51 protein-coding genes and 2 pseudogenes (1 of these 53 cut by a window edge) are annotated in these 57,671 nt (G+C 39.1%); 28 read left to right on the top strand and 25 right to left on the bottom strand.

What is annotated here, in order from left to right; all coding sequences use genetic code 11:
* Window positions 1-799 precede the first annotated feature (799 nt).
* The gene (locus tag J2S17_RS05265; RefSeq protein ID WP_307472618.1) at window positions 800-1,171 is read left to right on the top strand and encodes a hypothetical protein; all 372 of its coding nucleotides are present in this window, start codon (window positions 800-802) and stop codon (window positions 1,169-1,171) included.
* Window positions 1,172-1,226: 55 nt separating this feature from the next.
* Here J2S17_RS05265 and J2S17_RS05260 read toward each other — a convergent pair whose 3' ends face one another.
* The 3 genes from J2S17_RS05260 to J2S17_RS05250 form a co-directional block, all read right to left on the bottom strand.
* The gene (locus tag J2S17_RS05260; RefSeq protein WP_307472617.1) at window positions 1,227-4,046 is read right to left on the bottom strand and encodes a DEAD/DEAH box helicase; all 2,820 of its coding nucleotides are present in this window, start codon (window positions 4,044-4,046) and stop codon (window positions 1,227-1,229) included.
* A complete protein-coding gene (locus J2S17_RS05255; protein WP_307472615.1) occupies window positions 4,039-5,676 on the bottom strand; it encodes an SWIM zinc finger family protein in 1,638 nt (545 codons plus the stop codon). The genes J2S17_RS05260 and J2S17_RS05255 overlap by 8 nt, the downstream gene beginning before the upstream one ends.
* 500 nt (window positions 5,677-6,176) lie before the next feature.
* Window positions 6,177-6,770: a transposase gene (locus J2S17_RS05250; RefSeq protein WP_307472614.1), complete on the bottom strand. Its 594-nt coding sequence runs from the start codon at window positions 6,768-6,770 to the stop codon at window positions 6,177-6,179.
* Between the two features lie 195 nt (window positions 6,771-6,965).
* Here J2S17_RS05250 and J2S17_RS05245 point away from each other — a divergent pair, with 195 nt between their 5' ends.
* Both J2S17_RS05245 and J2S17_RS05240 read left to right on the top strand, forming a co-directional pair.
* Window positions 6,966-7,628, top strand: coding sequence for a hypothetical protein (locus J2S17_RS05245; RefSeq protein ID WP_307472611.1), 663 nt, complete (start codon window positions 6,966-6,968; stop codon window positions 7,626-7,628).
* Between the two features lie 15 nt (window positions 7,629-7,643).
* Window positions 7,644-8,900 (top strand): efflux RND transporter periplasmic adaptor subunit, encoded by a 1,257-nt coding sequence (locus tag J2S17_RS05240; RefSeq protein ID WP_307472609.1) that lies wholly within the window; start codon window positions 7,644-7,646, stop codon window positions 8,898-8,900.
* A gap of 406 nt (window positions 8,901-9,306) precedes the next feature.
* On the opposite strand, the gene J2S17_RS05235 is transcribed toward J2S17_RS05240, so the two are convergent.
* From J2S17_RS05235 to J2S17_RS05220, 4 genes are all read right to left on the bottom strand, one after another.
* A complete protein-coding gene (locus J2S17_RS05235) occupies window positions 9,307-10,356 on the bottom strand; it encodes a C40 family peptidase (RefSeq protein ID WP_307472607.1) in 1,050 nt (349 codons plus the stop codon).
* 144 nt (window positions 10,357-10,500) lie between these two features.
* On the bottom strand, window positions 10,501-11,382 hold the full coding sequence (locus J2S17_RS05230) for a helix-turn-helix domain-containing protein (protein WP_307472604.1): 882 nt from the start codon (window positions 11,380-11,382) through the stop codon (window positions 10,501-10,503).
* A gap of 528 nt (window positions 11,383-11,910) precedes the next feature.
* On the bottom strand, window positions 11,911-12,345 hold the full coding sequence (locus tag J2S17_RS05225) for a collagen-like domain-containing protein (RefSeq protein ID WP_307472602.1): 435 nt from the start codon (window positions 12,343-12,345) through the stop codon (window positions 11,911-11,913).
* Window positions 12,346-12,391: 46 nt separating this feature from the next.
* Window positions 12,392-13,279 (bottom strand): helix-turn-helix domain-containing protein, encoded by an 888-nt coding sequence (locus J2S17_RS05220; RefSeq protein WP_307472601.1) that lies wholly within the window; start codon window positions 13,277-13,279, stop codon window positions 12,392-12,394.
* Window positions 13,280-13,885: 606 nt separating this feature from the next.
* Here J2S17_RS05220 and trhO point away from each other — a divergent pair.
* The 3 genes from trhO (at window position 13,886) to J2S17_RS05205 (ending at window position 20,993) form a co-directional block, all read left to right on the top strand.
* Window positions 13,886-14,836 carry an oxygen-dependent tRNA uridine(34) hydroxylase TrhO gene (gene trhO, locus J2S17_RS05215; protein WP_307472599.1) on the top strand — a complete coding sequence of 317 codons (951 nt, stop codon included), beginning with the start codon at window positions 13,886-13,888 and terminating at the stop codon, window positions 14,834-14,836.
* 594 nt (window positions 14,837-15,430) lie between these two features.
* The gene (locus J2S17_RS05210) at window positions 15,431-17,449 is read left to right on the top strand and encodes a penicillin-binding transpeptidase domain-containing protein (RefSeq protein WP_307472597.1); all 2,019 of its coding nucleotides are present in this window, start codon (window positions 15,431-15,433) and stop codon (window positions 17,447-17,449) included.
* A 265-nt stretch (window positions 17,450-17,714) separates the two neighbouring features.
* Window positions 17,715-20,993 (top strand): leucine-rich repeat domain-containing protein, encoded by a 3,279-nt coding sequence (locus J2S17_RS05205; protein WP_307472595.1) that lies wholly within the window; start codon window positions 17,715-17,717, stop codon window positions 20,991-20,993.
* Here the strand turns inward: J2S17_RS05205 and J2S17_RS05200 are convergent.
* On the bottom strand, window positions 20,964-21,212 hold the full coding sequence (locus J2S17_RS05200) for an SGNH/GDSL hydrolase family protein (protein WP_307472593.1): 249 nt from the start codon (window positions 21,210-21,212) through the stop codon (window positions 20,964-20,966). The two genes, J2S17_RS05205 and J2S17_RS05200, sit on opposite strands and share 30 nt — an antisense overlap.
* A 98-nt stretch (window positions 21,213-21,310) precedes the next feature.
* Here J2S17_RS05200 and J2S17_RS05195 point away from each other — a divergent pair, with 98 nt between their 5' ends.
* The 5 genes from J2S17_RS05195 (at window position 21,311) to pcaC (ending at window position 24,443) form a co-directional block, all read left to right on the top strand.
* Window positions 21,311-21,964 carry a GntR family transcriptional regulator gene (locus J2S17_RS05195; RefSeq protein ID WP_307472748.1) on the top strand — a complete coding sequence of 218 codons (654 nt, stop codon included), beginning with the start codon at window positions 21,311-21,313 and terminating at the stop codon, window positions 21,962-21,964.
* A gap of 25 nt (window positions 21,965-21,989) precedes the next feature.
* Window positions 21,990-22,922, top strand: coding sequence for an NAD(P)-dependent oxidoreductase (locus J2S17_RS05190; protein WP_307472591.1), 933 nt, complete (start codon window positions 21,990-21,992; stop codon window positions 22,920-22,922).
* Window positions 22,923-23,045: 123 nt separating this feature from the next.
* Window positions 23,046-23,246: a hypothetical protein gene (locus tag J2S17_RS05185; RefSeq protein ID WP_307472589.1), complete on the top strand. Its 201-nt coding sequence runs from the start codon at window positions 23,046-23,048 to the stop codon at window positions 23,244-23,246.
* A complete protein-coding gene (locus tag J2S17_RS05180) occupies window positions 23,239-23,793 on the top strand; it encodes an MBL fold metallo-hydrolase (RefSeq protein ID WP_307472586.1) in 555 nt (184 codons plus the stop codon). The genes J2S17_RS05185 and J2S17_RS05180 overlap by 8 nt, the downstream gene beginning before the upstream one ends.
* A 269-nt stretch (window positions 23,794-24,062) precedes the next feature.
* A complete protein-coding gene (gene pcaC / locus J2S17_RS05175) occupies window positions 24,063-24,443 on the top strand; it encodes a 4-carboxymuconolactone decarboxylase (RefSeq protein ID WP_307472584.1) in 381 nt (126 codons plus the stop codon).
* A 102-nt stretch (window positions 24,444-24,545) separates the two neighbouring features.
* Here the strand turns inward: pcaC and J2S17_RS05170 are convergent, their stop codons facing one another.
* From J2S17_RS05170 to J2S17_RS05145, 6 genes and pseudogenes are all read right to left on the bottom strand, one after another.
* A complete protein-coding gene (locus J2S17_RS05170) occupies window positions 24,546-25,739 on the bottom strand; it encodes an iron-containing alcohol dehydrogenase (RefSeq protein WP_307472580.1) in 1,194 nt (397 codons plus the stop codon).
* A gap of 11 nt (window positions 25,740-25,750) precedes the next feature.
* Entirely contained in the window at window positions 25,751-27,172 is a 1,422-nt protein-coding gene (locus J2S17_RS05165) for an aldehyde dehydrogenase family protein (protein ID WP_307472578.1), read from the bottom strand.
* A complete protein-coding gene (locus J2S17_RS05160) occupies window positions 27,172-28,572 on the bottom strand; it encodes a hypothetical protein (RefSeq protein WP_307472577.1) in 1,401 nt (466 codons plus the stop codon). Before J2S17_RS05160 ends, J2S17_RS05165 begins: the two co-directional genes overlap by 1 nt.
* 184 nt (window positions 28,573-28,756) lie before the next feature.
* Complete coding sequence (locus tag J2S17_RS05155; RefSeq protein ID WP_307472575.1) at window positions 28,757-29,752, bottom strand: LacI family DNA-binding transcriptional regulator; 996 nt, start codon at window positions 29,750-29,752, stop codon at window positions 28,757-28,759.
* Between the two features lie 321 nt (window positions 29,753-30,073).
* Window positions 30,074-30,737 (bottom strand): annotated as a pseudogene (locus J2S17_RS05150) (vWA domain-containing protein).
* 366 nt (window positions 30,738-31,103) lie between these two features.
* Window positions 31,104-31,676, bottom strand: a complete 573-nt coding sequence (locus tag J2S17_RS05145; RefSeq protein ID WP_307472573.1) for a competence protein ComK — start codon at window positions 31,674-31,676, stop codon at window positions 31,104-31,106.
* 707 nt (window positions 31,677-32,383) lie between these two features.
* On the opposite strand from J2S17_RS05145, the gene J2S17_RS05140 reads away from it, so the two are divergent.
* The 9 genes and pseudogenes from J2S17_RS05140 to J2S17_RS05100 all read left to right on the top strand — a co-directional run bounded on the left by J2S17_RS05140 (window position 32,384) and on the right by J2S17_RS05100 (window position 40,809).
* On the top strand, window positions 32,384-32,506 hold the full coding sequence (locus J2S17_RS05140) for a hypothetical protein (RefSeq protein ID WP_307472571.1): 123 nt from the start codon (window positions 32,384-32,386) through the stop codon (window positions 32,504-32,506).
* 411 nt (window positions 32,507-32,917) lie between these two features.
* Complete coding sequence (locus J2S17_RS05135; protein ID WP_307472569.1) at window positions 32,918-34,651, top strand: T7SS effector LXG polymorphic toxin; 1,734 nt, start codon at window positions 32,918-32,920, stop codon at window positions 34,649-34,651.
* 10 nt (window positions 34,652-34,661) lie between these two features.
* The gene (locus J2S17_RS05130) at window positions 34,662-35,093 is read left to right on the top strand and encodes a YrhA family protein (RefSeq protein ID WP_307472568.1); all 432 of its coding nucleotides are present in this window, start codon (window positions 34,662-34,664) and stop codon (window positions 35,091-35,093) included.
* 417 nt (window positions 35,094-35,510) lie between these two features.
* A pseudogene (locus tag J2S17_RS05125) lies at window positions 35,511-36,634 on the top strand (IS110 family RNA-guided transposase); the annotation flags it as partial.
* 75 nt (window positions 36,635-36,709) lie between these two features.
* Window positions 36,710-36,988: a hypothetical protein gene (locus tag J2S17_RS05120; RefSeq protein ID WP_307472566.1), complete on the top strand. Its 279-nt coding sequence runs from the start codon at window positions 36,710-36,712 to the stop codon at window positions 36,986-36,988.
* A gap of 19 nt (window positions 36,989-37,007) precedes the next feature.
* Complete coding sequence (locus J2S17_RS05115; RefSeq protein ID WP_307472563.1) at window positions 37,008-37,313, top strand: hypothetical protein; 306 nt, start codon at window positions 37,008-37,010, stop codon at window positions 37,311-37,313.
* Window positions 37,314-37,877: 564 nt separating this feature from the next.
* On the top strand, window positions 37,878-38,270 hold the full coding sequence (locus J2S17_RS05110; protein WP_307472561.1) for an SMI1/KNR4 family protein: 393 nt from the start codon (window positions 37,878-37,880) through the stop codon (window positions 38,268-38,270).
* A gap of 748 nt (window positions 38,271-39,018) precedes the next feature.
* Window positions 39,019-39,687, top strand: coding sequence for an LbetaH domain-containing protein (locus J2S17_RS05105; RefSeq protein WP_307472559.1), 669 nt, complete (start codon window positions 39,019-39,021; stop codon window positions 39,685-39,687).
* A gap of 261 nt (window positions 39,688-39,948) precedes the next feature.
* Window positions 39,949-40,809 (top strand): DUF6612 family protein, encoded by an 861-nt coding sequence (locus J2S17_RS05100; RefSeq protein WP_307472557.1) that lies wholly within the window; start codon window positions 39,949-39,951, stop codon window positions 40,807-40,809.
* A gap of 472 nt (window positions 40,810-41,281) precedes the next feature.
* Here the strand turns inward: J2S17_RS05100 and J2S17_RS05095 are convergent, their stop codons facing one another.
* On the bottom strand, window positions 41,282-41,530 hold the full coding sequence (locus J2S17_RS05095) for a YkuS family protein (RefSeq protein ID WP_307472555.1): 249 nt from the start codon (window positions 41,528-41,530) through the stop codon (window positions 41,282-41,284).
* 92 nt (window positions 41,531-41,622) lie between these two features.
* On the opposite strand from J2S17_RS05095, the gene J2S17_RS05090 reads away from it, so the two are divergent.
* On the top strand, window positions 41,623-41,784 hold the full coding sequence (locus J2S17_RS05090) for a YuzL family protein (protein ID WP_307472553.1): 162 nt from the start codon (window positions 41,623-41,625) through the stop codon (window positions 41,782-41,784).
* 103 nt (window positions 41,785-41,887) lie between these two features.
* On the opposite strand, the gene lsrF is transcribed toward J2S17_RS05090, so the two are convergent.
* The 4 genes from lsrF to J2S17_RS05070 all read right to left on the bottom strand — a co-directional run bounded on the left by lsrF (window position 41,888) and on the right by J2S17_RS05070 (window position 45,749).
* Window positions 41,888-42,676, bottom strand: a complete 789-nt coding sequence (gene lsrF, locus J2S17_RS05085; protein WP_307472551.1) for a 3-hydroxy-5-phosphonooxypentane-2,4-dione thiolase — start codon at window positions 42,674-42,676, stop codon at window positions 41,888-41,890.
* Between the two features lie 200 nt (window positions 42,677-42,876).
* A complete protein-coding gene (locus J2S17_RS05080; protein WP_307472549.1) occupies window positions 42,877-43,227 on the bottom strand; it encodes a cupin domain-containing protein in 351 nt (116 codons plus the stop codon).
* 26 nt (window positions 43,228-43,253) lie between these two features.
* The gene (gene lsrK / locus J2S17_RS05075; protein ID WP_307472547.1) at window positions 43,254-44,813 is read right to left on the bottom strand and encodes an autoinducer-2 kinase; all 1,560 of its coding nucleotides are present in this window, start codon (window positions 44,811-44,813) and stop codon (window positions 43,254-43,256) included.
* Window positions 44,814-45,749 (bottom strand): sugar-binding transcriptional regulator, encoded by a 936-nt coding sequence (locus tag J2S17_RS05070; RefSeq protein ID WP_307472545.1) that lies wholly within the window; start codon window positions 45,747-45,749, stop codon window positions 44,814-44,816.
* Window positions 45,750-46,006: 257 nt separating this feature from the next.
* Here J2S17_RS05070 and J2S17_RS05065 point away from each other — a divergent pair, with 257 nt between their 5' ends.
* The 7 genes from J2S17_RS05065 (at window position 46,007) to J2S17_RS05035 (ending at window position 52,095) form a co-directional block, all read left to right on the top strand.
* On the top strand, window positions 46,007-47,533 hold the full coding sequence (locus tag J2S17_RS05065) for a sugar ABC transporter ATP-binding protein (protein ID WP_307472543.1): 1,527 nt from the start codon (window positions 46,007-46,009) through the stop codon (window positions 47,531-47,533).
* Window positions 47,534-47,565: 32 nt separating this feature from the next.
* Window positions 47,566-48,600 (top strand): ABC transporter permease subunit, encoded by a 1,035-nt coding sequence (locus tag J2S17_RS05060; RefSeq protein WP_307472542.1) that lies wholly within the window; start codon window positions 47,566-47,568, stop codon window positions 48,598-48,600.
* On the top strand, window positions 48,575-49,579 hold the full coding sequence (locus tag J2S17_RS05055; protein WP_370874964.1) for an ABC transporter permease: 1,005 nt from the start codon (window positions 48,575-48,577) through the stop codon (window positions 49,577-49,579). Before J2S17_RS05060 ends, J2S17_RS05055 begins: the two co-directional genes overlap by 26 nt.
* 138 nt (window positions 49,580-49,717) lie before the next feature.
* A complete protein-coding gene (locus J2S17_RS05050; protein ID WP_307472538.1) occupies window positions 49,718-49,849 on the top strand; it encodes a hypothetical protein in 132 nt (43 codons plus the stop codon).
* A gap of 21 nt (window positions 49,850-49,870) precedes the next feature.
* Window positions 49,871-50,935, top strand: a complete 1,065-nt coding sequence (lsrB, locus tag J2S17_RS05045; protein WP_307472537.1) for an autoinducer 2 ABC transporter substrate-binding protein LsrB — start codon at window positions 49,871-49,873, stop codon at window positions 50,933-50,935.
* Between the two features lie 87 nt (window positions 50,936-51,022).
* Window positions 51,023-51,172, top strand: a complete 150-nt coding sequence (locus tag J2S17_RS05040) for a hypothetical protein (protein ID WP_307472535.1) — start codon at window positions 51,023-51,025, stop codon at window positions 51,170-51,172.
* A gap of 134 nt (window positions 51,173-51,306) precedes the next feature.
* Window positions 51,307-52,095, top strand: a complete 789-nt coding sequence (locus J2S17_RS05035; protein WP_307472533.1) for an SDR family oxidoreductase — start codon at window positions 51,307-51,309, stop codon at window positions 52,093-52,095.
* A 442-nt stretch (window positions 52,096-52,537) separates the two neighbouring features.
* On the opposite strand, the gene J2S17_RS05030 is transcribed toward J2S17_RS05035, so the two are convergent.
* The 6 genes in view from J2S17_RS05030 to J2S17_RS05005 are tightly spaced (at most 55 nt apart) and all read right to left on the bottom strand, a layout consistent with a single transcriptional unit that may run on beyond the window.
* Window positions 52,538-53,383, bottom strand: coding sequence for a M55 family metallopeptidase (locus tag J2S17_RS05030; protein ID WP_307472531.1), 846 nt, complete (start codon window positions 53,381-53,383; stop codon window positions 52,538-52,540).
* 55 nt (window positions 53,384-53,438) lie between these two features.
* Window positions 53,439-54,617 carry a M24 family metallopeptidase gene (locus tag J2S17_RS05025; RefSeq protein ID WP_307472529.1) on the bottom strand — a complete coding sequence of 393 codons (1,179 nt, stop codon included), beginning with the start codon at window positions 54,615-54,617 and terminating at the stop codon, window positions 53,439-53,441.
* Window positions 54,598-55,605 carry an ABC transporter ATP-binding protein gene (locus J2S17_RS05020; RefSeq protein WP_307472527.1) on the bottom strand — a complete coding sequence of 336 codons (1,008 nt, stop codon included), beginning with the start codon at window positions 55,603-55,605 and terminating at the stop codon, window positions 54,598-54,600. Before J2S17_RS05020 ends, J2S17_RS05025 begins: the two co-directional genes overlap by 20 nt.
* Window positions 55,577-56,593 carry an ABC transporter ATP-binding protein gene (locus tag J2S17_RS05015; protein ID WP_307472525.1) on the bottom strand — a complete coding sequence of 339 codons (1,017 nt, stop codon included), beginning with the start codon at window positions 56,591-56,593 and terminating at the stop codon, window positions 55,577-55,579. Before J2S17_RS05015 ends, J2S17_RS05020 begins: the two co-directional genes overlap by 29 nt.
* Before the next feature lie 3 nt (window positions 56,594-56,596).
* On the bottom strand, window positions 56,597-57,505 hold the full coding sequence (locus J2S17_RS05010) for an ABC transporter permease (RefSeq protein WP_307472523.1): 909 nt from the start codon (window positions 57,503-57,505) through the stop codon (window positions 56,597-56,599).
* 10 nt (window positions 57,506-57,515) lie between these two features.
* Window positions 57,516-57,671 carry the final stretch of an ABC transporter permease gene (locus tag J2S17_RS05005; protein ID WP_307472522.1) on the bottom strand. Its footprint extends 762 nt past the window's final position, so the window shows 156 of its 918 coding nt (coding positions 763-918); the start codon falls outside the window, past its right edge — the gene reads right to left on this strand; it ends in the stop codon at window positions 57,516-57,518.

Here is a 57,671-nt window from a genome sequence, read left to right as displayed (position 1 = left end):
GAGAAGGTAGAAAAAAAGAGAAAATAACCCACAACACAGCCCCAAATCAAGTGAGAAGGTAGAAAAAAGAGATAATAACGCCCAACTCAGTGCCTAAACAAGTGAGAAGGTGGAAAGAAGAGATAATTAACCCCAACTCAGCGCCAAATCAAGTGAGAAGGTAGAAAAAAAGAGAAAATTGAACCCATCTCAGCGCCAAATCAAGTGAGAAGGTAGAAAAAAGAGAAAATAACGCCCAACTCAGTGCCTAAACAAGTGAGAAGGTGGAAAGAAGAGATAATTAACCCCAACTCAGTACCTAATCAAGTAAGAAGGTAGAAAAAAAGAGAAAATAATCCTCAACCTAGTGCCTAATCAAGTGAGAAGGTAGAAAAAAAGAGAAAATAACGCCCAACTCAGTGTCAAATCAAGTGAGAAGGTAGAAAAAAAGAGAAAATAACGCCCAACTCAGTGCCTAAACAAGTAAGAAGGTAGAAAAAGAGAGAAAATAACCCCTAACTCAGTGCCTAAACAAGTGAGAAGGTAGAAAAAAGAGAAAATAACCCCCAACACAGCGCCAAATCAAGTGAGAAGGTAGAAAAAAGAGAAAATAACCCCCAACACAGCGCCAAATCAAGTGAGAAGGTAGAAAAAAGAGAAAATAACCCCTAACTCAACGCCAGATCAAGTAAGAGGTTAGATCCAATCCAAATAAAAATCAATTTATTATCAAAAAAATCCCAATTAGGCATAAAGAACTAGGAGGGAAAATCAAAACCATGTCGAATTTAAAAGGTAAACCAGGAAGGAGGTGAAATTTTTGGATGATAAGTATTTCTATTTTATTGGAAAGAAGAAGAATCTGATGGATATTAATCATCAGCCTAGCTTTTTCGATGCCCTTCATTTAATCAAGCGTCCTGAAACAGCATCCTATCAAAGGCTTCCTCTTAGAAAGAACACTCCGCTTATTCTTCATTACACCAAGGACCACCATTTAAAATCTGTAAATTATAAAATACATCCAACTCGTCAAGCTTTGCTCATTCAAGATATGCAAGAAGGAGATGTTTCAAGTCTGTCATCATGTTTTTTAATCAAGGAAGGGGAGTGTGTTGCCTATGTAACCAATAGGACGAACCAGACTGCAACATTAAATGCAGAAGTGCCTTCCAGCCTTAACACATACTAAAAAAGAAACCTGCACCATCAAGCTGGTAGGACAGATTTCTTTTAAGCAAAACGAATTAAGATAACAGAATCAAATCTCTTAGCTCATCGGTAGATAGCTCTGTAAGCCAACCTTCACTTTGGATGATTTGGTCGTTAAGATGCTGTTTTTGATCCAGCATTGCGTCGATTTTCTCTTCAAGTGTACCTGTACAAATGAGCTTATGCACATGGACAAAACGCTTTTGGCCGATGCGGTAGGCTCTGTCAGTAGCTTGGTTTTCAACAGCGGGATTCCACCAGCGATCATAATGGATAACGTGGTTGGCAGCTGTTAAGTTCAAACCTGTTCCACCTGCTTTGAGTGAAAGAAGAAAAACAGGGAATTCTTGGTTCTGAAAACGCTCAATCATAAGATCGCGCTCGCTTTTTGGTACGCTCCCGTTTAAAAATGGTACATCGAAACCGTACTTTTCCTCCAGCATCGTTTGTATCATCCGACCCATTTCAATGTATTGGGTAAATATTAAGCAGCTTTCATTCTGAGCATGGACAGCGCTGACAAGCTCGTCTAATTTTTCCAGCTTAGTCGACCGTTCAGTGGCAGCCGCTTTAATTGGCTCTTTTAAATAAAGGGCAGGGTGATTGCAAAGCTGCTTTAAACGACTAAGTAGCTGAAGGATAAGACCTTTTCTTTCAAAACCGGTCAATTTTTCAATTTGTGCAAAAGTGTCTTGAACGAGCTGCTCATATAGTGAGGCCTGTTCTGCCGTAAGCGGGCAATATTCCTTTTGCTCCAGTTTGTCTGGAAGATTTAGAGCCACCTCTTCATCCTTTTTCGTACGGCGAAGTAGAAACGGGCGAATAAATGCTTGGAGCTGCTGAACCTTCTCCTTATCATTGTCCTTTTCAATCGGAAGAACAAATCGTTTATGAAATTGACCGAGGCTGCCAAGATAGCCATGATTCGTAAAATCGAAAATCGACCAAAGCTCGGTTAAACGATTTTCCATCGGCGTGCCAGTGAGAGCGATATGATGCTTTCCTTTAAGCTTGCGAACGGCCCTTGATTGCTTCGTTTGCGAATTTTTAATATTTTGGGCTTCATCAATACTGACAGAACTCCACTCAATTTCCTCTAAACTTTCAAGGTCCAGATGTGTCAGGCCATAGGAGGTCAGAACGACATCTGCCCCATTAACTGCAGCCGCTAAAGCTTCATCCTTCAACCGATTCGTTCCATAATGAAGGTGGACATTTAATTCAGGTGAAAACTTTTCCAGTTCCTTTTGCCAGTTGCCAAGTACAGATGTAGGACAAATGATGAGCGCGGGCCCATCTTCACCTTGTTCCCTCACTTTTAATAGATAAGAGATCAGCTGTACGGTTTTACCAAGCCCCATATCATCAGCTAATATCGCACCAAATCCATATTTTCGTAAAAATAATAACCAGCTCATGCCTAGATGCTGATAAGGACGGAGTTCGCCTTGGAAGGTTGGTGGCACCGTTTCCAGCGGAATATCTTTAATATTGCGCAGCTGCTTCACCATTTGCTTCCACTGACGGTTCATCTCGATTTGAATGCGAGCGAAGGCTTTTGGGTTATCGAGGTCATCATTCGCTTCTTCATCTTTAGATAGGAGCTCTTGCTCGATTAAGTCTCTTACATGCAATCCTTCTTTTTCCGCCTTTTTCATCAAATCTTGAATGTGGCGCACAAAGTTGGGATCAAGCTTAATCCAGCGTCCACGTATATAAACAAGCCGGCGCTTTTCTTCCACCATTGTGCGGAACTCATCTTCTGACAGTTCCACTCCGTTCATGGAAAACCGCCAATCATAATCGAGCATAGCTTGTAGGCCGACATAAGATGGGCGATGGCTGCTAGAACCCTTGACCTTCGCTTTTACTTTCATGCTTGCGCTTTGCATCGCTTGCCACCACGATGGAAGAAGAATTTCAACTCCAAGTGCAAGCAATGTTTCGCTTGCCTCTGTGAGGAAGGTCCAAGCTTCGTCCTCGGTAAGGTTGCTGGCCAGTTGATCTTTTTGACCTTCGAGCCACGGGAAGACTTGGATCCATCTCTGGGCTTCTTTTTCGATTGCTTCTTCATGATCGTGCCAAAGGGCAGGGTAGTTAGAATAATCTTTATAGTCAACAAACAGGTCCCGATTGTCTTTTTCTCTTAGAAAAATAGAAAGTTCCCAGCTGCCATCGATATCTTCAGGCTCCTCAAGCTTCAATCCAATGGAAAAAGGCGTCCCATCAGTGATTACACCCATCCATTCCTGCCAGTTTTCTTCATCAAAATAAGCGGCTAATGCACGAGGTGATAAATGCTCACTGCGAAGGGCTTGCAGCTTCTCTCCAAATGCGGCTTTTGCCTGTTTATTCTTACTTAAATAGTCATCAAGTGCATAGTGGAAGAGGTCTTCAATAAATGGCTTGACCGGCTGTTCTCCGATTGACTGTGTCCAGAATGAGGAATGGAATTCATCAAACACATCAGCAGGCAATGCCCAGCGGAATTCTTCCTTTTCCCATGAGGAAAAGTGAGGCATCCATTTTTTATCGTAAATCGATTCTTTAAGAATAGGGGCAGAGGCTAGACAAATCTCTGCCATTTCATCCCACTCCCAATCAATCATGCGATTAAATTGCTCTGTTGCAAACAAAGTAATGAGTGACCAGCTGTCTACTAGAAAGCCATGGAGGTCATTGATGAACTTTTCTTCAATCATGGTTCCATAGAAGCTTTCCGCATGTGAATGGAATAACATCGGCTTCCAAGTGGCTGGCTCGATCATTCGCCCTTGCCCGTTTAAGGCATAGATTAAGAATTGGTCATGCTGAATATGGCTTATTTTAATATGGAGATATCTTGTTTTAAGCATGTATCAGCTTACCCCTTTTGCATTCTTCCTGAAAAGCACGAAGACGTTTTGTTTTTTCTAATAGCTCTTCTAAAAATTGTTCCCATTGCTCAGTCTGTTTAATTTTTTTATAGATCGTTCGCAGCTTTTTCATTTTTCGTACTGCTTGCCGATAATGATCACGGTTTTTCATATTTATATCTTTTTGAATGGAATAATGATAGAGCGGCAGCAATAGGTCTGGTTCATGAGTTTCTATCGCCTTGATCCGGTCTTTAGGTATTTCAGTAATGCCCAGGCCGATGAGTGCTTGTAAATCTGCCCATTTTTCAAATGCTCTAATATCAAATAAAAATTGCTCGTAATCGTTAAAACTGTATGGCAGTGTTTCGTTTAAAGCCTTCTCATACAAGTCCATGCGATTTCTATTTGTACAGAACGAAGAGATAGACTTTATAATGTGCCCTGTAAAGTCCATACAATGGTAATCGTCTTTTTCAGCTTTGAGATAGCTTCTTGTTTTCTGGATTAACATCTCTATATAAGGCTCCGCTCTCTGCCATTCTTTGTTGGTCGTGAAATGACGAACCCAAAATGTAAAATAGGGAGCGATTTTTCCATCTAAATTCGCAAGCAGCTCAAGAGCTAGATGATCTTCTCGCAGCAGGATGTGAAGATGACTTTTTCCGATAAGGATGGGCAGTGGCTGTTCTGTATCTTTAACAGCTAACTCTCCCAGCTTTTGGATTTCTTCCTCGCGCCATTCTTTATGCTTGAAGAAATGAGTCCACATCGAGCGGTAGAGCTCTATTCGTTCATATTCGAGAATAAAATCACCTGTTAACTGTTGGATCGAGCGATCTTTCATTCTTGCAATAAACGTATCAAAGGCAAAGGGAAGGGAATGGACTGCCAATTTTTCCATTACTGCTATAGAGTCATCCAATAAATTCTGGAATAAGTGGAGATAGTAGCGATAAATATCACCTTTGCTATGTCCTAATTCGAGCGCAAGCTCCTCCAGCATTTGAAATGAATGGGTGTAGCAGGTGAGCTGGTAAAGAAGTTTCCATTCTTTCTCCATCGGTGAACTGGCGTTAATCCGTTTAAGGTAAATGGAAAATAATTCTGGGATAACATATGGTTTCGGGTTAGATTTTTGCTGCTGCTGCATTAACTGTTTAAAGCTCTGAGAAAATGATTCAATCCAGCGGTCATAATCAGGCTCCATTTGCGCTTTATCTTTGATCAAGTCTTTAGCCCGCATAAGTCCCCATTCTTTCGCATCCTTTTTTTCCTTGAGCGGTCGGCGCCACTCTTCCATCCATTTTGATACACTGTTCTTCTTGGCTAAGAGATGGAAGAATACAGCTAACTGATGGCGACATAGGGTTTCAGTCGGGCAGGAGCACTTACTGAATGTAAAGAAATCAAAGTTCAAACTCACCTTAGCGGGAGTTACATCCTGAACAACAGCATGAATCGTTGTATCATTGAACTTAACTTGTGAAACAAGCCCCTGTCTAAACAGGATCCAACCCTTCTGCACTAAACGATTCGTCTCATCCACATTCGGATCCAAATCCTCCAGCAACTTCGCAGAAACATCCTCCAACCCCTCCAAAAACCTCTCTGGAATCAACATCTCCATCACACATCCCTCCTCCACAACAACACACAACTTAAGCACATGTCGAAATTTGTAATTTTTTGTAGGTGACAGGCACCCTAATATGCATTCCTTTATTATACCATTTCAAGGAAGGGCGTTGAAAGTGCGAGGTGAAGGTGATCGGAATTTGGACGAAGAGTTTAGTTTAGGGAGTTTAAAGTGTATATAGGGTTTTAATGAGCAGGGAATGAGAAAGGCAGAGATCATGGGTTTAGCCGGGCTGGCTGAGATCTCTGCCTATTTTAATTGTCTGTTTGTTTCTGCAAGAAGGCGGGTCTATAAGGGAATGTGAGTTGGCTTTCGGGATCCTGCTATTTCCACAATGTCTGCCTGAACCGTCTTACCGTGTTTTTAAGCTTAGATAAGCATTTGATACATTTGAGTAATGGGTTTAATCAAAGTGGCAGAGATTACCCATGAAAGAAATACACAAATTCGATCACTAGAATGTATCATTAAATCAATTTTCAAGCAGGACCCTATTTTTCAGACAAAACCGGACCATGAATATGTTCTAACTTATAGTCCTTATGCAGCCATTTGCAATACACTTCCTTTTTTTGATGAATTGTATCTCCAGGGAAAGATTGCGCAAGAGGGAATGGATTAAAGAATTCAGGGTGTTTTAAATAAGGGGAATGATAGTAATGGTAGCTTGACCAACGATAGCGTGCTAGATTTGTCGCCATTTGGGCTTCAACGGGATTTAGATGAATGTAACTGCTCACCTCTAATAATCCATAATCATCATATACCGGTTTACTGAAGAAACGCTTTTCAAATAAATGCCCACTTACTTCATATTTACGATTAAAATAGTCTGTATAACCTTTGTTAATCCGACTCATCACCTTTGAAAGCGGCACATGCGGGGTCCGGATCAGCAGGTGATAATGATTGCTCATCAAGCAATAGCTGCATATTTCCATCTTAGTTAACTCATAAGTGCGCTGCAAAATCTTCAAAAACACAAAATAATCCTGCTCCTCTCTAAATAAATTCATTTGCCAATTCCCGCGATTCCCAACATGATGAAAATGCTCAGGACTCCAGATCCTCTTACTTCTCGCCATGATAAAACCTCCTTTAAAATTCGTGACAGATTTTGTAGGTGCCTGTCACCGTCAAGGTTCGACATTAATTGTCGAAACCTGACGGTGAAAGGCGCCGCAATAGGTTTTTCTTGGTACCTTTAAACTATTCAAAAATATGTTTTATAAGTTACAATATAGGTAGACTAGTAAATTTTGGCTTGGGGGACATTCTTTATGGGCTATCGCGTACCTCTTTTTCGTGGGCTGAGGGAACCTTATATTATTTCACACCAGTTGAGGAAAGAGGAGAGTTTTGTCGGCTTATGGAAGCGCATATTGCTGCTCGTAGCAGTTAGTATGGCTATTATGGGATTTTCGGTTTATTTCGGCATTGGCAGTGAGATCGTGTCGAAGTCTTTAACAGATTTAGCTAGAAGTGATTATGAAGCATATAAGACGCTTTTTGGTGCAGGACAGATCGTATGGGGTTTGATATGGGCGCTGTTAGTAATATTTATCCCGTCCTTATTTTTTTGGACATTAATAGATGTGGAATATCGTAAACTACTATCTGTACAGCTGTTTGTCACCATCATATTTCTGATAGAAAAGGTGGTAAATATCCCGTTTAGTATTTTCCTTGGAGTCGGTACCGAATCGAACATCTTCTCACTGGGAATCATCGTACAATCACTGACATCTATTGAATTGATCATCCATTTTTTTGCGAATATCACACTATTCCAAATATGGGCTGTGATTATCCAGTACATTTACTTTAGGAGATTATCGGAGAAATCACCGCGTTTTCTCCTGTTTACGCTTATTGGTTTTTACCTATTCGTTGCAATGGTTTCATCGCTGCTATCATATATAAAGTTTGAAAATATTATATAAAAAAGAGGGGATTTCATGAAGTGGAAGCTTATTATAGCGCTTGCTATAACCATTTTTCTCACAGTGAATATCGTCCTTATATTTAAGGGCGGAGGCGATATTAGCCGCATCAATTATATAACTAAATGGACATCGGTTCAGGAGCAGGACCTTCTTGAAACGCTGCCCTCCGCCGGTGTTTACATTCCCAAAGAGGAACAGCACATATACTATGATATGAATAATGGCAGATTTGATGGTTTTTTAGTCGAAGAAGGGGATGCAGTTGAACCGGGGGCAGAGCTGTTTGAATACTCTCCAGCTGACATCAATGCCACTAGGGCAACGTTCGAGGCTGAAATTGATCGCCTTAGAAAAGAAATCACAAGTATCGACCAGCATATTTCTGATATGAAAAGTATGCAGACAGGTCTCAGTACTATCCCATCAAGAACGACTAGAACGGCTGCTGATAATGATGATAAAGACAATGAGGCAGCAGCTGCATTCAATACAAATTTATACATCAGCCAATCAATTGAACGCGATATAAAAGATAAAGAATGGGAAAAAAGAAAATTTGAAAACGAGATTGCGAAATATGAGGATCTAAAGCAAACAAGCGATGCTAACCTCATGCAACTAGCTGTCACAAGTGAATTGTCAGGCACGATTCAAGATATAAAGCACGAGCTGACAAATCCGGTCATTACCATTATCTCAAACGAACAGCTCATTGAAGGGAATTTAACTGAGGATGAAGTACAGCAGATTATCCCAGGGATGAAAGTATTCATTACCTATGCAAATAGCAATACCCAAATTAATGGTACTGTTGATAAGGTTTTTACATATCCCAATGAAAAACCAGAGGTGGGCAAGGATAGCACTTATCGGTTCACCGTTCAACTGGATGATCAGCTCGAACAAGCAGATATTCACGGCCAGCACGTCGATCTAAAAATCGTCACTAACGAGGTTGCCCAAGCGTTAACGATTCCAGCAAAAGCTTTGAAAAAGAAGAGTGACAATTATTATAGTTATATTATGGGTGCAGGCGGTCTCTTAGAGAGAAGAAAGGTTGAGCCTGGACTGAAGCTCAAACAAACGCAGGAGGTAGTAACAGGACTTCAGCATGGAGAGCTGGTCGTAATGGAACGTCCGCTTTTTATAAAAGCTAACCAACCATATATTACAAGGATGGCTCCTTCCAAAAACAGCAAATCGAGCTATCAGGAGCTTACTGGTGAAGAAATATTTAAATCCATAGCAAAGGGATTTCTTGCAAGATAAAGGAGGCCGAATTAGGCCTCCTTTTCTATGTTTATTCCAAATCGAAATAATAAACCAAATAGTAAACATATTGCTGTAATACCCCAAGTAATCATAAATACGGTGCTTATCATCATTAAATTTTGCCTGTATATAGTGGACAGCTCATTATATATGATGGAAATATGAGGGAGAGATAGACATGCAAATATAAAAATTAAAAAGCATAATTTCCCTAAAGTTTTACTATAAAGTTTCGAATAGATTAATAGCAGACTCATTAAAAGGAGCAATAGAGTTAAGATAGTAATAATAAGTAGTAAATCCATCGAGAACCCCCCATTAAAATATTAGATGCTTCCACAGCAAAAAGGAATATAAATGCTTCCTTTTTTTGAATAGAGAGAAAGACACCCTCTAAGGTGCCTTAATAAAATCTTTTAAAACCGTCAAAATGTTTCTTCCAATATGAATTATTTAAGTTAGTGATTTCGACCCCATTTGAAGAGGCATGAATAAATTCATTGTTTCCTAAATAAAACCCTAAATGTGAGATCCCAGATTTATATGTGCCTTCAAAGAAAACAAGATCACCTGGCTGCGGGCTGTCCACATAGAAAGTACGGCTATAATAACCCTCAGTGGAAAGGCGGCCAATCTTAGTACCGGATTGATTTAACACATAATAAATGAAACCACTGCAGTCAAATCCAGCTGGGGTAGTGCCTCCCCATGCATATGGAGTACCGAGATGCTTCTTCGCTTCTGTGAAAAGATCCGCTACGCCTGAAGGTGCTTTTACATCCTCAGTCGGAGGATTAGCTGGGCTTGTTCCTGGTGTACTACCGCCGCTTTGATTCCCGCTTGTAACAAGCTTTTGCCCTGCAAATATTAAGTCAGAGCTTAAGTTATTCCATTTTTTTAAATTGCTGATGCTTGTGCTCGTCTTTATGGCGATGCTGCTAAGCGTATCACCAGGCTTAATGACGTATGAACCTGCATTAGAGCCACCACTTGGAGGAGCTGGAGTACCTGATCCATTATTATTATTATTGCTTGTGCTTCCAGATACAGTGAAGACTTGTCCTGGGAAAATAAGGTCGCTTTTCAAGTTATTTATTTCCTTTAACTTGTTTAAGCTGAGGTTATGTTGCCTAGCAATCTTTGATAAAGTATCACCGTTTACAACAGTATATGTACTTTTTGCTTGAGGCTTGCTTGCAGGAGCGGCAGGTTTGTTTGGTGCTGGATTAGCAGATGTGTTCTCCCCAGTAACAACAAGCTTTTGGTTGACTTGAAGAAAATCAGTGTTCAAGCTATTCCACTTCTTCAAATCTGCGACAGTTGTGTTGTATTTCTTAGATAGAGTCCATAAGTTATCGCCTTCTTTGACAGTGTAAGTGTCAGCAGACGCTTGTGCGGCAAAAGTGGAGGAAAGGATAGCTACAGTGGCTATCGATACCATTTGTTTTTTCACGTTTCGTAATCTCTCCTTTTTTTGCTATTTTAAGGTGTATTCTATCATACTATCGGCTAAAGGATTATATTTTTTACATCCTTTGACAAAAAAACAACAAAAAATACAAAAAAGGACGACGAATGACACGGGAAATACGACTCTTTACGACATAATCTGACTCTTGTTTTTTACTATTTTTTCTTTAACAAAATCGATATATTGGCTTTCTTGCATGATGAAAATAAACAATGCTTTTTCTAAAAAAAGAATGGCTTCATCGTATTGTCTTTGCATTTCATAGTTAAAACCGATTTGATAATATAGTTCGCCAAGTAAATATAAATCATCATTCTGCAAGCATGCCTGAATCGCATCCTGGCAGGAGGAAATGGATCGTTCATATTCTTCCAGATGAGTGAGTGTTTTCGCCGAATTATAATGAAGGCGGGTGCGAATAGTAGAGTCTTTCAAATAGAACAGATTATTCAATTGTGTATGAGCGGCTTGATAGATTTCCCAAGCCTCTGTATAGCGTTTTTCTTCTGCATGAAAGATGCCCTTGCTTAGATAAATTTCAATTTCACGCTCCGTCCAAATTTTATCGAAGGTCATGCCAATGGCTTGGTCAATGAATTGAATCGCTTTGTCGAAATCTCGATCATGGTGGTAGGTAGAGATGGCTTTATGCCAAATGAGGAGCTGATAATGATGCTTATTAGCAGTAAATAAAGGGTTTTTCTCCTCAGCCTCTACGATTTCTTGAACTAAAGTATAGTTAATATTTTTCCTAGCAGTCTTCAGGAGAGAAGAAACTTCGCGTACATAATCCATCCTTGGCGACATACTTACATCAAAAAAATAATCGACATCAAGCCCAAGTCGTTGGGAAATGAAATAGAGTGTCGAAGCGAAAGGAATGACATCACCATTTTCAATTTTACTCACCTGTGCTTGAGTACATATTCCGCGAGCCAAGTCAGTCTGAGATAATCCGGCACCTTTACGAAGCTCTTTAATTTTCCTGCCAATTGCTGAAAAATCCATCTCTCCCACTCCTTTCATATTCCTAGAGTTATATTTTTAATAGAAAAAGATCCTTATTGCAAGAAATGATGAAAAATATGGGACCAAATAGTGGATAATCACACTTTCAGCATATAATTGAATGTGATTTAATAATAGTATAGGTCATGGAGTAACTCACCTCTTAAGACCTCTTGTACTTTAAAACCAAATCAATTCTCCATTTTACCGTTTCCAAAAAAAATAAAAGGAAACGGTACTTTTTTAAGTGTTAAATATTGCTTTCTTTCTCTTTGTGTAGTATGATATACCCAAGATAGTCTAGGAGGATAGAATGAATTTTAAGCAACCCAATCCCTCGACGTTATCCAATCCCTATATTGATGTTACAAAAGGCTTATATAAAGGGAGTAGACAAAGGCGAGCAACGAAGAAGACCTCATAACCATAGCCCTTGGTAAGATAACTGCCCTAAATATAAAAAAACAAATAAAAAAGCACCTCCTGGCGGGGAAGCGCTTTCCTAGTAAATATTTTTCAGACTCCATTTTAGTGCTGAGTAGGTAGTCCTTCAGTGCCGTGTTGAGTAGGAAGACCATGCTGAGTAGGTAAACCTTCAGTACCGTGTTGAGTAGGAAGACCATGTTGAGTAGGCAGTCCTTCAGTACCGTGTTGGGTAGGAAGGCCATGTTGAGTAGGTAAACCTTCAGTACCGTGTTGGGTAGGAAGGCCATGTTGAGTAGGTAAACCTTCAGTACCGTGTTGGGTAGGAAGACCATGTTGAGTAGGTAAACCTTCAGTACCGTGTTGAGTAGGAAGGCCATGTTGTGTAGGTAAACCTTCAGTACCGTGTTGGGTAGGAAGACCATGTTGAGTAGGTAAACCTTCAGTACCGTGTTGAGTAGGCAGACCTGACGCACCAGCAAAACTACCAAAAGCTAATACTGAGAAAGCTAAAACTGAAGTAGAAACCAACTTCTTCATAAAAAAGCACTCCTTTCAAATCTAGAAATATATTACAATTAAAATTTTAACACTTTTCTAACAATTTATCCAGCTCTAAACTTACTAATTTGGCAAATTTTTCATCATTTTGTAGTATAAAGACCTCTTTTGCTTTATTGATATACTCAATTCCTTTTTCAATTTCGTCAATCTTTATATAATTTTCCCCAGATTGATAGTAAAATTCCCCAAATAAATATAACAGTTCATTATTAATGCAGTAATTGATACCTAGATTACTATATTTAAGGGATTCATTATATAAATCTCTTCCTGATAATGTTTGCGATAAGCCATAAAGTATGCGAAGTTTTACTTTTGGATCAAGAATATGTGGCAGGGAATCTAGATTATCTAGCGCATCCTCAAATATATTCGTAGCTGCAATAAAATCACTCTCTTCAAATTTAATAATAGCAAGGCTAGTCAGAATCTCGATTTCATGCTCTGATAGATTATTTCTATCAGGATTGGTTAAGTCTATCGCTCTGTATAACAACTGAACTGACTCAGTTAGGTTGTTGTGTAAATAATATTTGCAAATGCCTTCATGCCACAGCATAAACTGCTGTGACGAAATTTGTTTAAAGAGAGGGTTTTCCCGTTCTCTGTCTATGATTTCATAAATCGCTTCATAATCCCGTTCGCGTTTATATTTCTTAATTAATTGAAAGACTGCGGTCACATAATTGAAGGTACTCGAGGAAGCATAGTTAATGAAATAGCTCACCTCGACATTTAGTCGATCGGCAATTTCATATAACTGATCCAAGGTAGGATACTTCTTGCCTTTTTCATATTCTATTAACTCTTCAATTGAACAAATCTCAGTTGCCAATTCCTCCACACTTACCTTTTTAAAAGCACGAAGATCACTAAGGATTTCTCCAAAACTTACAGTTTCAAGGCTCATATCTAAACCTCCTTTACATACTATAATATGATAAATCGTATACATTAATCAATAATTATAAATATTCTGATATAGGCCAAAATAATTAATTTTACATGAATGTTGATTTAGAATCAATAATTTGAATTTTCATTTCCTTTTTAGGGCTAAAAAAATCGTTCTATATAAGGTCAAATGCCCTTTGATTTATTTAGTTTTTTATTATGCCAAATAAAGGTCTTAAAATAGGCTAATTGAATTACAACCACTTATCTGCTAACGCATTTGAAGTGGGGGATTCCTAGGTTATTAAGTAAAATGTGAGCAGCCAATTGTTTTATTAATTAACAACTGATGCCTAATAGTGTTTCATACCCCCCCTAATACCGAATGTGTGCTCGTAAAATAATTATACCGAATTTATTATCTTCTACACATTTTGCATAATTTTTAAAAAACAAAAAGCCATTCATCCCCCACTTATCCTAGGATTGAAGATGGGAGGTATTCTGGCAAAGATGATAAAAGTTGATTGTTTTGTTATAATGTTTTCAGTAAGAATATGGTGTATAAAACCTATTGAACCATTATATCTTGCAAATATAAAAGTGATAGGTGGAAAAAAATATGGAACAAAAACCTTATAAAGTATTATTGTATTACATGTATGTACCAATCGAAAATGGTGAAGAGTTTGCTGAAGAACATTTATCTTTTTGTAAAGAGTTAGATTTAAAGGGCCGAATCCTTATTGCGGATGAAGGCATTAACGGAACCTGCTCAGGTACAGAAGAGCAAACAAATCGATATATGGAAGTTATGAAAAATGATCCGAGGTTCGCTGACATGATTTTTAAAATCGATGATTCAGATGAACATGCCTTCAAGAAGATGAAGGTTCGTTACCGTCCCGAGCTTGTTACACTTCGTCTAGAAGATGACGTGAATCCAAATGAAACAACAGGAAAGTATTTAAGCCCTAATGAATTTTACGAAAGCTTAAATGACGGAGATACTGTTGTGTTAGATGCAAGAAATGATTATGAATATGACCTTGGTCATTTTAGAGGGGCTATTCGTCCTGATATTACGAATTTCCGTGACCTGCCACAATGGGTTCGGGAGAATAAAGAGCTTCTAGGTGAGAAAAAGATTGTTACTTATTGCACAGGCGGAATTCGCTGTGAGAAATTCTCAGGCTGGCTTTTAAAAGAAGGATACAATGATGTTGCCCAACTTCACGGAGGGATCGTTACTTATGGAAAAGATCCTGAGGTACAAGGTGAACTTTGGGATGGACAGCTTTATGTATTTGACGAAAGAATTGCAGTGCCAGTGAATCAAAAAGAGCATGTAGTGGTTGGTAAGGATTACTACTCTGGTGAGCCTTGTGAGCGCTATGTTAACTGCGCAAATCCAGCATGCAACAAAAAGATTCTTTGCTCAGAAGAAAATGAACACAAATACTTGCGCAGCTGCTCAGAAGAATGCCGTACAAACCCGCGCAACCGTTATATCGCACAACACGGCCTTACAGAAGAAGAAGTAGAAGAAAGATTAGCTGTAATATCAAACTAATAACTATATAACCAAAGAGGATGCGTATGCATCCTTTTTTTGCATACCTTAACACTTTATTTCTGGATTTGTGATATATGAGGTGACAAGCAACTGTATAGTGAGTAAAAGGTGAATAATTTAGTAAGCTCTATACATTCCTGATTGATGATAGTCCTAAAACCGAAAAAAACCTTTTCCACCACCTTTAATTGTAAAATAATATCCTAGAATTTACAGGATATCGGGTAAGAGTGCCTGAGTAAATGTCAGGTGGTTATAACACATCATAGTAGAATGATTAAATAACGGAAAAAACCATCAACATTGGCTATAAAGTTGAGACAGTGATTTAAAAAACAAACCGATCAACTAAATTGTCGAAGTTAGTAGAATAATGTAGAAATTTGGAGGTGACAGGTACCGAGATGGCACTCCGAAACCACCGTAATACCACCGAAAAACTGCCAAAAATCCAATGATAAAGGACCAAGTAGTTAATTTGGCTTTATATTCACCATCCTAAAAGAACGACAAATAGTCACAAAACCCGTATCTATCGATGTGGAAATTTGGTGTGGTTCAGTGGTAAAATGGGATGAGGAGGGGGATTCATTGAGAAAAATTATATTTTTTAGTGTTTCTATCTTGTTTCTGGTGGTGTTAAGCGCTTGTAATAAAGAGGTAAAGCCGGAGGATCGGTTTTCGCAATATATCGAACATTGGAATAAGCAGGACTTCGATAAAATGTATCGCCTACTTTCCGCCGAAGCAAAGGAATCGATTAGTAAAGAAGATTACATCGCTCGATATGAGAAGGTTTATAAAGATCTTGAAATTACTGACCTAGTGTTGACATACAAAATAGACGAAGAAAACAAAATAGATAAAAATGAAAAAATAGTAGATTTACCCTTCTCGGCAAAAATGAACAGTGCAGCTGGAGAAATCAAATTCACGCATGAAGCAACATTAGTAAAAGAGGAAATAGATAAAGAAGAGAATTGGTATGTTGACTGGAACTCTACATATATATTCCCGGATTTAGGCCCAAAGGATAAAATCAGCTACTCAAACGTCCCGGCGCAAAGAGGAGAAATCATCGATCGTACGGGAGATGTTCTCGCTTTTAACGGGACAATCTATCAAATTGGAGTTGTGCCGCAGCAAATGGGCGATCAGACGGACAGTGTAGTCCAAGGTTTATCAGACTTGCTGGGGATATCGGTTGATGGAATCAACAAAACCCTGGAAGCGGATTGGGTCCAACCTGAGCATTTCGTTCCCATTAAAAAGGTCTCTCCTGATAATAAGCAATTATTAGAGAAACTATTCGCTCTCCCTGGCGTGCAGAAGCAAGATGTTAAAGGAAGAGTTTATCCAGCAGGGGAAGCAGCAACCCATCTTGTAGGGTACGTTACGCCTATCAATGCGGATGATTTAGAAAAAAATAAAGGCAAAGGCTATTCCAGCAACGATATCATCGGACGCAAAGGGCTTGAAAGTGTCTATGAAGAACAGCTAAGAGGAACAAACGGTGTCAAAATTGGTATCACAAAGGAAGATGGATCAGAAGTAACCCTTGCAGAAAAACCGGTTGAAAACGGTGAAAACGTTCAGTTAACCATCGACCTTACATTGCAAGAGCAATTATACAAAAAGCTGGACGGAAAAGCAGGTACAGCGGCAGCAATCGATCCAGTATCCGGGGCAACTCTCGCGCTTGTCAGCAGCCCAAGCTTTGATCCTAATGAAGCTTCATTAGGATTGACTGAGGGTGAATGGAGAGATTTAGAGAATGATAGCGAGAAACCGCTCATCAATCGTTTCCAGCACACATATGCTCCAGGGTCTGTCATAAAGCCAATTACCGGTTCCATTGCACTCAAAGAAGGAACGTTAACTTTAGATGAAACAAAGAATATCAAAGGCCTAAAATGGGGCAATGGTAATTCTTGGGGCTCTTATAAAGTAACGAGAGTATCAGACCCAGGGAAACCTGTAAACTTTGATCTGGCGATGATGATTTCAGATAATATTTACTTTGCCCAAGCCGCAATGGACTTAGGGAAAGATAAATTCTCAGCAGGATTAAAAGAATTCGGCTTTGAGGAAGACATGCCTTTCGACTTTCCATTGGAGTCCTCGAAAATAGGCGAGCTTGATACGGAGATTCTATTAGCTGATTCAGGCTACGGTCAAGGTCATGTTGAAATGAATATTCTGCACTTAGCCACAGCTTATACGCCATTCATCAACAAAGGTGCAATGATCAAACCGGTTCTTTTGGAAAGTGATGAAAAAGGACAGGTTTGGAAAGACAATGTCATCAGTGAAGATTTGGCGAAAAGCGTAGAGACAGCTATGAATAAAGTCGTTCACGAACAAGGGGGAACTGCCCGAGCTGCAAGAATTGACGACTATCCGCTCGCCGGAAAAACAGGCACAGCTGAGCTGAAATTGAGCGAATCAGAAGAAGGTCAAGAAAATGGTCTCTTCGTTGCCTACAACCCAGAAAACCCAAAACTGCTCATCTCAATGATGATTGAAAGCGTTGAAAAACAAGGCGGTTCTAAAATCGTAGTTGAAAGAGTGAAAGAGACATTTGAAGCCAATAAGGATCGATTTAAATAAAAAATAGGTTTAAATAGCCATTTTTGTAAGGGACTTGTGATTGCAAGTCTCTTTTTATGCCTAAAATCCCAGTCTTTTTATCCTATATAAAATAGCTTTCCAATACAGCAATACATGGATTCTGCATAATCTATTGCGCATTTTTTGTCGTAAAATTTTTATCCGAAAGTACCTATACTTTTACCAGAAATGGGTATATGATTCTCTTAGTTTTAGAATATAAAAGGAAGTTTTACCAAAAAGATACAAAGGGGGATTAATATCAATGAAGAAGTTTTTCCATGTGCTTTTCGCTGTTATGCTGGTTTTCTCTTTTTTTAGTTCATCAGTTTATGCAGTCACAAACGAAGCTACTGATGAGACTGGGCAGACGACAGGAGACGCTGTGAGTACTGGCAGTGAAGAAGTTACAGTTGAGGAGCTAGGAATAGAGTTTGATATTCAATTACTTAAGCCAGAATATGAAGAAAAGGCCATAACGTTAAAATGGAGAACGGTTTCCGAAACAGAACTGACTCTACCCGAAGAGGGACAAGCATTTACCATCAAGAAAAATGAAGAAATCATTCCTATTACTATTAAGCCGCTTGAAATAGAGGAGAATTCTGAGCAATCTAAAGTATACACAATCTATGAATATACTGATGAAGAAGTAACTGAAGGTAAAGAGTATACATACTCAGTCAACCAAGAGAAATTATCAAGCAATCAAGAAATGGTTACAGCAGCTGTTGAAACGACAGATGAAAATACTTCAACAGAAAAACCGGCAAATCCAGAGCAGCCTGCTAATAATCCAGCACCGGCTACAGATGGAGCACAAGCAGCAGATCAGGTGGAAGGCGCTAAGCAGGAAGGATCCAAAGGGGTTACTGCAGAAGATTTCCGTGTGCTCGCTTATCGAGTAACGGATACCTCTGCACAAATCTCTTGGAGTACTTTTGATGCAGACAAATTCGATGTCTATATCGATGGGAACCTGAAAACGACCCTAACAGGGTTTCAAAATAGCTACGATGCAACAGGGCTTGAAGCAGACAAAACTTATAAAATCAAAGTCGATGCTATCAAAGCAGGTAATACCGTTGCCACAAATGAAATTGAAATCAAAACTTCACCTGCACCAAAAGGAAAGCCGATTGAATTCGCTGATGACTATCTTTACCAAGCTGTCCAGGAAGAGCTTGGCTTAAAGCGTGAAATTTACGCAAGTGATATGGAAAAGCTTAAATCACTAGCCACTCCGTGGGTGGGAATTGAATCATTAGAAGGATTGCAGCATGCAGTAAACCTAGAGCACCTTACTGTAAGTTTCAACTTTATCAATGATTTGACGCCAATTAAGGGATTAACGAAGCTGACGTCACTAGATATTAGCGGGATGACGATGAGGGATATGAGTGCACTCAACAGCATAACAAGCCTACAGGAACTCAATGTTTCCCATTCAAATCTGCTTAGCCTGGACTTTCTCAAAGGACTTCCGCAGCTTAAGCAAGTTTACCTATATGGTGAATTGTGGATTTCGGAAAGTGCATCTGCAAAACAATCAATTGCGGACTTAGAGAAGCAAGGCATGAAAGTTTACGTTGATTATGATCAAGACATGAATATCCTTACAGGAGAGGGATTCATCAATGAGTCAAAGATTCAGCTCTTCTGGGATTATTGGGCAGATTATAACTATGAATCCTATCCTGACCAATATGTTGTCTCAATCAATGGAAAAGAAGAGAAGCTTTCTGGTGAAACATTAGATAAAACCTTTACGAATCTAAAAGCAGACACCGAATATAAATTCCAAATAAAAGGCTATGAAAAGAAAAGATTAATCGGTAAAGCATCGCTCACATTAAAAACAGCAAAAGCACCGACTGGTGAAGTCGTAAAATTCAAAGATAAAAACCTTGAAAAAGCAATAAAAGCATCATTGGGATTAGATAGAGAAGTAAGGCTCAGCGATATGGAGAATGCAAAATCATTGGATCTATCTTTCCAAGAGATTAAGAACTTATCAGGCATTGAAAAAGCGAAAAACCTGGAGCAGTTATCTCTATATGGAAATCCGGTTGTAGATTTATCTCCGATTAGCGGTTTAACAAAGCTTGCTTCCTTAGATATTGATGAGACAGGAGTTAAAAACTTAAGTCCTCTCAAATCATTGAAAAATCTTGTAGAGCTTTATGCCTCTTACTTGCAAGTTAAGGATTTTTCACCGCTTAGTGAGCTAACGGCCATTCATTCAATAACTTTAGTAGGTAACAGCATGAATAGATTGCCTAATCTATCCAAATTAAATAACTTAATTATGCTGGATCTTACAGAAAATGGACTATCAAGCTTAAAAGGGATTGAACAAGCGAAAAACCTGCAATATTTATCTTTAGATAGCAATCCAATTACTGATTTCAGTCCGCTGTCTAATCTTCCGCTGTTAGGTGTGTCAGCATCCTATACGAATATGGATAGCTTGAAATGGGCAGGATCAGAGGCATTAACGAGATTGGAAATCCTAATTGTTTCTGGAACAGCTGTATCAGATCTAAGCCCGTTGAAAAATATGAGGCATTTGCAAGCAATCATAGCTGATGAAACACAAATAGAAGAATTGAATGTCTTATTAGATCTGGATTATTTATTCTTAGTATCCATCTTGGATGTGCCTACTTTAGATATATCTGAAGGATCAGAGGCAATGAAAGTAATCCAGGCGCTTGAAGCAAAAGGTGTGTTTGTCCTATATGGCGAACAAACAGAAGAGGAAATGGATTTCTATGTGAGTGACTGGGAGTCTTCCTACGATTCCGTCAATGTCACATGGGCATACGAAGGTGAGGAAACCATTACAGGCTATAATGTCTACCTCGATGAAGAACTTGTAGATACAGTGGATGGATCGGTACACACATATCGCTTTGAAGGATTAGAACCAGGAACTGGTTATGATGTAGAAATTGAAGCCTATACTGACGATGAGGAGTATGTGGGATGGGCGCATGAGTATGTCTTTACATTGAGTGAGGATTTCTACTTCTCAGATATTGAAACAACAACAGATAGCATTCAGACGACATGGGCATACGAAGGTGACGCTGAACTACTTGAATATGATGTATTTTTGGATGGCGAGTACTTGGAATCCGTTGATCCAGAAACGCTGGGCTATCTATACGAAGGACTTGAAGCAGATGAATTATATAAAGTAAGCGTGTTTGCCTACTCGGAAGATGAAGGATATGTTGGATACACATTTGCCAAAGTTATGACAGATGGCAGCGACGATGGTCAAGTTCCACCGCCGCCTGTCAAAAAGCCAGACGATGGTAAAAAACCACCTTCAATCAAAGATGGCATTAAGGACAACTTTGGAACGAAACCAGACAAAAAGCTTCAACCAAAAGACGGAAATAAAAAGACAACAGGAAACAAACTGCCAAACACATCAACCAATATGTATAATCTGCTCGCCATTGGTGTAACAATACTACTTGCTGGTGGATTGCTATTCTTAATATCAAGGAAGAATAGAAGAGTTCAAGGGTAAAAGAAAGAAGCGGATGTAGCTATCCGCTTCTTTTTTATAGCGCAGTAAAAAACTGCTCTGCAAATGCACTCCAAATCTCATGCCCTGTTCATTAGGGTAGTAAGTATCGTCCAAATATTCCTTTATCCCCTCATCATCAGTATTAGGCCAAGCTTTCCAATGATCCAAATAAATCAAACCGATCTCTTCAGCATAGATAAACAAATTATTCTTTAACATAAAAATACCCTAAATCACATTGACTAAATTTTCAAAATAATATATATTTTAAACTATAATATTATCGATAATCTTATGTTTAATAATGAAAGGAGTGAATTCCCATCACATCAACGAAAAAAACAACAGCAATAATAATTGCAGAAGAAATTTCACATAGGATTGGCAAAAGAATCTTGAATCCAGGCGAACGTCTCGTCGAATCTGCGATTGCAGAGGAGTTTAACACGAGTCACTCTCCTGTGAGGGAAGCGCTACTGATGCTGGAAAGAGATCGGTTGGTACAAAGGATTCCTTATCAAGGTGTGATTGTTCGGCGATTTTCAAAGTCGGATATTCATGAGTTGTATGATGTAATTTATCGCTTGGAAGAAATAGCGATGGAAAAAGCGATGGTGAACATCACGGCAGAGGCTGTTGTAAACCTTGAAAATGTTATCCAATCTCAAGAGCAGGCAGTAGTGGAGAAGAATGTTGAGCTTTATTATGATTTGAATGAAGAGTTTCATAACTTAATATTTTTAATCGCTAGAAATAAAGTGTTAAACGAAATGTATTCATCGTTAAGGCGGTCTGCCCGTCCGTTTAGAATGATATCAATGGCGCAAGGAGATAATTTAGAGTCTTCCTTAGCTGAGCATAAGAAGCAGGCAAAAGCTTTAATGGAGAAGGACGTGACATCTGGAAAACGGGCAATCCATGAACAGGAGATTCGTTCGATCGCCTCGTTGGATATTTTATTTCCGGAATGAGCCGAGAAAAGGGGTGAGTGACAACATGATTTCAAAGGGAGCTGAATTAATGAAAAAGGTTGGTTTTGTTGGTGTTGGTAAAATGGGGAGGTACATGGCAGAAAATTTGCTGGATTCAGGGTATGAATTAACTGTGTATGATACAAATTCAGATGCAACAAAACCGCTCAGAGAAAGGGGAGCAGTGATTGCTCACTCTATACAGGAGTTAGGTGTGCAGCATGAAGTTGTCATTACGATGGTGCCTAATTCTTCGATTGTTGAGTCGGTGGTTTTGGGCGATGGTGGTTTGCTTCAATCGATGAAAACAGGCGGGACGATTATCGATATGAGCAGTTCCTATGTGCTTAGTACGAAAGAGCTCGCTCAAAAGGGGAAGGCATTAGGCATCACCTTGATGGATGCACCCGTTTCTGGCGGTATGAAAGGGGCAAAAGAAGGATCGCTGACAATTATGGCGGGGGCTGATAAAAAAGAGGATTTTTTGAAAGCGCTTCCTATACTTAGGAGTATGGGGGAGAAAGTAAATCATGTCGGCTCAACGGGCTCAGGGCATGCGCTTAAAGCAATTAATAATTACCTATCGGCCACTTCTTTATATGCGACGACCGAGGCTATGATGTTAATAAAAAAGTTGGGAATAGATCAAAAGGTAGCACTAGAAACAATTAATAGCAGCTCAGGGCAAAGCTTTTCTACACATTATAAGTTCCCTTCGTTTATTTTGCCGAGAAGCTTTAACTCGGGTTTTTCATTGGATTTATTACTTAAAGACGTAGGGATGGTCACGAATATAGCGAAGGATATGAAGGTGCCCGTGCTTTTAGCTTCCCTTGTTGAACAAATTTATGAAGGTGCCAGCATAAGTGGGGATGCTGAACAAGATCATACCGAGATAATAAAGTTCCTAGAAAGAATGTCAAATGACAGACTTCAAAATAAGGAGGCCTTTACGTGAGTATGATTCCTGATAAAGAAGTGCAAGATAGTCAATCGGCTTCGCAAATTAATTCTACCTCGTAATCTGTCGATACAATTATCGAAAAATTGTCGCTGACGAAGGCGCATTATTTCGTAGTTATTGCAGCCGCTCTTGGCTTTATATGATTACTCATGTACAACAGGAATGAGCAGGATGGCAGCCGATCAATTAGATGGGACTTTCATAGAGATGAAGGGCATTGGGCATTTTCCAATTTCAGAGAACCCGAAGGTATTTTTGCAATACTTTTCTCCTGTCCTAGAGGAGATTTCGAAAAGAGGAGTAGCTGCTTATGAATGACACACCTGCTTATGAGGTGTATGCCATAAAATATGCAACACGTGAAGTAAGATGCAGCGAGCATTTTTATGGTGCAACCGATCCGCATGAAGATTATTCGATGCCGATGGATTACTATATTTGGCTGGTAAAATCCGAGAATCACATACTTGTAGTAGATACTGGATTCAATGAACAGGTTGCAAAGGAGCGAAAGAGAACCTTTTTAAGATGTCCGCTTACTGTATTGCCTAAATTAGGGGTAGAAGTGAATACGGTCTCGCATGTGGCAATTACTCATATGCATTACGATCATTTAGGGAACGCTGAAAAGTTCCAAAATAGCCAATTCATTATTCAAGAATCTGAAATGGCGTTCTGGACTGGGAGGTATGCTTCTAAAAAACAATTTAAGCATCATATCACAACAACTGATGTTATTCATTTAGTTAAAGAAAACTTCAATGGGAAAGTACAGTTTGTAAACGGCAGCAAAGAGGTATTGCCCGGCATTTCCGTCCATAGAGCAGGAGGGCATTCGGCTGGTTTGCAAATAGTCGAAATCTAAACTGAAAAAGGGAAAGTTATTTTAGCATCGGATGTCACACATTTCTATAAAAATATAAAGGATGATCGCCCATTCTCAATCGTTTCCAACTTGCCTGAAATGTTTGATGCCTTTGGTTTAGTCAACTCTTTAGCCACTTCAGATGATCTTGTAATTCCTGGACACGACCCGATGGTAATGGATCTATTTCCAGCTCCAAACGAAGAGTTGACCGGAGTCGTAGTACAAATCGCTTAAATATAGTTTTTATAAATGAGAGGAGAATGATTATGAATAAAGAAAAATTTGAAAAAGGTCTAGAAATCAGAAAAAGTGTATTAGGTTCAGATTATGTGAACAAATCCATTCAAAACGCAGATGACTTCAATAGGCCTATGCAAGAGCTGGTCACTGAATACTGCTGGGGCGAGGTGTGGGCAAGGCCAGGTTTGCCAAAAAAAACAAGAAGTATAATCAATCTGGCCATGATCACTGCTTTAAATAGACCGCACGAGTTAAAACTCCATGTAAGAGGTGCAATAAATAATGGATTAACAAAAGAGGAGATTCAGGAAGTGTTTTTACAGACTGCCATTTATTGCGGTGTACCTGCAGCGATTGACAGCTTTAGATCGGCTAAAGAGGTCTTTGAGGAAATGGAGAATGTTTAATGATTAAAATACCTAAAGCCAGCGTTTGTATAGCTGGCTTTAGGTCATTATGTCTATCTCTTATCATTCAATTCATGATAAGAAGTAACTAGGGGGTATTCCTTATATAATCGAGACGCTGCTTTTTTCAACAACCTCCCCATCAAAAGCCGCCCGATAAATCCCATAAATATCCTCTTCCAATAAAGCCATCGGACTCCGAGCAAGAATCCGTGTCTGCTTAATCGCATCTTTCGTTAATGGAGATAATGCCTCCTCTTCAATATTAAATCCTTTCAAAGAAGAAGGAATGCCAACATCCTCAACCAATCGCTTCAATTCATCTACACATCGGTATGATGCTTCTTCTTGAGAAAGGTTGGTAGAACTGAATCCCATCGCATCGTAGATATCCTTCATGCGCTTTTCGCAGCTTTGGCGAATATAGCCCATTACATATGGAAGCAAGACGGCATTGGAATCTCCGTGTGCGATATGGAATTGGCCGCCGAGTGGGTAAGCTAATGCATGGACACCTGCTACTCCGGCGTTGAAAAAGGCAAGTCCGGCTAAATAGCTTCCATAGCTTAAGTCGATACGGGCTTGTTTGTCATCGCCGTTAGCGACGGCGGTGCGGATGGATTGGCTAATTAATCGAATCGCTTGCAATGCTAAGGCATCGGTCACTGGGCTGGCATTTTTTGAAATATAGGATTCGATGGCATGTGTGAGTGCGTCTACTCCAGTTGCAGCCGTGACTTTTGGCGGCAGCGACATGGTTAAAGCCGGATCAACAATGGCGACATCGGCTAGTAAATAGTCATGAGTAACAACATCTTTTGTTGTCTCTAAAGATAGGACAGAGATGTTTGTGACTTCTGATCCTGTCCCAGATGTAGTTGGAATCAGGATGGAGGGTAGACCCTTTTTTATAATTTGTTTTGTGCCGGTTAAGTTTAAGTAGTCTGCGACATTGCCTTCATGGACAGCAATTGTGCCTGCCAGTTTCGTAAGGTCGAGTGCACTGCCGCCGCCAACGCCAATGACCATATCAAATTGATGATCCCGAGTGTAGGCAACGAGTTTTTCACCAACAGCAAGCGGTGGTTCGGGTACAACTTCTGTGTATACATCGGTTGCATATCCTGCTTCTTCTAATGGTACAGTGACTTTATCGGTTAAGCCGATGTCTTTTAAAAATGGGTCGGTGATGATGAGAATTTTGTTGACATTGAAGCGTCTTACTTCCTCAACAAGATGGGATAGTGAATCCCAGCCTGTATAGCTGATTGGTGCAAATGTGATTTTTTCAGACATGTTGGTCACTCCTAGTTTTTATTCCAGACGATGAGTTTGGTTTCAGTCATTTCGTGGATGGCATATTTTAATCCTTCTTTACCTGTTCCGCTCTCTTTCACTCCGCCGTAGGGCATTTGATCGACTCTGTAGGTTGGAATATCGTTGATCATGACGCCGCCGACTTCCAATTGTTCAGATACTTTGAATGCAGTGTTGATATCATTGGTGAAAATGCCTGCCTGCAGTCCATAGCTGGAATCATTGATGGCTGCGATGCCTTCTTCAATAGAAGAAATACGATTAACGATGACGATAGGTGCAAACACTTCCTGACAGGAAACCTTTGCTGCAGCGTCGACATTAGCTAAAATTGTTGGCTGGAAAATGCCGTCTTCAATTCTGCCTCCAGTTAAAATGACTGCTCCTTTTTCAACCGCCTCGTTAACCCAGTTGAGTGCACGTTCTTGTTCTCCTGGATGTATCATCGCAGATAGATCGGTTGATTCATCCATTGGGCTGCCAATCACTAACTTCTTAGTTGCTTCTGTGAATGTTGAAACAAATGCTTCATATAATTCTTCCATTACATACGCTCTTTGCAGGGATATGCAAACCTGCCCTTGATTGGAGAATGCTCCGGTAACGCATTTTGGAATAATCTCATTCAAATCTACATTTCTATCAATTATTAGCCCGGCATTTGAGCCCAATTCAAGTGCGACTTTTTTCAGTCCAGCTTTATTTCTGATGCCAATGCCGACCCCAGGGCTGCCAGTGAACGTAATCATTTTTACAAGATCACTGTTAACAAATGCGTCTCCGACGGTTTTTCCGCTACCGGTCACTACATTAAAGGCTCCCTTTGGTAGCGCGGTTTGATCGATTAATTCTGCTAAAAATAATGCAGAAAGCGGTGTTTGTGAGGCTGGCTTTAGCACAGTTGGATTGCCGGATGCAATCGCAGGACCAACCTTATGCGCCACTAAGTTTTGCGGGAAGTTGAATGGTGTAATGGCAGCGATGACGCCGATTGGCTGTTCAATGGTATAGCCAAAGCGGTTCGCTCCGTTTTTTGCCGCATCCATTGGAATCATTTCTCCGGTATGGCGCTTTGCTTCTTCAGCTGCAAATTTATAGGTCTCAATCGTGCGGTCAATTTCGCCAAGCGCAAATTTTATTGGTTTGGCTGATTCCATTGAGATGATTTCCGCTGCTTTTTGACGATTTTCGATAAATAACTGTGTAAGCTGTTCCAGAATAGCAGCACGCTCATAAGCAGTTAGTTTGGCCATTTCTTCTTTTTTACTATGTGCCACTGAGATGGCTTCGTTGACTTCTTCTTCTGTTGCCTGCGGAATATATGCAATCACTTCTTTTGTATATGGGGAGAGAAGGTCAGCATAGTTCGCTGAATCCTTCCATTCTCCATTCATGTATATTTGTTTCTTCATTAACTCACCTTCTTATCTTGATTTTGATCTTGTGGTACTGCATCTTTTGTAAAAGTGTTGTCGACTTCACCTTTGAAGAAATCTTTTCCATAGAGCAAGAAGCAAAGGATGATTCCGACGGCGAAAGCCCATGCAGCGCCTTTAATGCAGAGAACAGCACCGATGATGCCGGCAACACCGAGATCCTTCTGGCTGCGTGCTTCAAGCACACCCACTTTTACACTGACATAGCCTTGAACCAATAAGGTCAATGCCATGGCCACACCTAATATGGGTTCTACTAAACTAACAATTGGCAATAGAAGCAGTCCGGTATTTGTACCCCAGCGGAAGGAACCAACTCCGCCATAGAATGAATCCATTGCTTTTCGTCCCTTTTTGAAGCGCTCAACCATCACGACTTGCATTGCTGTCCATGATGGACCGGCCATTGTTACATCAGGACCAAGGATACTCATCACACTATTGCGTATACCGAAGATCCAGTGCGCTCGGCTTGGATTATATTCCACTTTTTCATCAGGACGGCCAGCTTGTGCATCTTCAACCAATACCTTCGTTTGCAACACATCGCCAAATAATACAATATAAGCGGCTAAAACAGTAGGTAAAGCGGTTACAAACATCATAAGCGGCGGCAAGCCTAATCCGAAGACAGTGTATTCATTCCATAATGTAATAAAATCTGGTGATGAGAAACCCCATTCGATTTTTGGCCATGGTGCCTCGCCGAATATTGGCGCAATGAATACGGCCAGTAGGATAACTGGGAAGATGCCCAATTTAGCAATCAGTCCCAAGAAACGGTTGCGATTCTGGAAAGTAATGAAATGTTTTGAGAATAATAGATAGAAGCCAAGACCAATGGCAATTGAAATTGTCCAAGGAAAAGCTTCAAATCTGCCGCCAATTTGGAAAACAGAAATGACTGCGGCAAGACCTGCACCTAAAATTACCCCTGATTTCATAGCGGGCGGAATATAGCGAACCACCTTGGCTGCAAGGCCGGATGCCCCGAGAAACACCGATAAAATACCTAATGTTAACTGGAAGGATATGAGTGCGTGCACTCGTTCAGGACCTTCCGGGAATTGCTGGCAATATAGCATGATCAATGGTATTGCCGGAGTAATCCAGCCTGGTACAGCAGGATCACCAAGTAAATGATGCAATAAATAAAAGAGTCCGTTTAATACAACAATGGCTAGTGCAACTTCAAATGGCATGCCGAGCAGTTCCATTAACAGCGGTATAGCAGCCAAATCAACGGCACACATTAATAATCCTTGAATATAATCAGGCAATTCGAAACGATAATGAATAAAGGGTAAGCGAATTTTAAAGGGTCCAGCGGGTATATGCGGAGATTCTTCCCCGTATTTTCGATTCTTCCATTTCATGAACAGTAATCCTCCTAAATTTAAGTGTAAACCCTTACAAGATGGAATTTTTAAAAAACTAACGTCGTTATGAATACGTAACCATTTTGATTATGTATAACCCCGTGACCGTTCAATTCGTTCACGAGGATAGATTATGGGATTGCTCTTCAATGGTTACGTATTCATTTCTTTGCTAAAAAAATTACTGAATTGCCTTTGTTGTATTTCTATTGAATACTTTAACAGATTCAGTGATTTTTACGCAACTATTTTTTTTATTTTCAATCATTTTGATTAATTCGCAAATCGCCAAATAGCCTAAATTCTGCTCGGAAATGCTGCCGACAGTGGTCAGCTGAATCAAGCCATGACTGCTTAAATCGACATTATCAATGCCTATTACACTTACATCTTGCGGTACGATTAAATTTTCTTTAGATGCATCATCAATTAAATTCATTGCTATTGAATCGGTTGCAGCACAAAAAGCAGTAGGGGACTGTTCTAGAGACATCATTCTTTTAAAGGCACTCGTGATATCGTGCTTGGAAGTGTCGGTGTGAATGACATATTCTTCTAGCAATTGATGATGATGATCCTTCATTGCATGCAGGAATCCTTCATAACGATTGTTAAACGTGCTGACCGTTAATGGACCGCCGACCCAGGCAATGCGGGTGTGTCCCAGGTCAAGCATATGCTTGGCTGATAAATAGCCCGCTTCGAAATTATCAATCTCTACAAAATGTTTGTTCATTTTATGCTTGCGGTTGTAAGTAATAAACGGCAGATCCATTCGTTCAAACTTCTCAAAAATCGGATCATCGATGAGAATGCATGACATAATAATGCCGTCCACTTTATTCTCGACCGCAGAGGTATACGCCTCATTCAGCTTCTGGTCATTCACAAATTGAACATTTACCCGGTACCCCTTATCATTCGCATAGTTTACGATCGCTGTTGTCGTATCGACGAAAAAAGGATTATGCAATGGGCCAGACAAAAGTGCAATCGTATTCGTTTTATTCTGCACAAGCGACCGCGCATGGCCATTTGGTATATAGTTTAACTCATCAATGGAAGCCATCACCTTGTCAACCGTAGGCTTCTTAACAAGATCCGGGGTATTCATTACTCGGGAAACAGTCGTCTGTGAAACGCCCGCATGTTTTGCGACATCTTTGGATGATACCAAGGGATTTTTCCTCCTTATGATTTAGTGGTGAGCGGTAATTGTAGATAATAAAAGCAGATTAATTAAATACTTTACTTGAGGGGATAATGACTTAGTTAATTCTATCAGATATTGGAATGGGGGAGAAGTGAAATGAGGGATTCACTCCCTCATTTCTCAATGTTTATGTAAAATCATTCATCTATCTATTAGTCCATTTTCATTTAATGGTTTGCTCATGTTGGTTACTAGCAAATTAGGTTTCATATGATCAGTTAATAATAAAATGATAGGTGTCTGCCAATCCAAAGACTTTGAATTAGCAGCTTATACCCTAAACTCTTAGATTACTTTTTTCTCCTTAGCTTTTTTAAGCCAGTCTGGAAATTCCCCTAGAAGCATTTCATATAATTGTTCGTCAGTTGTGGTTTCTATTTTGTCGATGTGAAAGAAGTTTGCGTTATCGATAAATCTGCCTTCCATCGCATCAAGCTTTTCCAAAATCTCAAAGTTGGAATCGCCAATTCCTACGAACTGCCAAAAAAGTGGTTTATTAGAGGAGGATACGACTGGCTTCTTGATTGTCCTTTTGCATCCGCTATCATTGATAAAGACGATAAAAGCTGGGTCTGCACTGGGTCTTCCACCGTATACTTTTGGATTACATCGTCCATTACTGGAGGCTCGTCATTTCTTCCAAACTTATGAATAAGATCGTTGTTTAAAATATAATCATCTACGTACCCTTCAAAATCTGCTTCTGTTACAGGTTTCAGTCTGGAAAACTCGTTATCATAAACCCATACATCCAGTGAACCGTCATCATCAAACTGGCTTGCAACTGCAAGAATTCTTTCTACTACCTTTTGAACCGTACCATTTTTATATAGGTGGCGCATCGACCCGGAAATATCCAGAACAAGTGCCACTCTTGCTGTTACATTCGTAAGTTTCTTCTTCTCCAGTACGATCCCGGCTGATTTTTTAATAGACTAATTGAGCTCATGCTGCCAGTTCCCCCTTTTAATAAGAATCACTTAAAAATTTAACATATATTCATTTAATTACTTTTTAGAAAAACTGGAGACAGAATTCTGGTGACTGACACCTAGAGCATTAAGAACGATTGCAGGTAATAACTTTATTCGAATATAATAATAAAATTAACATCAATGATTCAGCATTATTAATTATTCTTTAAAGCCAGCCTTGGAGTTAAATCTGCAAGGCTTTAGGCATGCTTAAATATCGTATAATCTGAGCTGCAGTGGAATTAAATAAGGATGAGGGAGTGATGTAATATAATAGAAGTTGCGAAACATACCTCGGCAAGCATAAGAAAAGAATGTTTTTTAAAGTATAATCGTATCATTCATACCTTTTCACCTTCATATTCATATTCTTTTTCAAAAATATCAAAGTTGTATTTGCCGTTTTTTTCTTTTGTAATCTCGTAGCCTTTTTTTGGCCGTAAGTAATGTGTCGTGGGATTGCTGGCATTTTTAGTTGTAATCTTAATTAATTGATCCGCCATCTGCACTTTATTGTTAAATGCCGTTACTTTCAGATCAACCTTGATGGAGTGACCGTTGCTGAAAACTACTTCTGTTTGTCTACCGATTTCGTTCGTTTTAAAAATATGGTTAGGGTTAAACCAGATACAGTCGTCCTTATGAGGTGATTTAATTGGAAACATGCAAATGCCAAGCGTTGGATTTAAAATGATAGGGGGCTTATTTCGTTTGCCAAGAATGGACCTTGCTCCCTTGATCGCACCCTCGAAATTAAAGCCAATTCTGTTTAGAGTAGCATCCAAAACCTGTATAGGCTTTCTTTCAGCAAGAAAGGTCCTGTTTTCTTCCACGACTCTCGTGAATAGGCTCCCATCTGACTGATACTCTCCTAAAATGAATACTGTGTGTCGGTTGACAATATGATCATTCACAATATACAATCCTTCACCCCATTTTCGAATTTGAGCCTTGAATATTTTTCGAATAAGGATATACTAACACGGTTGGTATATCCCATGCTCCAGCAAGAGCGTTTGTCCGGCATGACAATGATCGCTCATGGCGTTAAATATACATCTTCTTCATTCATTCCCCCTATCTATAACCTTCAACCAGTTCACTACGAACTACAAATCCCGTTGAAAAGAAATAGCCACGAATTCATAGTAGGTCAAAAGACTCTAATTCATCATAGCAATAAATTTCGATGAAATGAACCAAATTATGACATAAGTTTTGAAAAATTGATATTTTTTGCTAATTGGTGAATATTTCAGTCAAAGAGAACCACTTTTTCAGACAAATTGAGCATGTCACGGCAAAAGGGAGCACTGCTTACTGTATATGGCCGACACTAGTGCCAAGTTATGATGACAACAAATAGAGTCACCAATTCTGGTACCTGCCCCCCACGATTTTAAAAAAGATGTATATGGTTGTAAGTGAATAACTTTTGGAAAAAACTAAATAATGTTTTTGAATTCTCTTGGCTAATAAACAGGAATCAGAGCGTAAAGTAATGGGTTTTAAGAATTAAAAAATAGTTAACATTCACTCAATATTGAGGACGCTTCCAAAAGTTGCGAAAATTAGTTATGTTGATAATCTACATATTTAATTTATTGAGAGGTACTGTGGGGTGAAGTACAATGAAAGTATTGTATACGGAAGAACTATATACTCAGGGCCAAGAAACCGAAAAGTAGGAATGGATATTCAATCCGTGATTTCATTGGATGACGGCTTAAAAGGCGAAGGGTGACAGGAAACTGGTACCTTACCCCCAGGGCTTTAAAGCATGAAAGTGTGAATTTTGCCATCAAAATGTGACACCTGTGCCGAATTTTTGAGCCACTTGAGACAAATTCTAGTGACACCTCTTCCATCATAAGAGCCACTCTGTCAATGTCAATCGACTAGAAATACAGTGAATGTGTTCAATCTTCTTGACGGTCACATGTTCCTCTTTCCTCAAGACAGTGCTTTTTTTTTATCTGAGGAAATAGCTCCTGTATAAAAGATTACCATATCTTTTATGTGAGAGTTTTTTCTTATATAAAGGATAGTATAAAAGAACCTAAAACAAGATATTCATTGGTCCAATATTGAGCAAACTTCCATATGTTGCTAAAATTATAAAATAACACATATTAGAAGGTTCACAGATTGAGAAGTGATTGAGAGGTGGAGTACATTAAAAGTACTAAATACAGAGGAACTACATTCTGGCATTGAAGAAACGGTAAAGGATATCTCTCGATTAAATAATCAATTAAATCAGATTGAACAAAATATCGAGTCCATTTTGGCTTTGGAAGACAGTCTAAAAGGGGAAGGTGGCCAATCCATTCGCCAGTTTTATCAAGAGGCACATCTACCCTTTTTGGCCTATTTTACGAATACGCTAGAAGACTACGAGCGAACATTGCAGGGCTTGCGCCAAGACCTGCATGGACTAGAACCCTCCTCAACGGGCGTCATCCACCAAGGCTTTATAGAAAATGATGTGGAGCAGGGGCTCCGAAAAGCAGAAAACCTCACTATGAATTTGACAGAGGATGGTAATGCGACGATCCAATCAGTCAGTGATATTGTATCACTGCCAAGGCTCAGCGCCAGTGAGTTCATCAAGCAAGTGAAACAAGCTAGCAATTATGCGGAAAACACCCTGCAAAAGCTACATCTATTAGACCGCAGCCAAACATCGAAGCTGGAAACCGTCGAACAGGATATTCGAACATTAAATCAGACTGTTAATGAAATCAAGGGCCTCTTTCAAACTGGGAAACTAAGCATTTCTCAGTACAAGCCGAGCCAATTGGGCATTCAACTGGGCGGATTAAATATCCCCAACTTCAGCAAGCTTCTAGCATACGGACCAATGCAGGTCACTCACCCAGCACAGACCATGGTCCTAAATACAGAACAATATCGCGTAGCAGGAGCTGAAGTCAAAGACGTAGAAGAAAACCAATCTAAACTGGGCTGGCTCTCAACCGGGCTTGATGTCGTTCCTGGAATCTCAAATCTAAAATCGGGTGTAGAAGCCATCTCCGGCAAAGACTTCATAACCGGCAGGGAAATCGGCAACCTAGAAAGAGCAGCTCTCGTCGCCGCCATTTTTGGAGGCCCGCTCGTCAAAGGAACCACCAAAGTCGTCAAATGGGGAGGCAAACATCTCAGCAATCTCAAAAACTTCGTCAACCCAGACAAAATCAAATCAGCGACCGACAGCGTCTTTCAAGCCGTCACGAAAAGCTTCAACAGCTTAAGAAATACCGCCACCGAACTAGGCAGGAAGATCCGGAACATCCGCATTCCTACACCGCAATTCGTCATGGCGAATGGAGCACATATTCCATCTCCAACACTTGGGGAAAGAGCGCAGAGTGTGAGAGATTCTATTGTGATGATTGCTGGGAAGGTAAAGGATGGGGTTGGTAAGGGTACGGGTGAAGGTGCTGAGCACGTGGGTAGGTTAAAAGGAAAAGAAGTATTACTAAAGGACATCTTGGAAAAAGAAGTATCCTATACAAAACGTGATCGAGAAGAGTTCAAGCAATTGCGAAAGAAATTTAATAGTTCTGAGAGAAAAAACTTTCTACAAGATTTAGCAAGTGATGAGAAAAAAATAAAACAACTATTTGATGCAGGTTTAACAGAAACAGATATTAAAAATCTAAAAAGTGGATTGGTACCAGATGGATATCAGGTTCATCATAAACTACCTTTAGATGATGGAGGAACAAATGATTTCATAAATTTAATCTTAATTAAAAATGACCCATATCATAAGGTTCTTACCAATTCACAAAAGGGTTTAACAAAAGGCATGAAAGTTGGAGATTCAATTAATATTAAATGGCCAATCCCAGAAGGATTTATATATCCAAAAACTAAAAAATAGAGGTGAGAACATGTTTCTAGATTTACTGGCTGATATTGAAAAAATCAAAAACCGAGATGGAAAGTCAATTATGTTACCTGCGAGCAATGAAAATATTCAAACCATAAAAGAATGGATTTCAAGAAACATAAGTGAAAATCCATGGATAAGTGAATACGAAAATTTTTTAAAAAAAGTAAATGGGTTAGAATTTAATGGACTAGTTATCTACAATGCGAAACATGATGATAAAAATAATGGTTTTATTGGAGCAAATGAAATTTGGCGAGATAATGAATGGGATAGTAATTATTTGTTTTTTGGAGATTCAAATATTTCTTGGTATTGCTTGGATATAGACAATTATGTATTCCTCGAACTCGATAAGCCGAGTGGGGATATAGTGGAGGAACATAACAGTTTTGAAGAAATGATCAATGAAGCAATGAAGAGTGTTTTGTAGTACATTAAAGGTTATATTTTAATAGAAAAAAGAATTTACTTAAAAAACCTTGAATGGCTTAATCCATTCGAGTTTTTTTATATTATTAGATAATTTCATATTGGGGTACCGTCAGGGTAGCATCAGGAAAATGCGGATTTACAACGTTAAGGAAATTATATTAAAAAGCCCAATTTCTCAGCATTAAATTGAGAAATTAGGCTTTTCGTTACTCCAGAAAAGCGCCCTTGTATTGAATAAGAATTTTCTTCAAATCGAGACGGATTGGCATATAACGTTTTCGCATTCACGAACCCTGCGAGCCTTAGAACGAAGTTCTTAGGCTTGCAGGGTTGTCGCCTGAATCTGCTTTCCTGCTTCTTCTCCTGGCGACCAAGGGGCTCGGAGAGTCCCGCAGCGTGAATGCTACGTTATGAAAATAAAACGTCCGCTTTCTCTACGTTTTTACTGGATATTGATAAACTGATGGAAGAAGGGCTAACCCCTGTATTTGGTTTAGAAGATGTCGGAGGCTATGGAAGAGCGTTGGCTCAGTTTTTAGCAGAACATGGACAAGTTGTAAAAGAAGTGAATCCAGCGCTTTCATATGCTGAACGAAAAAGCCATATGACCACACAAAAAAGTGACAGTTGGGATGCAGAATGTGTGGCACGAATATTGTTGAACAAACTGAACCATTTACCTGTCGCGAAACCGAATGATTTATATTGGCGATACAACAATTGGTTACTAGAAGAAATGCATTAGTAAAGGTACAATGTGCTTTAAAGAACCAACTGCACATTCAATTGAGCCATCATTATCCAAGCTATAAGAAGTTTTTCTCAGAGGTGGATGGAAAAACAGCACTAGCATTTTGGGAAAGGTACCCTTCACCATCTTGCTTAGAGGGTGTGAGTGTAAAACAATTGACCACCTTTTTATTAGAAGTCAGCAATAATACTTGTTCGGTGAAAAAAGCAAATGAAATATTAAAGCTAGTAAAAGAGGATGGGAATACAACAAAAGAATATCAGGAGACAAGAAACTTTTTGGTAGAAAGTATTGTGCGCCACATTTTATTTGGAAAGCAGGAAATTGGCAATGTGGAAAGCGAATTAAAAGAGTTAATGAGCTTACTAGACTTTCAACTAGATTCCATGCCAGGGATTGACCTTGTGACAGCTTCAGCACTAATAGCTGAGATAGGTGATGTAAGACGCTTTCCAAATGCCAATAAATTAGCACGATTTGCGGGGATTGCGCCTGTTTACTTTGGGTCTGGTGGGAAAGGCAAGGAACAAAAAAGTAAACAGGGAAATCGGGCGCTGCACGCCTTATTTTACAACTTGGCAGTGCAACAAGTGCAAGTAGCAAAAGGGAGTAAGCTACCTCGGAACCCAGTGTTCCATGCTTACTACCAAAGGAAACTAAAAGAAGGCAAAACAAAGGGGCAAGCTTTGGTTTGCATAATGAGAAGGCTTGTGAATATTGTTTACGGCATGATGAAGCATAAGACAGCCTATATATTGCCGATAATAAAGGAAAAAGAAGTAGTTTAATAATGTTTTAGATGGTGAGTTTTTTTATTTTTTGCTTTTAAGATTACAACATAGGGTACGGTAAAACCTAAGTATGTGCCTAAGGATACCAATGGGGAAAAATTAGGCTTACCAAGAAATAAAGATGGAAAAATGGTAAACGGTACTTCTCACATACCGGAATCTATGAATCCACACACTCAAATTGGGATTAAAAAAGGTAGAAAAGGAGAGTATTTTCAAACACTTGAGTGGGGAAGAAATGGGAAGCCGATTCAAAGGACAGACTGGACCGACCATGGGAGAGGGGACCATGTAAACCCACATTCACATCCAGCTATTTTTAAGGATGGATCATGGAGCTTTAAAGAATAATTCTTAGAGGAGTTGAATTATGGAATTAAAAGAACCAGCTTTTATGCTAAAGCTACGTGGTAGTGAATTTTTTAATGAAGAGCTTTCTTGTTTAGGTTGGCAATTTGCAGAAATTTTAATATCCCTTAAGGATTATACAAAAACTCATGAATGGTATATTTTTGATGTATTAGGAACTAGTGAGTCATCTCTTCGCGATTTGTTTCCCAAGAATCCACAGGAACTTTGTATTGTACTATCAACAGATGAATTGATAGATAAAGTGAAAAGAGTAATACAATTTGAGTCAGGAGTATTCATAGCTGTTCAAAAAGGGAAAAAATAAATTGGGATTTCGACCATTTACCCGAAACTGAAGAAAGTGAGGGATTACAACATCCATTAGCAGAAATAGAAATTCGAACTTTTGATTATTCATTTTTTGAGATTTACGGTAATAATATTGAAGTGGAAAAAACAATTTTAAATCATTTTAGGGAATATTAAATTTTAGAATATAGGCTTTATTAACCTTGATTGGCCATATGCCTTTCAAGGTTTTTTATGATTTATTAATGTTATGGTTAAAATTTTCCCTTCTTGAATCAAAAGCTCATGATGGTAAGGCAGACATATTAGATTGGTTGCAGTGACTAAAAAGTAAAACTACCAGACTTACTACTCGATTTATTTTGAACAATAGAATGACAAAGCTCGTAATGCTAAAGATGGTAACCATACAGGCACATAAAGCTAGTGAACAAAAAGAAATTGAGGATTCTTGAGTGTGTCAAAACGAAAATGATTTATTTGAGAATTGAGACCTCATGAAGGTTGTACCATCATGGAGTTCTTTTTAAATACTTGGATTACGTGATTGTAACGAGAATTGGGCGAGATGACATATTACATGGCAGGAGTAGTTGGAAAACAGATTGATTATGTTCAAGATAGCCTAAAGTTAAAATTGCCAGAAAGTTATAAGTGGTTTTTAAATAATTATGGGTCTGGTGGTTTATATGGTGTAGATATTTTAGGAGTGGCTAAGTCTAATATTGCTACTGTTGTTATTGAAACGGAGAGTTATAGGGATTTAGGAATGAGTGAGAATTTAATAGTAATTGAAGATATAGATGAATATGCTTATTGTTTAGATACAAGTAATATGGAGAATAATGAGTGCCCAGTAATAGCTTGGAATAAGCAAGGAGGACTTGATGACTACAATACGGCAGAAAATTTTTATGAGTTTTTATCACAAAGGTTATTGGATGCAAAAGAAGCTTGGGAAGAAGATTTTTAAGATAGATAAATAGAAAGAAATTATAAATGAGATTAAAGAAAATCAAAAACTCTTGATGGTTGTACCATCAAGAGTTTTTATAATGATATTTTGTTTTTGAAAAATTGTACTATAGTTAGGCGAGATTACATTTTATCTACTGAAGTATTGTTATAGGGAACAGGCCAAAAAATTAAGAAATTAAACAGGATTGTTGGTTTAAAGTGGAAATAGTAATTCAGTATTTTATATTGCACTTGATTCCCTATTAGGTAACAGGTGTTTTTCGTTTTTTTATGAGAAATTTATGCTTTGGATAACATGAATGATGCTTTACTGAAATTCATAGCTCATGAAGGTAGTACCGTCATGGAGTATTGATTTTATATTTGGATTTTGTGAGATGTACGATAAACAGGTGAGATGATAAATAAGGGATAACGTGAAAGGATAGGCTTTTGCTACCTGGGCTTACAATCAACCAAGCATCCCCGCTAAGTGAACCAAATCTTTAAAGCAAAGAGGGAAAGTAAGAACTGTCCCTTTGCTTCACAAGGAAGATGTGGATAGAGCAGTTGAGGAGGTTAGAACTGAATAACTCTATACGAATGTGAAAGAGGATGGAAACGCGACGATCCAATCAGTCAGTGATATCCAGTTCTGTATGGATAGGAATAGTTACATGATTTCATAATTTTTTTAAAGATAGTCCATTCCTTACTCAATCAATTTGCATAAAATGCAAATAGATTGTTAAGGAGGTGATTAATTGGGAGAAAAAAAAGGATCAAACTATAAGCACTCTCACGGTTTTGAACCCTTCATTAGTCCAAGCCCTATTACTTCATTTAATCCAGTTCAACGCTTTCCTAAAATAGATAAAACAGCATTTATCAGTCAGTTTTCTAGTGTCATAGGTGATGTTACTATTAGAAACAATGTTTATGTAGCACCTAATGTCAGCATACGGGCGGATGAAGGAACCCCTTTTTATATAGGTTCTAATACAAATATTCAGGACGGAGTAATTTTACATGGTTTATTAAATAAAAGGATTCCGGTTGGGGGAAAAAGGTATTCGGTGTTCATTGGAAATGAAGTAACCATTGCTCATGGTGCTCTTGTCCATGGTCCTTGTTATATCGGAGACAAAGTATTTGTTGGTTTTAATGCGATTGTTTATACCGCAATTGTTGGGAGAGGCGCATTTATTTCGTATAATGCAGTAGTAACAAATGGCGTTCGAATTCCACCTAATAGGTTCGTACCACCTGGAGCTAATATCGATTCTCAAGAAAAAGCGGATGCACTTTTGCCAGTACCAAAGGATAGCATGGAATTTGCACAGGATGTTCAACGAGTCAATCAGGAATTCCCCGCATCTTATCATCTGTTATTTGGGAAACATCGGTGCTCCTGTGGATTAGCCTATGACTAACATAAAATGTGAAATGTATGCTTAGCAATGCGAAGCTGTCCTTAGGGCAGCTTTTTAATTGGTTAGGTTACATAAGTGGATGAGTGCAAAAAATGGAAAGGCTAAAATACAGGTACCTGACCCCCCTACAAAACTCTTCCTCATGTAAAACTATATACCTAGTGTGAAAGTTACAATTATGATCAAAATTGTAAAATATCATCATATATTTTCAATTTTATTATATTATGTATATATTCTATAAAAAGGAGAAATGTAATAATGAAATTTAAAAAGTTATTAGCTATTCCTTTTCTAGCATTGCTTGTGACCTTAGGTGCTTGTGGCCAAGAAGCGACAACTGTTTCAGATGCTGGAAAATCTAACTCGGATGAAAAAACGCAAACAAATGAAAAATCTCTTACATCAGAAGAAGTATTTGATCAAACGATTGCGGCTAGCAATAAGTTGAAAAGTGTATCTGTGAAAGTCGACAATGATCAAGCGATTACCTCTAGTAGTAACTCTGAAACAATGAAGGTTAAATCAACCATCGATATGGATCTTATTCATGACCCAATTGCACTTTATCAAGTGATGTCGCTAGAGGCTCCAGGAGAAGAGCCTGTGAAATCGGAGACTTATTTCACTGATAAAGGATTTTATATGTTTGAGCCAACGGAAAAAATGTGGGTAAAGCTTCCGGAAACCATGTCTGCTGAGATGATAAAAGCAACAGAGGAGCAAGGAGATCCAGCAGCTGAATTGAAAAAGATGCAAGCCTATGTTAAGGAATTTAAGTTTGAGCAAGACGATGCTTCGTATTTCTTAACACTTAGTGCTTCTGGTGATAAATTCAATGATTTAATTCAAGAAGAAATCTCAAAAAGCTTAGGTCAAGATTTAGGGGTAGCGCTTGAAAATATAGATATAAGTGATTTGAATTTTAAATATACAATTGATAAAGAAAGCTTTAATTTAACTGATATGGTCATCAACATGACTATTAAAACGGTTGAAGGTGAAGAGGAAGTAACGATGAAGCAAACGACAAATGCTACATTTAGTAACTATAATGGTGTTGATGAAATTACTATTCCAGAAGACGTCATCAAGACTGCAGAAGAAATAGAGCTTCCATAATAATTAGCTATGCATTCTGGTGCCTGACCTCTAAGGCTTTAAAGCATGAAAGTGTTGAGTTTTTTATAGATGAGGAATGATTAATGTGAGCCACATGGATTTTGTTTTTTAACCGTGTGGCTCTTTTTTTATATTAAAATATTTTCGTAAATTGCAATATTCAATGCACATATGATGAAAATCTGTGAAAGGTTGTAAATTTGGTACCTGACCCTCGCCTCTTTGGACAAGTATCGTTGAAGATGTGGAGGATACTTTTGTAAGCAGCCAAAAACCATCAAGCGTTTAATATGAAAATAACAAAGCTTTATCACTCAAATTAGCCGTAAAAACAGCATATTTATTAGCAAAGACAATAGTTATTGTCCAATGTTATTAGATGATCAGCGTAGTATTACACCAAAAAGGATCATGTAATGGAGCAGTCCCCCATCAAATGATCCCTTTCTATCTAATCTTTAAGATAATAATCTTATTGAAGCCTTTCCTCGATTTCTCTGCAAACTTCATCTGCAGACAATCCGCTTGCCTCGATGATCGGGGAAGGATTTTGAACATCCTGCATTCCCATTACGTTTGAATCTTGTCCTGTCACCACGACTGCTGAATAGCTTTCATTTTGGCCAGCTTCATTATTTAGTTCTACAACATCATATCCCTTTTCTCTAAGAGCATCCGAGACATTAGAAAGAGATTTTTCTACCGCGATTCTTTTTGTCATTATTCACACCTCCTCTAATTGGATATAATTCCATTTTTAAGGGGAATTTATTCCTTGTATGCATTAAATTTTTGAGCAATGAGAGAAGGTATGTGAAGAGGACCAAAAGGGAAAAACGCAAAAAGGTTGATTCAAAGGCTGGTTTAAGTTCTCCAGAGGTAAAAGGACAGGGGACGACAAATAGTGAAACCGGGTCGATGAGTATTTCATCCGCCCGTCAAAAAAGAAATAGTGTAGTCAAATGCAGATACTGAAACAAAATACCCCTTGTATGAATCGGCTTCGACTTCTAAGCCCTTCATACAAGGGGTTTCTGTTTAAAATTGTTTGTGTACTAAATTTATTTTAAATGATAAATCAAACCTTCGCCTTAGCAGTCTCCTCATACATCTCCACAGCCTCATCCACCGACTGTCCTCCATGCACAATACTATGGATCCCTTTAATCATCGCCAATGGATGGTTCGATTGCCATATATTCCGGCCCATATCGACGCCGGCGGCTCCTTGCTGCATGGCGTTGTGGGTGATTTCGAACGCTTGGCGGATCGTATCGAATTTGGGTCCGCCTGCAATGACGACGGGGACAGGGCAGGTGGTTGTTATTTTTTCAAAGTTGTCGCAGTAGTAGGTTTTCACAATGTCGGCGCCAATTTCAGCTAGAATACGGGAAGCGAGGCTGAGGAATTTGGCATCGCGTTTTTCTAATTCCTTTCCTACAGCTGTGATTCCGAGGACAGCTAAGCCATAATCATGCGCTTCTGTTACTGCATTTGCTAGATTGGTTACTGTTTGTGTTTCATTTTCACTTCCTATGAATGTTGAGACCCCGACGCCTACAGCGTTGTAACGAATGGCTTCCTTAATGGGTGTGACAAGATTTTCATTGGATAGGTTGTTTAATACACTGGGACCCCCCGATATTCGGAGAGCAATGGGGGTTGTTATGTCCTCTGGAAAGCTGGATTGAAGGGCTCCACGCGTTAAAAATAATGAGTCGGTATACGGTAATAATTCCTTTACGGTTTCATATGGATTTTCCAATCCAGTGATTGGTCCTAAAAAGTAGCCGTGATCAATGGCCAGCATGACGGTTTTACCATTTGGAATAAGCTTATTAATACGGTTTTGTAATCCCCAAGTCATTAGAATCCCTCCTGTTTTTATAAGGCTCTTTTCTAAAAGATTGTTGTTTTTTCATAGGTTTTGATAAGACAAATTTTTGAAAAAAGTTGATTGGAGCGGAAGGAGGCTCACCGCCCGCCCCGCGGAAAGCGAGCACCCTGAGAAGAAATCAACCACTATTGTAAAAAGCAGCAAAGTATACGAAAACAGCCTTTTATAAACTACCTTGGATTATCAATCGTCACTGAATCTTTTTCCTTTATATGCGGTGACTTAATAAAAACGGCTTTGAAGTTCTTATCGGAATGGTTTACTAGATAATGCGAATCGCCTTGGTGGCACTGAATCATGTCACCTGGTTTTGCAGGTACTTTGACATTATTAATATAGAAGTTTATTTCTCCTTCAAGGATGTAGAAGATTTCTTCGCAAGTAGTATGATAATGGTTTGGGAAGTCTTGATTCGGTTTTAAAACGACGACACCTAAATCGACATTGGGTCCTTTTGTTAAGTATTTCGGTCCATTGTCGCCGAAGCGGTATTCAAAATCATTTTCATTCACTTTTTTCAAATTTGTGCACGCCCTTTCTGCGGTTTTTACACACCAGGTGCTTTCCACATATGTTCAGTCAGTCCTTGGTCAGCCAATTTTAATTGCTCAACATAGACTGAACGCCATTGTCGAAAAATTACCTGGTATTGCTGATGGTTTTCTAAATCTGGCAGATATGTTTTTTCCCACTTTACTACTTTTTGAACAATAGCTTGAATGCTTGAATACAGGCCGGCAGCGACGCCTGCATACATAGCTGTTCCAAGTGCAGCCGTTTCTTTGATAACCGGAACCTTTACAGTGATGCCGAGAACATCTGCTAATATTTGACCCCATAATGCTCCCTTAGAGGCCCCGCTGGTAAAAATGACCTCCTTAGGATAAAATCCGGTTTCTTCTTCAATCATTTTTAAGTTTCCATAGGTGAGGAGGGCGGCATTTTCTTCTAATGCACGAAAAAGCACTTCTTTGCCTGACTTTTCCGGTGAAATACTTAAGTTAATAAAAGAGGGTGAAGCATGACGCCATGAAATATAAATCATGACATCAGAGAAAATCGGTATGACTCCATGAGAACCAACAGGAACAGAATTCGCTTTATCTTCAAGAATGGAATATACATCTTCACCGGATCGAAGCGCTTCTTCTTTTTCCTGTTCGCAAAAGGTATCCCGAAACCAGCGCATGACTAGCCCTGGTGAGAATGCGATTGTTTCAATCTGCCATAAATGAGGCAGTACATGACAGTTGGTACGGATTCGGCCATTTTTAGAAACGAATGGCTGTGAAACATTGACTTCCTGCTGCCAGAAGGACCCGCCAGAAATAACGGTTTGTTCAGGCTGTATGGCTCCGACGCCAATTGAAGCCATTTGAGCGTCACCTCCGCCAGTAACAATCAATGTATGTGGCGACAATTGCACCTCATTTGCAACGCTTTCTTTTACTTTTCCTATGATGGTTCCTGCTTCGTTTACTTGTGGGAATAGATGATCTTTAACACTGCATATTTGCGCAATGGATTTTGAATATTTTCTATCCAGCAGATTTAGCATGCCTGTTGTACAGCCATTAGAGGGATCGATTTGAAGAACTCCGGATAGTTTATAGAGTATCCAATCATTAATCATTGTGATGGTATGAGCCTGTTCATAGAGGTCGGGCTTATGATTCTTCAGCCATAATAATCTAGGCAATGCTCCTAGCGCAAAGGTCTGCCCTGAAAGTTTGTATATACTTTCTTCCAGACTATCGTCTAATTCTTTTAAGTCTTTCACTTCTTCAGATGCTCTAGCATCAACATTTGAGCATGCCCAAATTTCGTAACCGCTTTTATTATAGAGCACGAAGCCCTCACGCATGCTTGTTGCACTAATTGCCTTTATGCTGGATGGGTGTATATGGTTTTGTTGAATCACTTCTTTCATACATTGCTTGACGAGAGGCCAATTGTTTTCCGTGTCAAAATCCATTGAGCCGGGGTAGAGCGGGTCCACTTTATGCACCCATTCGTGCTGAGCCACTCCAGCCTGTTCGCCGTCTTGATTAAAAAGAACTGCTCGAATACTGCCAGTTCCGCCATCCAATGCTAATACATACTCCATTTAATCACCTCCTAGTTTCATTAAAGCAGCAGCGGTCTCTTCGTCTGTAATCAGAGTCGAGATATATTGACCCTTCAATGCACCGTATATCGCGTTTACCTTTTCCTCACCCCCTGCAACGGCTATGACATTCATTTCCTTCAATTTATTTAAAGAGGCTCCGATTAATCTTTTATGTAAAGGCAGATCGATAATCTTTCCCTCTATATCAAAAAATTGTCCGAGAATATCGCCAACGGCTTGTTGGTTTCTTATATAAGCTAATTCTTTAATCGTTAACTTTTCTTCAATCACAATGGTGGAATCATGTGCCAGACTGCCGATGCCAACGATTACGTGCTTGGCTAGAGAAGCCAGATCTAAAATATCAGCCACAGAGGGTTCAGTTAATAATAATCTAGCCATTTCATCTGTGGAGGCCATAAATGGAGCGGGTATGGCGAATATTTTCCCTTGGAAACCTCCTTCGCTATGATGGTTTCGGTTTTGAAAATAGTGATTAACACCCCCAGTAAGTGTCACAATGGAAATATTTTTTGCTGGATCGATAGATAGCTGGTCAACTGTTTGCAGTGCAGCTTGGCCCCAGCCAATTCCAATAAGGTCGTTCTCAGTGAGGTTGCTTTGTACAGTTTGGGCAGCAGCCTTTGCTAATGACTGTCTGATATCTGCTTTGTTTTTTGGTGCCGGGATAATGTAAGCATCCTTTAGTTGAAAATGACTAACTAATTTTTTTTTGATCTCTAAGCAATTGGCTTCCATTCCATAAATATGAAATTGGATGATTCCTTCTGTTTTTGCTTTTTCTAAGTGACGTACAACTTGATTGCGCGTTAGTCCGAGATAGTCTGCGATTTCATTTTGTGTAAGGTCTTCTTTGTAGTAGTACCAGGCTACTTTTGTCAGCATGCTTTTCGAATACACATCTTGGGCCATGACCATCCTCCATTCAACAAATGTATATGAGCGTTACAAATGATTATTAATTATTTTTTTCCTTCGCTAGAAATTCTTATAGTCAATGAATATTACATTCATGCCAATAATATGATGACTGTGAGGATTAAATCATTTCTTTCAATGATGCAAAAATATAATGAATATCTCGTCAAGTAAGCAAATGTAAATGAAATGTCAATTTGTTTATTTAAAACCGAAATGTAAGCGCTTTAATCAAGGGGGGGAGGGATAAATTGTCTAATTATCTAGTAGAAATTGCAGGGTTGTATAAAAGATTCAATGACAACGAAGTGTTACGCGGGATCGATTTTTCTTTAAAAAAGGGAGAAACCTTTGCGATAGTCGGCGGGAATGGTGCGGGAAAGTCGACAATGATGAAAATCATAACAGGGCTTTATCAGGCTGATCGAGGAACAATGAAAATAAAAGGTCAAGCCTTACACTTTCATCACCCTCAAGAAGCACATCGTCACGGTATTTATTTAGTGCCGCAGGAGCCTCTTATTTTTCCTAATATGTCTGTTGAAGAGAATATCACGATAGGCATGAAGGGGAAGAGAGCAGAATTACGCAAAAAGGTAAACAAAATCATTGATTATCTCGGATGGAATTTAGGTTTGTTCAGGTCCGCCATGACGCTTTCGATTGCTGAACAGCAATTGGTTGAAATCGTTCGCGGACTAGTCAGAGAAGCAGATATCCTCATTTTAGATGAACCGACTTCTACGTTAACCTTTAATGAAATTGAATCATTGTTTACGGCAATCAAACGTTTAAATAAAGATGGTGTCGGAGTTATTTATATCACGCATCGATTTGCTGAAATCTTTCAATTAGCCGATTCTGTAGCGGTGCTAAAGGATGGAGTTGTATCACTAAAGGGCCCAGTTGAGGAATTTGATTATGACAGGCTGCTGGATGGTCTCGTTGATAAACAATCAAAAGGTGAGCGACGCAATATGGTTAACCTCCAGTCCAATATTGAGCGTGTGAAAGATAAAAGGAATCCTATTCTCGTTGTAGACCAGCTGACTGGCCATGGCTTTGAAGAGATCAGCTTTTCCATTTCTCCAGGTGAAGTATTAGGAATTGCCGGAGTAGTAGGAGCAGGACGGACCGAGCTGGCAGAGTCGATTATCGGCATCAATGGTGCTGCTTCGGGAGAGATAGAACTGGATGGTACAGGGATCAGCCGTTTATCTATTAGGCAGCGGATTAATCTTGGCATGTCTTATGTACCCGAAGACCGCCATCAACATGGAATATTCAAGATTGCTTCCATACAGCAAAATACCACATCTGCGATTCTTCATCGGCTAAAAGGATTTTTTCTGCAGAAGAGAAGGGAGATAGAAATCACGGATGAGTACGTTGACCAACTGAAGATTAAGGTGACAAATACAAATCAATTGCTAAGTGAGCTTTCTGGAGGCAATCAGCAAAAAGTTGTACTAGGTAAATACTTAGCGACCAAACCAAAGTTGCTTATTCTCGATGAACCGACCAGGGGGATAGATGCACATGCACGGAGCGATATTTATGACATGATTTCACAGCTGCAGGCGAATGGTTTAGCAGTGCTACTTATTTCCTCAGATTTGGAGGAGATAGTGAAGTTAAGTGGTCGCGTACTGGTGATGCATGAAGGGAAAATGATAGAAGAAATCAACCGGGAGTATATTTCCGTTGATCGGATTACTTCTGCAGCATTTGGCGTTGTAAAAAAATGCGTCATCAAACAGTCAATCAATGAAATATAGAGAAGTATGATCTCGAGCGAGGAGGGATGATGTTGAAGAAACTATTAATAAAATCGATTCAAGTACGGGAGATTTCCATTGTCATTTTATTGATTGCCTTTTTTCTATTAGTTGGCTCCATTAATCAAGAATTCATCAAAATAGATTCAATCACTCTTTTAGTCAGCGGAAGTATTATTCTGCTTGTGATGGCTATTGGTCAATCGTTTGTTTTACTGACCGCAAATATAGATGTTTCTGTTGGATCGATCATGGGAATCTCTGCAGCTGTTTGTGGAAGTCTGCTAGTAAGTGGCCTCAATGTATGGGTGGTTGTCATTACGGTCATGGCTGTAGGTGCATTTATTGGCTTGATCAATGGTTTGGGTGTCTCCTACTTAAGAATCCCCTCCATCATTATGACATTGGGCATGCTGGGCATTGTGCGCGGAGCAATGCTGCTGTATACAGAGGGAATGTGGATTGAAGCTATACCGAACGATTATAAAAGATTATCAAATACTGAGATTTTGTTTTTACCACTGCCCATCTGGATTGGCTTTGTCGTGATGATCATTGCTTACTTATTTTTAACAAAGACGAAAAAAGGCCGCTACTTCTATGCAGTAGGCGACAATGAGGAGGGTGCAAGATTAGTCGGCATCCCTGTTAGGCTGATTAAAGTTCTTGCTTTTATCATCTCAGGCATGTCTGCATCTATTGCAGGTCTCGTCTTTGTCATGAATATAGGATTCGTTCCAAATACTACAGGGTCAGGCATTGAATTAGAAGTCATCGCAGCTGCCGTATTAGGGGGAGTGAGCTTAAGCGGAGGTCTTGGGACGGTAGTTGGAGCAGGACTAGGGGCGGTTTTCTTCACAGTCATTAATCAATCATTAGTTTATATGAAGATTCCAGCGTATTGGAACAGTGCCATTTCCGGCTTTCTTCTATTAATGATTGTTATTGGAGATACAAAATTTCAAAGCTATCTAAAACGGAAATCAAGGCATCATGTTAAGGAGAAGAGCAATGACGGAGGAGAGGAGGTAAGAGCAAGTGATTCGAAAAATAAGGCCATTCCTTAAATGGGAGCTTTTTCTTATCTGCTTCTTTATTGCAGAAATTGTGATTTTCAGCATGATTACACCAGGCTTTTTAGATTTTAACAATCTCATATTTAGTTTAAATGATTTCGTTTATATTGGACTCGCAGCGATTCCGATGACCTTTGTCATTATTACGGGCGGCATTGATGTTTCAGTAGGTTCAGTTATGGGACTTTCCTCTATTACAGTGGGTGTCTTATGGATGAATGGATTGAATGTATGGATTGCTATGTTGATAGCATTGATTATTTGTATTATTGCCGGTTTATTCAATGGCTTACTTGTTGCGTATACAGAGGTTCAGCCAATGGTCATTACATTAGGTACAATGTTTTTATTCTCGGGTATTGCATTAGTGATATCGGGGGGCTCAAGTGCAACTGGGTATGAGGGTATCAGCGGATTTCCTGCGTCCTTTGTTCAATTGGCAAATGGCGAGCTTTTAGGACTTCCCAATTCATTCTGGCTGCTCGTGACTGCTGTCACTTTTTTTAGTCTATTACTTCATCTCACCAAGTATGGAAGACAAGTATATTTAGTAGGCATGAATATAAAGTCTGCAAGGTATAGCGGTATTTCTACGAAGTGGATACTAATTAGTACGTATATGTTAGCTGGATTTGGAGGTGGTATCAGTGGAATCATCCTAACTTCATATTTCAGCTCTGCCAGATCTGACTTAGGTTCCACGGCCATTTTGCCAGTCATCACGGCTGTAGTTTTAGGGGGAACAAGTATACTTGGCGGCAGGGGAACGATTATAGGGACTGCTGTAGCAAGCGTCATAGTTGGCATCATGAATTATGGATTGCAAATGTCTGGATTAACGAGTGAACAAACGACCTTAATTGTTGGTATCATGTTAGTTTTAGCCGTATTTATGCGCCAATCTAACTGGCAATTTATAAAGAAAACTCGCAAACTGGCGAGCCTTGGAAAGGCGAAGACAGATGCGTAGTTGCACTTACACTATCAACTTTAAATTGGCGACCTCGTCGCTTTACATCCATGCTGCCAATTTATAAATTCTGATAGTGTAAAAAAGGTCTTTCATAAAAAGGCTCTTTTCTAAAAGATTGTTGTTTTTTCATAGGTTTTGACAAGACAAACCATTGATGGAAAAGTTGATTGGAGCACCTGGAGAGGAAACCAACCACTATCGCGAAAAGCAACAAAGTATACGAAAACAGCCAATAAAAAAGATCAAAAAGTAGGTAAAGCAACATAAAAAACGAGGGGGATAAATGATATGAAAAAGCGTGTGATCAGTTTATTTATGATCTCAGTTTTATTACTTGCTCTTTTGGTTGCGTGTAATCAAGGAACATCCACTGAACCGGGTGAGAAAGCGGGTCCGGATAAAGCAGATGCAAAACTTGCATTTATCCCTAAGCTGACAGGAGTGGGATTTTTTACAGCGGGAGGTAAAGGTGCTGCAGATATGGGTGAATCACTAGATGTTCAAGTGAAATATGATGGACCGAGTGAAGCCTCTGTTGCTGAGCAGGTGCGCTATATTAATAATTTTGTAAATCAAGGATATAAGGCGATTATGGTGTCATCGACTTCAGTTGATGGGTTAAATCAAGCACTTGACCGGGCAAAAGAAAAAGGAGTAAAGATTTTAACGTGGGATTCTGATGTGAATCCTGAGCATCGTTCTTTTTATATTAACCAGGGAACACCAGAACAATTAGGTCATATGCTTGTTGAGATGGCTGCAGAACAATTGGATGATAAAGCAAAAGTCGCCTTCTTTTATTCCAGTCCAACTGTAACAGATCAAAACCAGTGGGCAGAAGAAGCGAAAGCCTATATTGCAGAAAAACATCCAGGCTGGGAAATTGTCACGACCCAATATGGAGAAAATGATGCCCAAAAATCATTGTCAGTTGGAGAAAGTATATTGAAAACCTACCCTGATATTGATGCTGTAATCGCGCCTGATGCAACGGCATTACCAGCAATGGCACAAGCGGCGGAAAATTTGAAAAAAGGTGGGGAAGTTGTCATAACAGGGTTCTCAACACCTAATGTGATGCGTGAATACGTGAAGCGCGGTACAGTCAATCAATTTGGTTTATGGGATGTAAAGCAGCAGGGAGCCATAGCTGTTTATACTGCATACTTAATGACAGTAGAAGGGAAAGATTTAAAAGTCGGCGATACCTTTGAAGTGCCAGGGATCGGCGAGGTGAAAATTGAGCCTAATAGTATTCAAGGTTATGAGTATGAAGCAGAAGACAGCGGGATTATCTTATTGCCTGAACGCGTCATTTTTACGAAGGATAATATTGATGACTATGATTATTAAGTGTTAATCAACCTATAGATAGTACAGAAATCTTACATCTTGGATTTCTGTACTATTCTTCTTTATATAGAAGCAGGAGGGGTAAATTTGAGTAAGAATGACTTTGAAATAAAGGATGATTTAGAGCTTGCTAAATTGATTAAAAGATCCAGATTACTTCATCAGCAGGTTGTTTTATTTCTTCCCTCCGATTTGGATCAATCCCTATTTTTTGTCGCATACAAAAATAATAATTGATTTAATTTTCTTAATTATGATATTATTCAAATTGAATGTTCGTTATATAAAGAAGTTAACTTTATTATAATGCGTTCTAAAATTACATAGTTATTCTAAGGATCATGAGTAGGTCGTAGTCATTTCAAAATAAATTGTGTTTAGAGGTGGAATCTTTTATGTATTTAGAAGAATTATTTGGGTTAAAGGGTAAAGTGGCGGTTGTAACTGGTGGTGGACGCGGTATCGGGCAGACAGTATCCATTGGGTTGGCTAAAGCTGGCGCAGAAATAGTAATTCTTTGCCGTTCTGGTGCGGAAGAAACAGTAAAAATGATTGAAGACGAGGGTGGGAAAGCTTACTGGATTGCCACCGATGTGACGAAAGAAGAAAGCGTGGATGCTGCTTTTTCAGAAATCCTAAATCGTTCAGGTGCTGTTAATATTGTAATCAACAACTCAGGCATCTGCATGCACCAAAGCACACTTGAAGCAACGGTTGCGGAATTCCGTGAAGTGATTGATGTCAATCTGACTGGCCAGTTCATTGTGGCTCGTGCTGCAGGTAAAGTTATGATTGATCGAGGTATCCGCGGAAGCATTATTAATGTGGCCTCTATGTCCGGCTCGATTGTCAATGTCCCTCAGATACAGTGCTCTTATAACGCCTCTAAGGCAGCGGTTATACATATGACCAAATCACTGGCGGCTGAGTGGGCACAGTATCAGATCCGAGTCAACAGTCTCAGTCCGGGATATGTCGCAACCACAATGTCGATGGATACTTCACAAGAGCTTAAAGATACCTGGATGAAGTTGGTTCCAATGCATCGCATGGCAAATCCTGAGGAACTCATGCCAGCAGTACTTTACTTAGCCTGTGATGCTTCAGGCTATACTTCTGGCAGCGATGTTATAGTCGATGGGGCCTATACTTGTCTATAAAGAGACAGTTTAATAGGCAGGGTGTTCAACCTAAGACGGGTATTGTTGGATAGTGTGTTTTTACTATGTTGCTTGACAAACCTGATGTAAAATGAAAAACACCTCGTTCTTTGGTATAGTGAAATTGCTAAGAAATCACTACAACATAGAAGAGGTGTCCCCTATTTGATAGAACAATAGACTGAAACTATCAAATATCTAAACCACTTGATTCTGTTTTTTCTGAGCTTGAAATCAATAAACATTTGCGACAAGCGGGTTTAAAAAGATCCTTTGGTTTCAGCTGATCATACTTATTCAGTTAGTCTTTTGCTTGATTTTCCAGCATGAAAAACGGGGTGGCCTGATTATAAAGGGGCAAACGGGTAATGGGATAGCCCCTTATAAAAGTTATGATGGTGATAAGGAGAAGATAAATCACCTTCAGATAACTCTTGCAAAATTAAGCATTTGCATGCCCCAAAACCCCATTCGTAGCAGCCATTGCAATGATAACACAGCCCCACATATGTTTATATGCTGTAACCATATCTTCACAGGTGAATGTAATTCTTGTAGGGCTTAGCATCGTTACACTTGGAATGGTGGATGTCATATGTGCTTGTTGTGGTCCTTTGAATTCTATTTCGTAAGTGATAGGTCCGGAAAGTTTTAACGGCTTAATCGTATTTGCTAACTTAAGTGAAACGGCTACTTTTCCTTCAATTTCTTTCCGGACTATTTCTGGGTGAATAAGTTCAGCTGCTAGTCGGTCTCTCGCGTACTTTACAACGACAGACTCTATATCAGGTAAGGTTTTTTTCACTTCTTCTATATATTGGTCATCGCCACTGATGAACAATGCTGGGATATTAAGGCTGCCAGCTACAAAGGCATTCATTTCTGTTTCCCCAATCACCTGGTCATTGATTTTCATTTCTTTTACGCAGATGCCTGCCAATGTATGGCTAATAACAGCGTTAGTAGCACTTTCACGTCCGTGATGGCCGATGAAAATAATGCCGTCAAAAGTATCATCGAGCCCCTCTAATTGACACATAACACGGTTATTACCTGATACTAACCGAGCACGTGGATCTAGTTCTTCAATAATAATATTGGACATGTTTCCATGGCCGTCAGCTACTATGATTTCATCTGCACCACCGTTGAAAGCCCCTCGGATAGCCGCATTGACTTCAGCCGTCATTAATTTACGGAAACGTTGATATTCGCCGTTGTTTACAAGTTGCTGGATCGTTGCTACTCCTGAAATTCCTTCAATATCTGCAGAGATAAATATTTTCATAAGCTAGGACTTCCTTTCGATGTAATAGAAAAAGTAAATCCAAGTGAATGATGTATTAACAAATTAGAGATGCTAAATCTCTCGGATAGTAAGTGAGCATTTCGATTCCGTTTTCTGTTACTAGAACAGTATCTGAATGTCTGAACCCACCTAACCCTTTTACGTAAATACCAGGTTCAACCGTTACGACCATTCCTGGTTTGATTTCAGTATGATCGCCTAAATCGAAAAATGGGGCTTCGTGACCTAGTAAACCAATGTTATGTCCAGTATGGTGTCTGGTTAGCTCTGTGAGTCCATTTTCATTAAAATATTCCTGTACCTTTTCCTCGACTGCGGAGTAAGGTATGCCAGGCTTGATTGCTGAGAAGGCAACTTCCTGCGCTTCATACATATGATTAAAATATTTCTCTTGTTCTTTAGAGTACTCTTCAACGAACATGACTCTCTCAAGTTCGCTTGTATAACCAAATACACTTGCTGCAGCACCAGTTACTAGGGTGTCTCCTTTTGATAATACGATGTTTTGTGTTACGGCATGAGGAAAAGCGGATTCTGGTCCTATTTGTCCTCTGAAAATAGCAAAAGCTGTACTACCGTGTGGCTTGTATTCTTGGCCTAATGTCTCAATCATAGCCATTGTTGCTTCCATCGATGCTTTGCTAGTAATTTCAATTTCACTTAATCCCGCTCTTGTATACTTTTGTAATAGTCGATGTGCAAGATTACCCCAACGACAAGATTCTTTAATAAGTTCAATCTCATTATTAGATTTAACAAATCGCATTTCTTCAATGATTCCTTTTAAAGAAACAAAGTCTTTTACGTCTATTAGCTGATCGATTGAAGGTCCACGATAGCCCATAGAAGATCCGTATCCAATAGAATCGTAGCCAACCGTTTTATTTTCAAATTGATATTCTACTAATAATTCTTTTAATGATTCCATAGGGTGAGTCGTGCCTGGATATTCTTTATAAGAATGAACAGAGTCTACTACACTGTATTCCTCAGCATGTTCACGTTCTAATTCAGGCAAGAATAAATGAAACCTTTGTTGAGAATCTACAAAAAGTCCAATGGGTCTTTCAGTTGGGTGAAAGTGGAAGCCTGTTAAATAAAAGATATCTGTCACTGCAAACAAAACGGCCGATTCACATTTCTTCTTATTTAACTTTTCAATAAATGTTGCTTGCCTATGTTGAAATTCATACTTAGGAATGGTTAATAGCATGGGTTGTTTCCTCCTTAAATTCGGTATATAGGTGGCAGTTTACTGAATGGGAATTGCTGTATTCCGTCGTAATAGGTGCTTGTTTTTTACATATGTCCAAAGCGAATGAGCATCTAGGGTGGAAGGTACAGCCGGAAGGTGGGTTTGCTGGGCTAGGGACATCACCTTTTAATATGATTCTTTCCTTTTTCTCTTTTGGATGCGTAATAGGGACTGCAGATAGCAGTGCTTTTGTATATGGATGCTTAGGGTTAGTAAATAAATCTTCAGTTTTTGCTATTTCTACGATTTTTCCTAAATACATGACTGCTACTCGATCGGTCATATGCTGTATGACGCTTAAATCATGTGAGATAAATAGATATGTTAATTCAAATTCCCTTTGTAATTCAAGCATGAGGTTAATGACTTGTGACTGAACTGAAACATCGAGTGCAGAAACAGGCTCATCTGCAATAATAAAATCCGGTTGAAGAATGACTGCTCGAGCAATGCCTATTCTTTGTCTCTGGCCACCAGAGAATTCATGTGGATAGCGGTCTAAATGATATTCAGATAATCCCACAATCTCCAATATTGATTTAACCTTCTCTAATCTCGTTACATTATCAAATTTTTTATGAACTCTAAGTGGCTCGATAAGAATTTCTCTAACAGTTTTCTTAGGGTTTAAAGACGCATAGGGATCTTGGAATACCATTTGCATGCGATTTCTTAATGTTCTCATTTGTTTATAAGGGAGAGTAGAAATATCATTTCCATCAAAAATAATTTTTCCATCAGTTGGTTCAGTTAATTTTAGTATGGTTCTCCCAGTAGTTGACTTTCCACACCCTGATTCGCCAACTAAGGCAAAAGTTTCACCCTTTTTTATCGTGAAGTTGATATCATCAACAGCCTTAACAGTTATTTTCTCTTTGAAAAGACCTTGCGGGATTTCATAATATTTTTTTAAGTTTTTAACGGATAGCAGTACCTTTTGTTTCATTATGACTCACCTCCTTGTAAGGGGAATCCTGTAGCCAGCATTTACTAATATGGTTTCCAAGGTTAAAGGAGGGAGGTGTTTCATTTAAACAACGGTCAAATACATGGGGGCATCTGTTGGCAAATGCACACCCGACTGTTATTTCTGAAGGTCGTGGAACCTGCCCTTTAATAGAATACAGTTTACTTTTGCGATCATTATTTGATGGTAATGATTGCATCAGCCCTTTTGTATAAGGATGCTTAGGTGAATCAAATAGTTCATTTACCTCAGCTTCTTCAACGACTTCACCTGCATACATAACAACTACTCGGTTGCACATTTCTGCTACAACGCCTAAATCATGAGTAATTAACATTAAACTCATATCACTCTCACCTTTTAGCTTCTTTAGCAGGTCTAAGATTTGTGCTTGTATGGTTACATCCAGTGCAGTTGTTGGTTCATCGGCAATTATTAGTTGAGGCTTGCAAAGCAGTGCAAGGGAAATCATGACCCTTTGCCTCATTCCACCTGAAAGCTGATGTGGATATTCATCAATGATTTGCTCAGCTCTTGGTAGCCCCACTTGTTGTAACATAGAAATGATTTCTTTCCTCGCTTGAGACTTTGACATTTTTTTATGTCTTTTTAATGGCTCTTTTAGTTGGTCTCCGATTGTAAAAACAGGGTTCAGTGAAGTCATTGGCTCTTGGAAAATCATAGAGATGTCATTGCCACGTAGTTTGCGAAATTGCTTTTCAGTTAATTTAGAGAGATTCTGATTGTTAAATAGAATATTACCGGAAGCAATTTCACTCGTTTTATCTGGGAGCAGTCCCATGATTGCAAGCGATGTGACACTCTTTCCACATCCTGATTCCCCAACAATGCCAAGTGTTTCACCTTTGTTAATATGAAAATTAACGCCTCTAATAGGTTGTATCTTTTCTTTTCCATTTTTAAATTGCACACGGAGGTCGTTTATTTCTAAAATTTTTTCTGACACGGGTTAATCCCCCTTCAATTCAGGATCAAGAGTATCTCGAAGCCAGTCACCAAAAAGGTTTACACCAAGTGCGGCAATGATAATCGCAATCCCAGGGAATGTAATGAGCCACCATGAACTAAAGATATAATCTTTCCCTTCATTCAGCATATTACCCCATGCTGGTTCAGGTGGCTGAACACCAAAGCCAAGAAAACTAACAGAAGCCTCGGCAATAATGAATGTACCAATTTGAAGTGATGCTAGGATTATTAGTGGAGTAAACAGATTAGGCAGTATATGTCTAAATAGGATTTCAAATCGTGATACTCCAGTCGCTACACAGGCTGTAATAAATTCTTTTTCACGAAGGGCAAGGACTTCGCTTCGTATCATCCGGGCAAATATAACCCAACCACCAATAGCTAAAGAGATTATAATGTTTCGTAGCCCTCCACCGATAATTGCATTAATGACAAGAACTAAAAGAATGAAAGGGAAGCTTAATTGAACGTCTACAATCCTCATTAAAACTACATCAATCCATCCCCTAAAATAACCTGATATGATGCCAACTATCGTTCCGAATGTCCCAGCTATCACAACGGTTAAAACGCCGATAATAACTGATACCCTTGCTCCAACAATCATTCTAGAAAGAATATCTCTTCCTAATTGATCGGTCCCCAATAAATGACCATCCGTCATTGGAGGGAGAAGCTTTTTGCTAAAGTCTGCATAAAGTGGATCGTGTGGTGTTATCCAGGGACCAAATATACTAATAAATAATAAGCCTATGATAATAATGAACCCGAGTGTGCCTGTCCAGCTTCTAAACAGATTCGCAAAGTAGTTATAAACTCTAGATTCCTTTTTGTTTTTTACTTCTACAGCAGGTTTATTGTGAAGTGCTTTTTCTAAATTTGCTGACACGGGATATCACCTACTTCACTCTAATTTGCGGGTTCACATATGCATACAAGATATCCGCAATAAAATTAATGATGGCATAGATTAAGGCAATGATAAAAACAGCAGCCAATACGATTGGAAAGTCTCTATTCATCAGTGACTGCATTAATAATCTGCCAATGCCAGG

It is taken from the genome of Cytobacillus purgationiresistens (assembly GCF_030813235.1).
Classification (GTDB): Bacteria; Bacillota; Bacilli; order Bacillales; family Cytobacillaceae; genus Cytobacillus; species Cytobacillus purgationiresistens.
This window is presented reverse-complemented; position numbering and strand designations above follow the sequence as displayed.

What these genes read in the sequence shown, in the direction of transcription:
- J2S17_RS05260 (WP_307472617.1), bottom strand. Translation starts at nt 4,046, where the DNA reads ATGCTTAAAACAAGATATCTCCATATTAAAATAAGCCATATTCAGCAT.
- J2S17_RS05255 (WP_307472615.1), bottom strand. Translation starts at nt 5,676, where the DNA reads ATGGAGATGTTGATTCCAGAGAGGTTTTTGGAGGGGTTGGAGGATGTT.
- J2S17_RS05250 (WP_307472614.1), bottom strand. Translation starts at nt 6,770, where the DNA reads ATGGCGAGAAGTAAGAGGATCTGGAGTCCTGAGCATTTTCATCATGTT.
- J2S17_RS05245 (WP_307472611.1), top strand. Translation starts at nt 6,966, where the DNA reads ATGGGCTATCGCGTACCTCTTTTTCGTGGGCTGAGGGAACCTTATATT.
- J2S17_RS05240 (WP_307472609.1), top strand. Translation starts at nt 7,644, where the DNA reads ATGAAGTGGAAGCTTATTATAGCGCTTGCTATAACCATTTTTCTCACA.
- J2S17_RS05230 (WP_307472604.1), bottom strand. Translation starts at nt 11,382, where the DNA reads ATGGATTTTTCAGCAATTGGCAGGAAAATTAAAGAGCTTCGTAAAGGT.
- J2S17_RS05225 (WP_307472602.1), bottom strand. Translation starts at nt 12,345, where the DNA reads ATGAAGAAGTTGGTTTCTACTTCAGTTTTAGCTTTCTCAGTATTAGCT.
- J2S17_RS05220 (WP_307472601.1), bottom strand. Translation starts at nt 13,279, where the DNA reads ATGAGCCTTGAAACTGTAAGTTTTGGAGAAATCCTTAGTGATCTTCGT.
- trhO (WP_307472599.1), top strand. Translation starts at nt 13,886, where the DNA reads ATGGAACAAAAACCTTATAAAGTATTATTGTATTACATGTATGTACCA.
- J2S17_RS05205 (WP_307472595.1), top strand. Translation starts at nt 17,715, where the DNA reads ATGAAGAAGTTTTTCCATGTGCTTTTCGCTGTTATGCTGGTTTTCTCT.
- J2S17_RS05200 (WP_307472593.1), bottom strand. Translation starts at nt 21,212, where the DNA reads ATGTTAAAGAATAATTTGTTTATCTATGCTGAAGAGATCGGTTTGATT.
- J2S17_RS05190 (WP_307472591.1), top strand. Translation starts at nt 21,990, where the DNA reads ATGATTTCAAAGGGAGCTGAATTAATGAAAAAGGTTGGTTTTGTTGGT.
- J2S17_RS05180 (WP_307472586.1), top strand. Translation starts at nt 23,239, where the DNA reads ATGAATGACACACCTGCTTATGAGGTGTATGCCATAAAATATGCAACA.
- pcaC (WP_307472584.1), top strand. Translation starts at nt 24,063, where the DNA reads ATGAATAAAGAAAAATTTGAAAAAGGTCTAGAAATCAGAAAAAGTGTA.
- J2S17_RS05170 (WP_307472580.1), bottom strand. Translation starts at nt 25,739, where the DNA reads ATGTCTGAAAAAATCACATTTGCACCAATCAGCTATACAGGCTGGGAT.
- J2S17_RS05165 (WP_307472578.1), bottom strand. Translation starts at nt 27,172, where the DNA reads ATGAAGAAACAAATATACATGAATGGAGAATGGAAGGATTCAGCGAAC.
- J2S17_RS05160 (WP_307472577.1), bottom strand. Translation starts at nt 28,572, where the DNA reads ATGAAATGGAAGAATCGAAAATACGGGGAAGAATCTCCGCATATACCC.
- J2S17_RS05130 (WP_307472568.1), top strand. Translation starts at nt 34,662, where the DNA reads ATGTTTCTAGATTTACTGGCTGATATTGAAAAAATCAAAAACCGAGAT.
- J2S17_RS05115 (WP_307472563.1), top strand. Translation starts at nt 37,008, where the DNA reads ATGGAATTAAAAGAACCAGCTTTTATGCTAAAGCTACGTGGTAGTGAA.
- J2S17_RS05110 (WP_307472561.1), top strand. Translation starts at nt 37,878, where the DNA reads ATGGCAGGAGTAGTTGGAAAACAGATTGATTATGTTCAAGATAGCCTA.
- J2S17_RS05100 (WP_307472557.1), top strand. Translation starts at nt 39,949, where the DNA reads ATGAAATTTAAAAAGTTATTAGCTATTCCTTTTCTAGCATTGCTTGTG.
- J2S17_RS05095 (WP_307472555.1), bottom strand. Translation starts at nt 41,530, where the DNA reads ATGACAAAAAGAATCGCGGTAGAAAAATCTCTTTCTAATGTCTCGGAT.
- lsrF (WP_307472551.1), bottom strand. Translation starts at nt 42,676, where the DNA reads ATGACTTGGGGATTACAAAACCGTATTAATAAGCTTATTCCAAATGGT.
- lsrK (WP_307472547.1), bottom strand. Translation starts at nt 44,813, where the DNA reads ATGGAGTATGTATTAGCATTGGATGGCGGAACTGGCAGTATTCGAGCA.
- J2S17_RS05070 (WP_307472545.1), bottom strand. Translation starts at nt 45,749, where the DNA reads ATGGCCCAAGATGTGTATTCGAAAAGCATGCTGACAAAAGTAGCCTGG.
- lsrB (WP_307472537.1), top strand. Translation starts at nt 49,871, where the DNA reads ATGAAAAAGCGTGTGATCAGTTTATTTATGATCTCAGTTTTATTACTT.
- J2S17_RS05030 (WP_307472531.1), bottom strand. Translation starts at nt 53,383, where the DNA reads ATGAAAATATTTATCTCTGCAGATATTGAAGGAATTTCAGGAGTAGCA.
- J2S17_RS05025 (WP_307472529.1), bottom strand. Translation starts at nt 54,617, where the DNA reads ATGCTATTAACCATTCCTAAGTATGAATTTCAACATAGGCAAGCAACA.
- J2S17_RS05020 (WP_307472527.1), bottom strand. Translation starts at nt 55,605, where the DNA reads ATGAAACAAAAGGTACTGCTATCCGTTAAAAACTTAAAAAAATATTAT.